This window comes from Burkholderia sp. BCC1972, from assembly GCF_905339605.1.
Lineage (GTDB): Bacteria > Pseudomonadota > Gammaproteobacteria > Burkholderiales > Burkholderiaceae > Burkholderia.
The window spans coordinates 112719-170389 of the sequence record NZ_CAJPGH010000009.1 but is presented as its reverse complement, the minus strand read 5'-3'; the positions used below and the strand labels follow the sequence as shown (position 1 = coordinate 170389).

Here is a 57671-nt window from a genome sequence, read left to right as displayed (position 1 = left end):
CCGAGTCCTTCGAGTACGACCGGTAACGAACAGCCGGGCCGATGCGTCCGGCGAACACGCGGCCGGCGGGACGATTCACGATCCCGTCGGCGCGTTCCCGCGCGCCGGCCCCGGCGTGACGGGAAGGCCCGTCCGTGTGCACGCATGGCATGGACGGGTATCGAGAGGTCGGCGGATGAGTCGCGTTCCGGCGCATGCACCGGCGACGATGCGCGCTACCGGGACGCCGCCACCCGCGCCTCCCAACACTTGAACCCGAGCCTCACGGCCCCGCCCGCGACGTATCGCGATTCGAACCGATGATTGACAGCTCGCACGAGGTTGACTAGATTCACCCCATGAACGCACGTTTCGTCACGACCACCACGACCACCACCACGACCGCCAACGGCGGGCCGGGGGGAGGTTGCACGTCGTAGGCCAGTGCGTCACATCATCCCCAGGAGCCCCGCCGGAAACGGACGGGGCTTTTTTCATGCTCCGTTCGACCAGCACCCACGTCAACGGAGATCGTGATGGAAGAGTTCGACCATCGAGTGCTTGGCAGCAGACTCGATCTGTTTCACCAGCAGGATGAAAGCCCGGGCGCCATTTTCTGGCACCCGCGCGGCATGGTCCTATACCGGGTCGTCGAGGAATACATTCGCGTCCGGATGCGGCAAGCCGGCTTCGCCGAAGTCAGGACACCTCAAATTGTGTCGCGCGACCTGTGGGAGCAGAGCGGTCATTGGGAGAAGTTCGGGCGGAACATGTTTTCGCTCGAGAGCGACAGCAAGCCGTACTGCCTGAAGCCGATGAGCTGTCCGGGCCATGTACAGCTCTTCAGGAAAGGCGTTCGTTCGTATCGCGAGCTGCCGGTCCGCTACGCGGAATTCGGCGCGGTGCACCGTGCGGAGCCGTCGGGCGCGCTGCACGGGCTCATGCGTGCGCGCGCATTCACGCAGGACGATGCGCACGTGATGTGCATGCCCGATCAGGTCGAGGTCGAAGTCGCGCGATTCTGCGTGCTGCTGAAGACGATCTACGCGGATTTCGGGTTCGACGGATTCGATGTGGCGCTGTCGACGAGGCCAGCGGTTCGCGCGGGCGACGATGCGGTGTGGGATCGCGCGGAAGCGATGCTGGCGTCCGCCGCGCGCGCGGCAGGGCTGGATTTCGCGCTGCTGCCGGGAGAAGGGGCGTTCTACGGCCCCAAACTCGAGTTTCATCTGCTCGACCGCCAGGGGCGGAAGTGGCAGTGCGGGACGATCCAGCTCGACTTCGTGTTGCCGGAGCGGCTCGGCGCAACCTATGTTGCGGAGGACGGCGCACGCGCGACGCCCGTCATGCTGCATCACGCGGTGCTCGGGAGCCTCGAACGGTTCATCGGCATCCTGCTCGAGCATTACGAGGGCTGGTTGCCGACGTGGCTGGCGCCCGACCAGGTCGTCGTCGCGAACATCGGAGAAGGCGATCGCGCGTTTGCCGACGACACGGCGTTCGCTTTCGAAGCGGTCGGCTGCAGGGTGTTGCGGGACTTTCGTTCCGAGCGCCTGCCGCGCAAGATCTTCGATGCGCGGGAACTGGCCGCGCCGATCGTCGCGGTGGCCGGACGGAAGGAGGCGCTGGCGGGCGAGGTGTCGCTGCGGATGAGGGACGGGGAGCAGCACGTGCTGTCGATCGACGCCGCGCTCGCGTACTTGAAGCAGCAGGCACATGCGCCATCGGCGACGCACGTGTTTCGCTCGCGGGTTTGATCCGGCGGCAGGCTCGTCCGTGTGAGCGTTCCGCATGGACGGGCCGCATATCGATGCGGGGCCGGCGAAGGTGCCGTGCTACCCGCATGCCCGCGCCTTCAAACACTTGAACCACAGCCTCACGGCCCCGACTCCGCCCGCGACCGGAATCCGCGGCAGCAGGAACGGATCGTCGGCCGCACCGGCGCACCCGCGCCGGGTCGTCGTCGCATTGCCGTAACCGGCAGCGATGACCTGATCGCGCACGCGCGCATCCAGATCGCCGTACGGATAGCAGAACGACTCGACGCAACGGCCGCTCAGCATTTCGAGTTTCCGCTTCGATTCGGTCAGCTGAAAGTCCGCTACGGGTGCCGACACATACGACAGCGCGACATGATCGAGCGTATGCGAGCCGATTTCGTGGCCGTGATCGCGCCACACGAGCATGTCCTTGCATGTCATCAGCGGTGAGCGCGCGGTATCGGCTGCCGCATCCCAGTCGTTCTCGCCGCCGAAGCGGCCGGCGACGAAATAGCAGGTCGCGGTGAAGCCGAGTTCGTCCAGCACGGGCATCGCGTGGGTCAGTACGTTGAGAAAGCCGTCGTCGAACGAAATGCCGAAGACCTTCCCGCTACGCTCGCCGCGCAGATACGGCTGCAGCTCGCGCACGCTCAGCCCGCGGTAGCCGAGCCGCTTGAACAGCGTCATCTGGCGGCGGAACGCGTCGGGCGCGACGCTCAGGCTGCGCAGGCGGTCGGGCGGCGGCGGTAGCGGACGCACCTGGTGATACATCAGGATCGGATGGCGCGTGGCGGGCAGAAACATCGAAGGACCGTGAGAAAGCCGGGGTTACGCGGCCTTGCGGAAGATCCGCAGGGTCTTGAAGTCGCCGACCTCGACGAAATCGGCGTTCGCCGCCCATTGCGCGATGATCGGCTCGGCCTTCCGGTACGCCGACGAGCCCTTGTAGAACAGCAGGTGGCCGTTGGCTGCGGTATGGCGTGCGAACAGGTCGAGCACCTCTTCGTCGGTCTTCGCGCCATAGCGGCTGTTCGACTCGTCGCGGAACTCGCACAGATGGAACAGCGTGACGACGTCGAACGCCGGCAGCAGGCCCGAATTGCTCGTATAGATGTCGCCGAAATACGCGAGGTAGGTCTTGCTGACCTCCGGTTGCCGCGTGACGAGATCGACATACGACTTGTATTCCTTCGGCGACGCCGTCACGCCGAAGACGGTGTTGTTCAGGTGCGGCCGCGCGCATTCCACGCCGACGTGGTGATGACCGCCGGTGCCGAAGTGATAGATGCGCACGCCCCTGAGACGGACGGATTCCAGCCATTCGACGAAGTGCACATCGCACGGACATTCCTGTGTCCGCAAGTCCCAGTACTTCTTCCAGATATTCATGGCCATCAAACGGACCTCATGGATGTCACCCAACGGTAGGGGTTGTGTCGAATCGATTTCTGATAGACGGACAACGTCGCGTCGACGAAGGTGTCGAACGAGAACTCGCGCTTGCCTTTCAGCCGCGCGCTGCGGCCCATCGAACGGACGCAGCCGGGTTCGCGCACGATTGCGCGCAGGATGGCTTCGATCGCTTCGGGCTCGCGCGGCGGAACGACCCAGCCGTCCACGCCCGGCTCGACGTTCTCGGGCAGCCCGCCCACGCGCGTGACGATCGCGGGGCAGCCGAGCGACATCGCTTCGCGGCACGCGTACGACAGACTCTCGTGGTACGACAGCACGAACGACACGTCGATGATCGAGAACGGCGCCCGTACGTCGTCGAGGCGCCCGGTGAACGCAGTGCGCGACACCATGCCGTGCCGCGCAATCTGTTCGCGCTGCTCGCGGGACGGCTCCGCGCCGACCAGCAGCACGCGAAACCGCTCGCGCTCGCTTTCGGACAGGCGGCCCAGCGCCGCGATCAGGTCCATCCAGCCTTTCTCCGGCGCGGTGCCGGCGCTGCTGCCCAGCACGATCGCGTCTGCGCCGGACGGCCCGAACAGCGCGATCTTGCGGCGGCGGATTTCGTCGCCGGCCAGTCGTTCGGCGGCCGACCGGCGCACGCCGTGCTTCACGACCGTCACGTTTCCGTAGGGCGAGCGCAGCGCGAGCATGCTCGCGACATAGTCGCTGACCGCGATGGTGTGGTCGGTGGCGAGCCGCGCGCGCAGCAGGTTGCCGAAGCTGTCGGCGCGATAGGTGTTGTGCTTGGTGAGCACGACCGCGGGCCGGTATCGGCACCCGAGCAGCGCGAGCATCACCTGCCGGTGATCGGCGGACCCGTTCACATGGATGACATCGAAGCGCTCGGCGACGACCCGCCGGCGCAGCCGGACGATTTCCTGGCACAGCCGGTTCCAGCGCGGCTTGAATTCCATGTCGAAGATCGCCACGTCGGGGCTGTCCTTCAACAGGCGCGACAGGCGGCTTCCCTCCGGCGACGCGACGGTCACGCGGTGACGCCGGCTCATCGCGGCGGCGAGATCGCGAACGTAGGTATCCTGGCCGCCGCCGTAGTCGCCGTGGAAGTTGGTATACAGAATGTTCATCACGATGCCGCTTTTCCTCGATCATTCATCAAGAGGACTGCTTATGAAATGAATGGCTCAACCCGTCGGGAGCAATGACTCGGACACGGCGCCGCGTTGCCGGCCGCAATCGCGCATCGACGCCCGGGCGTGGCGTCAACGCGAATCATTTCCAAATATTACATATCGATTACGTATCGTAGTGTCGAGGTCTGCGCATCTTTGTGAGAATGTGTCGCGATCGCTGGACCGTGTGTTGCCGCCGGATCTGCTCCCAGCCGCCGCCCCCCGCTTCATCCGCAGCCGTCCCCACGCCTCCGGCCCCATAAATAGCGCGCCGGATCGCAACAAAACCCGCCCGTCTGACGACATCTGGACGCAAATCAAGCGCTGCCGCTTTCAGATTTGAAAGCATGGACGCCATTTGCGTTAGAATGCCCCCCCTGTACGCCGAGGCGACCGCCAAACGCGGACTTGCCGCCCGCGCGGCGACATGGGTTCCGATTCGCAGCCGGACGCGAATGATTTGCCAGCCGTTAGAAACATACGCTTTGTGATTTGGATTACTAATGAAGAAGAAGCACAACATTACCAAGTACATCGTCGTCGCGATGATGCTTGGTATCGCCGTGGGTTACGCATGTCATAGCGCGTTTCCCGACCCGAAAATGGCGAAGGAAGTCGCCGGTTACGTGTCGTTGCTGTCTGATGTATTCCTGCGATTGATCAAGATGATCATCGCGCCGCTGGTATTCGCGACGCTGACCGTCGGCATCGCGCAAATGGGTGACGGCAGTGCGGTGGGCCGCGTGGGCGTCAAGGCGTTCGGCTGGTTCTTCATCGCGTCGTTCACGTCGCTGCTGCTCGGTCTGCTGACCGCGACGATCCTGCAGCCGGGCAGCCACCTGAGCCTGCCGCTGCCGCCTTCCGATGCAGCCCTCAACCTGAAGACGGGCGCCTTCACGCTGAAGGACTTCGTGGTCCACCTGGTGCCGAAATCGATCGCCGAGGCGATGGCGAACAACGAAATCCTGCAGATCGTCGTGTTCTCGATCTTCTTCGGCACCGCGCTGTCCGCGCTCGGCGATGCAGGCAAGCGCCTGACCGGCGTGATCGAGGATCTCGCGCAGGTGATGCTGAAGGTGACGGGCGCGGTGATGTGGTTTGCGCCGATCGCGGTGTTCGCGGCGCTCGCGTCGACGATCACGACCGAAGGGCTCGGCATCCTGCTGACGTTCGCGAAGTTCATGGCGAGCTTCTACCTGGCGCTCGCGCTGCTGTGGGGCGTGCTGACGCTCGCCGGCGTGACGTTCCTCGGCAAGCGTGCGTTCACGCTGATCCGGCTGATTCGCGAGCCGTTCCTGCTGTCGTTCGCGACGGCGAGCTCGGAGGCCGCGTATCCGAAGCTGCTGGACGCGCTCGACCGCTTCGGCGTGAATCGCAAGATCTCGAGTTTCGTGCTGCCGATCGGTTACTCGTTCAACCTCGACGGCTCGATGATGTACTGCACGTTCGCGGTGCTGTTCATCGCGCAGGTGTACGGCATCCATCTGCCGCTCGGCACGCAGATCACGATGCTGCTGATGCTGATGGTGACGTCGAAGGGGATGGCCGGCGTGCCGCGCGCGTCGCTGGTCGTGATCGCGGCGACGCTGAACCAGTTCAACATGCCGGAAGCCGGGCTGCTGCTGATCATGGGTGTCGACATGTTCCTCGACATGGGACGCTCGGCCACCAACGCGGTCGGCAACTCGATTGCGGCCGCGGTGGTCGCGAAGTGGGAAGGGCAGCTCGGTGATCCGCGCGACGACAACGAGTCGGACGGCGGCGTGGTGGCCGACGTGAAAGTACGGGAGACATCGGCATGATGCGCGGCAACGCGGCGACGCGTTGCCTCTGCCGTAGTCGATGACGATCGCCGGCCTGGATTCGCTACGGATCCAGGCCGGCGATTTGTCTTGTGCAGTGACTTTTCCTCTCATTCGGCGGCTTTTTCCGATTTCCCGGTAAAAGCGTGTGCCGTTTCGATCTGTCGTCGCGGGACAAGCGGCGATATTCCCGCAGGCGAGCGCCTGATTTTCTCCATTCCCGTTCCGGTGCGTAAGTGAACATTCACTGTCGCGCAGTCGCGCTTGCCGCAAGCGTGAGCGGGTCGCAATTTTTTTCGATTTATATGACGTTATTCTCGCCCTGCTCATTATCGAAGGCATGCCGTACGTAATACCGACTGCGCCAGATGATTCAGGGGAAGAATTTACGCAATTGCGAATTTCAAGCCCTCTGGCCGGCCGGTCCCTCATGTGAATGTCTGCATCATTCAGGAGAGCATCCGTCATGGTCGCCGGAAAACGAATCCAGGCTGCGCTTGTCGCCGCAGCGATCGCCGCGCTTGCGCCGCCCGCGCACGCCGGCAATACCACCGACTGGCTGGCGAACACGTACGGCACGCTCGAGGCGCACGTCGGCAACGTCGCACGTGCGATGTGGGTCGCGCCCGAAGGCGTGATCTACACGGCGTCGATGTGGGACGAGGATGAAGGCGGCGTCGCGATCTACCAGAACGGCAAGAGCGTCGGCTCGATCGGCACGCATTCGGAATTCCAGGGCAGCGCGATCACCGGCAACGCAACCTCGCTGTTCGTCGCGCTGCAGCCCGGCAAGACGTACGGCAGCGGCGCGGTGGGGCGCTACAACCGCGCGACGAAGTACCGCGACCGCGTGATCCAGATCAGCGCGGCAACCAACCAGCCGCGCATCGACGTCGTCACCGGGCTCGCGACGGCCGGTTCGCTGCTCTACGCCAGCGACTTCTACGGCAATCGCGTGCGCGTATTCACCACCGACGGCGTGTGGCAGCGCGACATCAACGTGTCGGCGCCGGGCGCGCTCGCGGTGGACGGTGCGGGCAACGTGTGGGTCGCGCAGAAGAGCGCGGGCGCGATCGTCGGCTTCAGCCCGGCGGGCGCGCTGCTGAACACGATCCGGATGCCGGCCGGCTCGCAGCCATCGGCGCTGTATTTCGATGCGGCGGCCGCGCAGCTGCTGGTGGGCGACGAAGGTCCCGACCAGAACATCAAGCGCTATACGGTGGCGGGCCGGCCGGCACTGGCGGGCACGTTCGGCGTGCGCGGCGGCTATCTCGACACGACGACGGGCATCAAGGGGCAGGTCGGCGCGCAGCGCTTCACGCGCATCGCCGGGATCGGCAAGGACACCGGCGGCAACCTTTACGTGCTCAACAATCCATGGGGCGGCAGCTGGGATCTCGGCCGCAACGGCGCGACCGACATTCATGCGTACAGCAGCACCGGAAGCCTGCGCTATACGCTGCAGTCGCTGAACTTCGAAGGCATCGCCGCGCCGGACCCGGTCACGGACGGCGCGCTGTTCTATGGCGGCACACACGTGTACAGCGGCACCGCGGGCGGCAAGTTCGTCGCGAACACCGTCGACCCGTTCGCGTATCCGGCGGACCCGCGCATCAACATGAGCGATACGCAGCGCGACGAACACTTCGGGCTGCTCACGTCGGTGGGCGCGAACCGGATCCTCGTCGCGGCCGGCCAGAATCCGCCGGTGTTCTACTTCTTCCATTTCAACGCGGCGAACGGCTATATCGCGATTCCGGACGGCTCGATTCCGGGCGCCGCGTTCAACACGACGCAGCGCGTGACGAGCGGCTTCAGCCTCGACAGCAAGGGCGGCGTGTGGGCCGGCCTCGACAAGACCGGCGCGATCACACATTACCCGCTGACCGGCTTCGACGCGAACGGCAAGCCGTCGTGGGGGCCGGGCGTCGCGACGCGCATTCCGGCCAGCATCCTGCCGCTGACGCGCATCGTCTATCTCGCGGATAGCGACACGATGGTGCTCGCGCAGGGGGCCGTCGGCAGCAACGACTGGACGTCGATCGGCACGCGCATCGAGGTGTATCACGGCTGGAGCGCAGGCAACACGACGAAGCCCGATCCGGTGATCACGCTGCCGCACAGCGGCGCGAAATCGATCGACGCGGTCGGCAACCATCTGTTCGTCGGCTACTGGTTCAGCAGCAGCGGGCCGCTGTGGCCGAACGTCGACGCGTTCAACCTCACCACCGGCAACCTGGATACCACGCTGGTCAATGCGAGCCCCGCGACCGTCGATACCAGCAGCGCGATCGACGCGATGTACAGCATCCGCGCGTATCGCCGGTCGAACGGCGAGTACGTGGTGATGAAGAACAACGTGAAGGGCAACAGCATCACCGTGTACCGCTGGACGCCTTGAGCGGCTGAACGTGCGGCCGCTTCGGGCAGCGGCCGCACTCGCGAAGTGAGGAACGCAATCGGCGCGTTTTCGCGGGATTGCCGCACAACACGAATGCAATGAACGGCGCGCACACTGTGCGTCGTGCCGCGTTGCGCGGCGCTTCCCAACCTCCCGACGCGGAAATGCGGTTCCGTGCACAATGGCAGCGGCACATGCGGACGCTGCGTGTGCGTGCACGATGAACCGGCGCGGCCGTCCCTGCCGTGCTTCTTACGCTCGAAGCGACGAAAACGATGAAGATGAAGACGACACCGAACCGCCTGTTGCTGATTGCCGCGCTGGCCGGCGCATTGAGCGGTGCTGTTCACGCGCAGACGGCAGCGACCGTGGCGACCGTCAACGGCACGCCGATCACGCAGGCCGACGTCGATACGCTGCTGCGCGCGTCCGGGCAGCCCGACTCGCCGGAGGTCCGGCAGGCGATCAAGAACCAGCTGATTACGCGCGTGCTGGTGCAGCAGGCGGCCGAAAAGGCGAATTACGGCGACAAGCCCGAGGTCAAGGCGGCGGTGCAGCAGGCGAAGGTGACGGCCGAGGTGCAGCTGTACCTGCGCGACAACGTGAAGCCCGAACCGGTGACCGACGAACAGGTGAAGGCGCGCTACGACGCACTCGTCGCGACGCTCGGCAAGAGCGAATACAAGCCGCGCGTGATCGTCGTCAAGGATCCGGTGACGGCCGCGACCGTGCTGAGCGAGCTGAAAGCGGGCAAGTCGTTCGACGGGCTCGCGCGGCAGTACAGCATGGCGCCGAGCCGCGACAGCGGCGGCGAACTGCCGTGGGTGAGCTTCAACACGCCGGCAGCGGAAGGCAAGACGGGCGGGTTGCCGCTGCCGGTCGCGCAGGCGCTCGAGAAGCTGTCGGTCGGCGCAGCGACGAAGGATTCGATTCCGGTCGACGGCGTGCGGGCGATCGTGAAGCTGGATGCGAAGCGGCCGACGCAGGTGCCGGGTTTCGAGGCCGCGAAGCCGGCGCTTCAGCAGCAGCTGCAGGCGATCGCGGTGGAAAAGGCGAGCGCGCAGATGATCGGCAATCTGCTGAAGGACGCGAAGATCGCGCAGTAATCGAGAAGCGACGGCGTCGCAACGGCGCGTGTCAGGCGCGCCAGATCATGCTTGCGCTCGTGTCGGTTTCCGACGCGAGCCGGAAGCCGAGCCGCTCGTAGAGCCGGCGCGCCGGGTTGCCGTGCAGCACGCTGAGCGAGACCGCCACGTGCTCGCGTGCAGCGTCGGTCAGCAACGCGTTCAGCACGGCCTCGCCGATGCCGCGGCCCTGGTGCCCGGGGAGGATCTGGATCTGGTGGACGTGCCATTCGCCTGCGGCGCGCGTCACCTTCAGCAGGCCGATGGCCTCGGCGCCTTCGCAGACGATCATCGCGTCGTCGAAGTGCGCGCGGATGCGCTGGTCGTGCGCGGCGTCGTCGGTCGGCGCGCCGACGCGCTGCAGGTGTTCGGTCATCGTCAGTCGACGGAGCGTCAACAGGAAGGGGAGATCTTCCCGAGACGCGGCACGCAGATGGGTCGCCGGTTTCATCAGTGATGAGAGGTTGCGTCGGGCGTGAGGCTGCGACGTGGATCACAGGCCCGGCAACTGAATCTGCAGGCCAGCCGCGCGATGTTCGAGGACATCCGTGACCTCATACTCGGTTTTTGCACCGTCCGAAGTTTGCCACTGCTGCACACGGACATTGCACAAGAGGAGGTCTCCCTTGCTGAAACTGATCTGGCTGTTGTTCACGCGCGACAGGAAGCCGGCATCGGTGATCGTCGCGTGAATCGTCGCCGTTCCGTCGTGCAGCCGCCACTTGTTGTCGTCCTTGAACGCGAGCGACACGATCGAGAACGCCATCTTGCGATGCTCATCGAGCAGGAGCGCATCGGTTGGCTCCGGCGCATGAAACCATGCCATCTCGTTGCGGGCGACCATCTCGTACACCTCGGTATCGGTGCCGACCGCAAAAATCTCGATGCCTTCGCGCGCGAGCGGCGCGAGCACTTGCGCGGTTGCACGGCGAACGCGGACGTTGCGTAGCAGCGTGAGCACGGGCAAGTCGATTTCGAGTTCGTCGCCGTCGACGTCCAGCACCGCGGTGCGGTCCTGCATCCGCACGTTCGTGATCTCGCGCCCGCGCAGCCATTTGAGGACGGCGAAAAGCCCCTTCCTCGCCTTGGGTGCGGCGATGCCGAGCGCGGTCAGGATCGTGATCGCATTGGCGAGCGCCGTGCCTTCGTTGCCGCTCAGCATGTCGCGCATGCGGCCGAGCAGCGAGGTCGCGAGCGTGAAGTCGATGCCGAAGCTGCCGGTCTTGAAGCTGCCGCGCACGTTGACCTGAGGCCGGACCTGATCGCCGCATAGTGCACGCGTCGACGCGTCGAGCAAATCGCCGAACGCCAGCAGCGCGGGCGCGAGTTCGCGCACGTCCATCTCGGACGATTCGAGCGCGGGCCCGTCGTACGTCACGCGAAATCGGCTCATCGCGTCGAAGGGGCCGATATCGGCCGGGCCGGTACTGTGTTCATGTGCGGTCATGTGGAATGCGGGTGTGAGACGTGGACGATACCCGAAACGAACGCTTTCGGATGCCTTTCATCGTAGGGGCGAATGGCCGACCTCGCGCGATTTTGGCCATCCGGACAAGACGGCATGCGGACGTGTCCCGATGGCGCCCGGCAAGCCACGAACTTTTCCGATACTTTCCCGGTCACACTCGCCAGCTTGACGGGAGGCGCCGGTGCCCCGAACGTGCTGCCGCCTTCCGGTATTCCGCCGTTCAGCTCGCCCGCCTATCATTCGCACATCGCACGCACGGCGTCATACACAGGGATTCTCGATGGACACCAAACGATCGCGGCCGGGGCTCGTCGCCGCGCTGCTCTGGGCGGCGCTGTATCTCGCAACCGGCTACATCTCGCACGAGTTCAACGGCCCCGTGCGGCTGACGGGCTACATCTGGCTGCCGGCCGGCGTCACGGTCGGCGCGTTCATGCTGCGGCCGGTGCGCGACTGGCTGACGCTGGCCGGCGCGTTCCTCGCCGGCCAGCTCGCGCTGACCGCGATCGAACACGGCAGCCTCGTCAACGCGCTGCTGTTCACGATCGACGAGGTCGGCGCGGCCGCGCTCGCGGTCTGGCTCGTGCAGCGCGTGCGCTTCTCGCTCGAAGGGCTGTATTTCCTGCGCTCGGTGATCCTCGCCGGGCTGATCGCGGGCGTCGTCGGCGCGATCGGCGGCGCGGCGTGGTACACGACGGTCAAGGGCGCGCCGTTCTTCGACGTGTGGTCGGTGTGGGCCGCGTCCGATTTCGTCGGCGTGCTGCTGGTCACGCCGGTGCTCGCGTCGTGGTCGCGCTTTCGCGCGCATCGCTCGGGCGACCACGAGCGCTTCGACCTGATGCTCGGCATCGTCGCGTTCGTGTTGCTCGCGCTCGTCGCGCTCGTGATCTTCGATGGCGACACGTCGCGGAAATTCGGCACGGGCGCCGGCTTCGCGCTCACCTACGTCCCGCTGTTCCTGACCGTCGCGGTGACGCTGCTGCTCGGCGGCCGCACGGGCTCGTCGTCGGTGCTGGTGCTCGCGCTGATCGTGATCGCGCAGACCGCGCAGGGCGACGGCCCGTTCTCGTCGTTCCACGAACACTACGGCAGTGCGCTGCTCGAGGCGCAGCTTTATCTGGCGGTCGCGTCGCTGCTGGTGCTGACGGTCAGCACGCTGAAGACGACGCGCGAACGCGTGCACGAGCATGCGGCCGTCCTGCAGAACAACATGGAGCTCGCGCTCGCGAGCGCCGGCCAGATTGCGTACGTGCTCGATCCGGAGTCGGGCCGGATCGACTGGAGCGGCGACGTCGAGCGCGTGTTCGGCGTCGGCGTCGATGCAGCGCAGATCGCGAGCGTGCCGCTCGTGCTCGAACGCGTGCAGCCGGGCGACCGCGAAGCGCTGAACGACTACTGGAACGCGGAGATCGCAGGCGAGGATCGCGCATCGCTGTCGCTGCGCATCGTGCTGCGCGACGGCGGTACGCAGACGATCACCGACCACGGCGCGCCGCTGCTCGATTCGAACGTCGACGTGACGGTGGTCGCCGGCGTCTGGCAGATCGAGCGCGTGTGGCCGGCGGACGAATGAGCGGGCACGTGTCATGACAGGCCGCACGTGCGTCCTGCTGATCCACGGGCTCGGCGGCACGCAATACGATCTCGGTTCGCTGCACAAGGCGATGCGGCGCGCGGGTGCCGACACGCACATGATCACGCTGCCCGGCCACGGCACGCGCCCCGAGGATCTGGTCGGCGTGCGCGCGGAGGCGTGGCTCGACGCGGTGACCGAACAGTATCGCGCGCTGGAGCGCGAGTACGACACGCTGCATGTCGCGGGCATGTGCATGGGCTCGCTCGTCGCGCTGCTGCTGTGCCACCGCGTGCAGCATGCGCGCGGCCGGCTCGCGTTGCTGGCCACGCCGGTGTTCATCGACGGTTGGGCTACGCCGTGGTACCGGTCGCTGCGGCACGTGCTGTACCGCGTGCCGGGTGTCGCCGAGCGAATGCGCGTGGAGGAGGGCGATCCGTTCGGCATCAAGAACGCGACGATCCGCGCGATCGTGAAGAAGAAGTTCGAGCGCCAGGACAGTTTCCACTATGCGTGGGTGCCGCTCGCGTGCGTGCGGCAGGTCGACCGGATGCGCGACTGGGCGCTCGACGCCGCGGCCGGCACGCCGTGCCCGACGCTCGTGCTGCATGCGCGCGAGGACGAACTGACGAGCCTGCGCTCGGCCGATTTCCTGCTGGAGAAGCTGCCCGACGCGCGCGGGATCGTGCTGGAGAACAGCTATCACATGATCTGCGCGGACAACGATCGCGACGACGTCGCGCGGCACGTGCTCGAGTTCTTCGGCTTCGATCCCGTGCATGCGGTGAGCCCGGCGATGGCCCGCAGGATGAAGCGGCAGGAATCCTGACGGCGGGCTACGCCGCCGCCGGCCGGCGGGCGAGCCGCTCGCGGATCTCCGGTGTCGCCAGGCACGTCGCCAGGGCTTCGAACCCGGGTGCGCCGGGGTAAGGCGCCACGCGCGCCGGCGGGCTGTGATTGGCCGGGCACAGCAGGAGCGTTTCGTCGGGGCCGACTGCCGCCAGGTCGAGGATCGCCGACGAGCGCGTGAGCAGGAACAGCGGGCGCATGCCGGCGGCCGCGCATTCACGCAGATGGGCGATCAAGGCCAGCTGCGTGGGCCGGTCGAGATCCTGTTCGATCATGTCGACGACCTGCGCGCGCGGGCCTTCCGCTTCGAGACTGGCGAGCAGCGCGACCAGCGCGGGCGACGGCGTTGCGCCTTTGTCGATGAGTGCGGTCAAGGTGCGGTCGACGCGCGACTTCAGCGCAGGATCGGCGCGCAAAGCTGCGCGTGCTGCCGCACAGTCGTCGTCCAGCCGGTCGAGTCCCACGAACACGGCGCCGGGCAGCGCGTCGGCCAGCCGAAGCGCCAGCCGCGTCTTGCCGCTCCCCAGCGAGCCGATGATGTAGTTCAGCGGCCGGATGTCGCGACACTCGAACCATTCGCCGCCCCACGGCCACGGCAGGTTGAACGCGACACCGGCGTCCGGCTCGTCGAGCAGCCGCGTCAGTTCGCCGTCGGCCGGCATCCGGCCGCGCGCGAGGCCGGCGCGGATCGCGTGCACGCGGTCGACCTTGCGCACGAGATCCTGAATGCCGTGGTCAAGCGCCGTTTTGTGAGCGGCCAGTGCGTCGTCGAGGCTGCGCGCGTCGCCGTCGAGTACGTTCGCCACCTGGGAGAGGCTGAGGCCGAGCTTGCGCAATGCCGCGATGTCGGCCGCGCGGGCGAGATCGTCCGGGCCGTACGCGCGGTATCCGGCCGGCGTACGCCCGGGCGTGACGAGGCCGTGCCGCTCGTACAGCCGCAGCGCCTTGATCGAGACGCCGAGCCGCGCGGCGGCCGCCGATGCGTTCAAACGGGGCGTGGACCTACCCATTCGTCACCTCTTCGCTGTCGATTCGTTGCGGTCAGCATAAAGGCGATCCCAAGGGCCGGGTCAAGCGCGATTGCGCGCTCGCTCAATCGGCCGCCGCGAATTCCTCCCGCAGCGCGCGATACAGCCGCCGATACCGCGCAAGCCGGCCGGCCAGCAGGTCGACCGACGCGGAATCGGGCGCGACCGTCTCCGTCACCGGCGGCGCGACGCAGACTTCCGCGAGCGAGTCGTCCGTCGCAGCCAGTCGCGCGAGCCGCGCGGCGCCGAGTGCCGCGCCGACCGCACCGTCCGCATGGCGCTGCATCGCGAGCCCGGTCGCGTTCGCGCACAGCCGCGCCCAGAACGCGCTCTTCGATCCGCCGCCGATGAACGACACCGCGTCGAGCGTGGTGCCGGCTGCGCACAGCGCGTCGTAGCCGTCCGCCATCGCGAACGCGACACCTTCCATGACCGCATACGCGAGGTCGTCGGCATCGTGTTCGTTCGACAGTCCGAAGAACACGCCGCGCGCATGCGCATCGTTGTGCGGCGTGCGTTCGCCGCCGAGATACGGCAGGAACAGCGGTGCGTGAGCCGGATCGGCGCGTTCAGCGCGCACGGCCAGCACGCCGGGCGTCGTGCCGTGCGCACGCGCGAGCCAGTCGAGGCTCGCGGCGGCCGACAGGATCACGCTCATCTGGTGCCAGCGCCCTTCGATGCAATGACAGAACGCGTGCACGGCGGCATCCGGATTCGGCGCGAAGCGGTCGTTGCCGGCGAACAGCACGCCCGACGTGCCGAGCGACAGGAAGCCGCTGCCGGCGCCCGTCACGCCCATGCCGATCGCGGACGCCGCGTTGTCGCCGGCGCCGCCGGCGATCGTCACGGGCCTCGCGATGCCCCATTCGCGCCGCAGCGTATCGCGCAGCTGCGCGGCGGGCGCATTGCCTTCGACGAGGCGCGGCATCTGCGCACGCGACAGCTCGGTCGCGGCGAGCATCCGGTCGGACCAGTCGCGGCGTGCGCAGTCGAGCCACAGCGTGCCCGACGCATCGGACAGGTCGGACACGAATTCGCCGGACAGGCGCCAGATCAGGTAGTCCTTCGGCAGCAGCACCTTGTGCACCGCGCGGAACACGGCCGGCTCGTATTTCGCGAGCCACAGCAGCTTCGGCGCGGTGAAACCGGGCATCGCCATGTTGCCGGTGATCGCGCGCGCTTCCGGCACCAGCGCCTCGAGCTCGACGCATTCGTTGCCGGCGCGCGTGTCGTTCCACAGGATCGCGGGGCGCAGCACCTGGTCCGCGCGGTCGATCAGCGTCGCGCCGTGCATCTGCCCGGACAGCGCGATGCCTTGCAACGCGGCGAAGCCGGCGGGATGTGCGGCGCGCACCGACGCGATCGCATCGAGCATCGCGTGCCACCATGCCTGCGGGCTCTGTTCGGACCAGTGCGGATGCGGGCGGCTGATCGACAGCGTGGCCGAGCCGGTCGCGAGGGGCACCGAGCGGGAATCGGTGAGGAGAACCTTGACCTCGGACGTGCCGAGATCGATGCCGAGAAATGTCACGTATGAAGCGTCCTGTCTGGGGCGCGCGGCGGCGCGCGTCGCGGGGGCGGCGCGTCGTCGCGGCCATGCGGTTCGTTGAGCCGGTGCAGCGCGCGGAACCTCGACGGCGGCACCTGCTTCATCGCGAGAAACTGACGGTTGAAGTTCGACAGGTTGTTGAAGCCAACCCGGTAGCAGATGTCGGTTACCGTCAGGTCGGAAAACATCAGCAGCTCGCAGGCTTCGTTGATGCGCAGCCGGTTCAGGTAGCGCACGAACGACGAGCCGGTGTGACGCCGGAAGAACCGCGTGAAGGTGCTGACGCTCATGCCGGCGAACGCGGCGACGTCGGTCTCGCGCAGCATGCCGGGCAGGTTCTGCTGCAGGTACGACAGCACCTGGTTGATGGTCGACGACATGTAGTGCTGCGCGTTGCTGCGGTAGCCGGGGCCCGCGAGCACGCGCCGCTCGCGGCACGACGACAGCCGGTCGAACAGCGACATCAGGATCTCGACGCGGCGGCAGCCGTGCGCGTTCGCGAGTTCGAGCATCAGCGGCGCGACTTCGATGCCCACGCGATCGGGAAACTGCACGCCGCGCGCCGCGTCGTCGATCAGGTCGATCACCGGCTGCAGCTCGCTGAACGCGCCGACCATCTTCTCGATCGCATCGCGCGAGAACTGCAGCACGACGTCGCGCGACGGCACGCGTTCGCCGTCGGCGAGCTCGCTGACCCAGTTGTGCGGCAGGTTCGGCCCCGTGACGATCAGGTTGCCGGGGCCGAAATCGCCGATATGGTCGCCGACGAACACCTTGCCGCGCGACGCCTGGATCAGATGAATCTCGTACTCGGGATGAAAGTGCCACTTCGCGACCGAATGCGGGTAGTCGTGAACCCACGCGCGGAACGACTCGTCGCGGTGGGTGGGAACGATCTCGAGATCCGGGTTCATCGTGTGCTCCGTCGAGGCGTGCCGGCGTGCTACGAACGGGACATCGACCAGCCCGTCGCGGCGGGCGGCGTGGCGCGCGTCGCGGCCGCCGGCGGCACCGCGTGCGCGATCGGGTTCGCGTCCGGCAGCGCGACGTTGCGCTCGGTGCCGGCGTCGAACAGGTGCAGGGCTTCTTCGTCGAAGCGAAACGCTACCACGGCGCCCGGCGCCGGGGCCATCGGGGCCGGCACGAGGGCCGCGCACGGCTGGCCGCGCCAGTCCAGCGTGACGAGCGCCTCGGCGCCGAGCAGCTCGACGAGTTCCACGGTGCCCGTCAGCGCGAGCGTGCCGGGGGGCGGATCGCCTTCGGCGACGAGCCGCAGGTGGTTCGGCCGGATCGCGGCCTTCACCTGCTGGCCGTCCTGCAGCCGCGCGAAGCGCGGCGATGCAAGCGGCCAGCGCGCGCCGTTGCAGTCGAGCAGCACGGTCGCGCCGACACGCTCGATCGTGCCCGCCGCGAAGTTCATCGCCGGCGTGCCGACGAATCCGGCCGCGAATACCGTGTGCGGCTGGCCGTACAGCTCGGCGGGCGTGCCGATCTGCTCGATGTGGCCGCCGCGCATCAGCACGACGCGGTCGGCGAGCGTCATCGCCTCGAGCTGGTCGTGCGTGACGTACAGCGTGGTCGTCTTCAACTGCCGGTGCAGCCGCTTGATGTCGCCGCGCAACTGCGTGCGCAGCTTCGCGTCGAGATTCGACAATGGTTCGTCGAACAGGAACACGGCCGGCGTCTTGATCATCGCGCGCGCGATCGCCGCACGCTGCTGCTGGCCGCCCGACATCGCGCGCGGGCGGCGGTCGAGCAACGCATCGAGGCTCAGGATGCGCGCGACGTCGCGCACGCGGCGGTCGATCTCGTCGGCCGGCACCTTCAGCCGCCGCAGGCCGAACGCGATGTTGTCGTATACCGTCATGTGCGGGTACAGCGCGTAATTCTGGAACACCATCGCGACATTGCGCTCGCGCGACGGCAGGTCGTTGACGACCGCGTCGCCGATCACGAGCTCGCCGCCGGTGATCGCCTCGAGGCCCGCGATCATCCGCAGCATCGTCGACTTGCCGCAGCCGGACGGGCCGAGCAGCACGATGAATTCGCCGTCGGCGATCTCGAGGTCGAGCGGGTGCAGCACGGCGGGGCCGCCGTCGTAGTGCTTCGATAAAGCGTGGCAGACGATTCGGGCCATGGCTCAATCCATTTCGATCTGAATCTTGACGTCGCGCGGGTGGCCGCTCGCCGCTTCCTCGAACGCGCGCACGCCTTCGGAAAACGGGAACGTGCGCGAGATGAACGGCTTCACGTCGATCGCGCCGGATGCGATCAGCGCAAGCGCGCGCGGGAAGATGTTCGCGTAGCGGAACACCGATTCGATGCGGCCTTCCTTCGCCTGCAGCGCGACCACGTCGAGCGGCACCGGCGCGACGGGCATGCCGATCAGTACCGCGCAGCCGCCCGGGCACATCAGGTCGACGAGGCCCGCATACGCGTTCGCGCTGCCGCTCGCCTCGAACACGACGTCCGCGCCCCAGCCGGCGGAGGCTTCGGCCACCGCGTCGGCCAGCGGCCGCGTACGCACGTCGACGGTCGTGACGGCCGGGTTGCCCGCGAACAGCGCGAGCTTGTCGGGCACGACGTCGGCGAGGATCACACGCGCGGCGCCGCCCGCGAGCGCGGCGAGCGCCGTCATCGCGCCGATCGTGCCGGCGCCGATCACGACCGCGAGGTCGCCCGGCTTCATCGCCGCCTTCTTCGCGGCCTGCAGGCCGATCGACAGCGGCTCGACGATCGCGCCTTCGGCGAACGACACGTTGTCGGGCAGCCGATACGTGAACGCGGCCGGATGCACGACGAACGGCGTCAGGCAGCCGTGGATGGGCGGCGTCGCCCAGAAGCGCACGTCGGGGTCGAGGTTGTAGAGCCCGCGCAGCGTCGCGGGCGAATCGAGGCGCGGCACGCCCGGCTCCATGCATACGCGGTCGCCGACGCGCAGGTGCGTGACGCCGGCGCCGGTCTCGACGATGGTGCCGGATGCTTCATGGCCGAGCACCATCGGCGCGTCGACGCGAAACGGGCCGATGCCGCCGTGCACGTAGTAATGCACGTCGCTGCCGCAGACGCCGACCGTATGCACCTTGATCCGGACGTCGCCGGGGCCGACCTGTTGCGGCAGGTCGATGTCGCGCAGCGCGAGCTCGCGCGTGCGTTCGAGGACGAGTGCTTTCAACGTGTTCTCCTTATTTTCCCTTGACCATCGAATTGAGCAGCCGGCTCAGCATGCCGACGAAGACGAGCGGCGGCAGCGCGAGCAGCACCGTCGACGCGTTGATCACGCCCCACGGCACTTCCTGGCCGAGCGACGTGAACGCGGACGCGACCACCGGCAGCGTTGCGCTGCGCGACGACGTCAGCGCGAGCGCGATCATCAGTTCGTTCCACACCAGCACGAAGCTGAACACGATGCCGCCGAGCAGCGTGCTCGCGCACACCGGCAGCGCGATGTGCCAGAACACCGCGTACGGGCCGTAGCCGTCGAGCGCGGCGGCTTCCTCGATCTCGCGCGGCAGGCGGCGGAACACGGGAATCGACAGCCACGTGATGGTCGACAGCGTGACGAGCAGGTACGTGACGATCATCGACAGCTTGGTGTCGTACAGCCCGAGATCGACCCAGATCGCGATCAGCGGCAGCGCGACCGCGACCGGCGGCAGGAAGCGCAGCGACAGCAGGAAGAACTGGATGTCGCGCTTGCCGCGCACCGGGTAGCGCGCGATCGCATACGCGGCCGGCACGCCGAGCACGGCGCCGATCAGCACGGCCGCGCCGACGATCGCGATGCTGTTGCCGAGCCCGATCAGCACTTCCGGGCTCGACAGCACCTGCTCGTAGTTCGCGAGCGTCGGCGTGAAGATGAAGCGCGGCGTCGGCGTGACGATGTCGAGCAGGTGCTTGAGCGAATTGAGCACGGCCCAGAACAGCGGGAACGCGGCGACGAGCAGGATCGCGCCGGCGATCGCGACGGTGGAAACGGCGGCGGGGCCGCGGCGGGCCATCAGTCGTCCCATTTGTTGACCCTCTTCCAGATGAGCGTGAAGACGAGCGTGGTCGCGACCATCATCAGCACGGCCATGCCGGACGCATAGGACACCTTGCCGGCCAGGCCGATGCCCTGCTGGTACGCGTAGAGATCGAGCGTCTCGGTCGCGATGCCGGGCCCGCCCTTGGTCATCACGTAGATCAGGTCGAACGAACGCAGCGACTCGACCATCTTGATGAACACGAGGCTCACGAGCGGCGCCTTCAGCATCGGCAGCGCGATGTACGCGTGCACCTGCCACGTCGTCGCATAGTCGAGCCGCGCGGCTTCGAGCGGCTCGGGCGGCAGCGTCTCCAGCAGCTTCAGGATCACCACCGCGAAGAACAGCCCCCATTGCCACACGTCGACGAGCGCGACCGCATACAGCGCGAGATGCGGATCGGCGAGGAACGCGGTGTGCTCGACGCCGAGCGCGCCGAGCAGCCAGCTCAGGATCCCGGTGAGCGGCGCGTACATGAACTTCCAGATGAACGCGGCCGACACGCGCGGCAGCAGCACCGGCATGATCAGTACCAGCGACGCGAAGCGGCGCCAGCGGCCGTGCACGCGCTCGAACAGGAACACCGCGAGCGCGATGCCGACCAGCACCGCGCCCGCGACCGTGACGACTTCCCACAGCACCGACACCTCGATCGCGTTCAGGAAGCGCCGGTCCGACGCGAGCCGGATGAAGTTGCGCAGGCCGACGTATTCGCTGTCCGGATAGCGCAGCACGCGGTTGCGCAGCGCGAGGTTGATCGCGGCGACGGTTGGAACGAGGCTCAGGACCGCGAGCAGCGCGAGCGTCGGCGCGAGGAATACCCACGGCAGGCTCGTGCGGTCGCGGCGCGCGCTGCTGCGCCGGGCCGAGGGCGGGGAAGGGGCCGGGCGGACGCCGAGCGCGCGTCCGCCGGCGCCGTCATTTGCGAGCGCCATGTTCGAGCGCGTCCTTCGCGTACTGGGTGGCGTCGTCGAGCGTGCCGCGCGGGTCCGTCTGCGTGCCGGTGAACACCTGTTCGAGCGCGATGCCGAGGTTGTCGCCGATGTCCGGCCACTGCGGCGTGCGCCAGATCGTCACCTGTGTGACGGGGTTGGTGTCGTTCAGCCCGGCCTGGATCTGCGGCGCGACGTGCTGCTTGAAGTACGGGCTGCCGATCGTGCTCGAGCGGTTGTAGTCGCTGAACACGCCGTTGCGCAGCCGCGCCTGTTCCTGGTCCTTGCTGGTCGCCCATGCGATGAAGCGGCCGGCGGCCATTCGCGTGCAGTCGTCCTTCGCGCCGACCGCCGAGATCGCGAAGCCGTGGCCGTATGCGGCCGACGGCAGGGGTGCCGGCGGGCGCGTGTAGCCGACCTTGCCGGCCACGCTCGACTTGCTCGCATCCTCCATCCAGTCCGCGAACGGCGTCGATTCGATCATGAACGCGACCTTGCCCGAGCGGAACGCTTCGAGCGCGTTGCTCCAGTCGTAGGTCGCCGAGCCCGGCGGCGCGTACTTGAACAGGTCGCTGTAGAGCTGCGTGGCCTTCACGGCGGCCGGCGAGTTGAACGCGGGCTGGCCGCCCTTGTCGGTCCACGTGCCGCCCATGCCGAGCATGAACGGCGACCAGCGCCACACGTTCATCCCCGAGCCGCGCTGGCCGCGCGCGACCCAGCCGTACAGCTTCGGCGGCGCGTTGAGCTTCCTGATCGCGGCGACGAGCTCGTCGAGCGTCTTCGGCACCGGGATGTGCGCGGCGTCGAGCAGGTCGCGGCGGTAGAACAGGAAGTCGCCGCCGCCGATCAGCGGCGCGAAGTACGCGACGCCGTTGTAGCTCGCGACCGCGCGGCGGCCGGGCAGGAAGTCGTCGTAGTCGTATTCCTTCGGGTAGTACTTGAGGAGCGGCACGATCCAGTTGGCCGACGCGAATTCGGCGACGTTCGCCTCGTCGACGTAGTAGATCTGGTAGGAACCCGCGCCGGTCGACGCGTCGAGCCGCGATTTCGCGCGGCGGTCGTTCTCGCCGAAATAACTGATCTCGACCTTGGTGCCGCTCTTCTTCTCGTAGTCGGCCAGCGACTTCTCCATCACCGACAGGCCGAGGCTCTTCTGCGCGAGCACGCGGAGGGTCGGCACCTTGCAGGCTTGCGCGGCCGCGACGCCCGGCAGACAGGCGCCGAGCAGCAGGCCGGCTGCGACGATTCGCATCTTGTTCACCCGTGTCTCCTTGATTCTGCTTGTTCGAATGCCGTCGATGACGGCAGGAACAATGGTGTGACTCGGGCGACGCGATCACCACATCAAAAGGTTTCGCGAACCGATACTTTTTGCTCAGGTTGAGTCGTGCGATGCACAAAATGTGGTGGGTCGGGTCGGGCCGGGCGATGCGAAATGCGACGCCCGGCCGGCAGGGGAGGACAACGGGAAGGCGGCGTCAGCCGCGCGCCGAACAGGGCGGCGCGTCGAGCGCGATCCGGTACACGCGCAGCGCGTTGTCATGCCAGATCGCACGGCGCGCGGTGTCGTCGAGATGCGCGATCGCGCGGGCGAACGTGCGCAGCAGAACGGGATAGGTCACGCGCAGGCCGGCCACCGGGAAATTGCTCGCGAACAGGCAGCGCTGCCAGCCGAAGATCGCGACCGTGTCGCGGATGATCCGCGCGTTGTCGGCGTCGTTCCACGCCACGTCGCGCAGGCCGAGTTCGGAGATTTTCACGGCGACGCGCGGCAACGCGGCGAGCGCTTCCATGCCGCTGCGCCAGCGCGCGAGCCCGGCTGCCGAGCGGTCCCACGGCAGCCCCGCGTGTTCGAGCACGACGTCGACGCCGGGCGCATCGGCGAGCATCGCGGCCGCGTCGCCGAGATGCCAGAACGGCACGCGCAGATCCCAGCTCAGGCCGTGCGCGGCGAGGCGTTCGAGCGCGGCCGGCCAGCGCGGATCATGCAGCGCGCCCGGCCCGTCGATCGACGCATCCGGCGCGGCCGCGGTGCGCGGCTTGAACCGCACGCCGCGCACGCGCGGCCACGCGGCCTGTTCGGCGAGCCGTTCGTCCGCATCGCCTGCCAGCAGATCGACCCACGCGACGACGGCCGACGGCAGCGCGTGCGTGGCCGCGACCTCATGCAGCCAGCGCGTTTCCGCGAGCGCCTCGTCGCGCGCGCGTTCGGCCTCGACGTGCACGCTGGCGACGATCGGCGCGTGTTGCGCCGCGTGCCGGAAATCGTCGACGCCGAAGTTGCGGCACAGCGCCGCGTAGTCGCCGAACATGAAGCGCGCCGGATCGTATTGCGCCTGCAGCCACGGGTAGTGCGCGCCCGCATCGAGCTGCCACAGGTGGTGATGCGCGTCGACGAGCGCATCGGGCAGGCCGCCGAGGTCGTCGGGCGGTATGTCGTCGCGCATGTCAGCGTGTGCCGGCGAGCACGTACGACGCATCGGGCTCGCGCAGCGTCGCGAGCGCGCCGACGAAGCGCCACGTATCGAGATCGAGTTCGCGCACGTAGTCGTCCTGGAACGACACGTACGCGACGCGCCGCGCCGGATGGAACGACAGCGCGGTCGGGTTCGCCGGCAGCGCGATGCGCTCGATCTCCTCGAGCTGCCTCGCATCGAACACCGAGATCGACCGCTCGCCCGAATTGGTCAGCAGCAGCAGGTCGCGGCCGTCCGGCGCGCTCGTCCGGTAGATGCGGTTCGGATCGCTGCGCGTCTTCACGCGGCGGCCGCAGGTCATCGTTTCCGTGTCGATCTCGACCAGCGTGTCGTCGCCGCGATTCGCGACGAACAGCGTGCGCTCGTCGCTCGACAGCGCATTGCCTTCGGGGCGCGGCCCCGGCATTACCGCGCGCGGCGCGACCGTCGCGTCGCGCGGATGGAACTGCGTGACCGTGTTCGACAGCAGGTGCACGCCGTAGGCGCGGCTCGCATCGCGCGTGAGCGTCACGAGGTGCGTCTTCACGCCGCCGGACGGCACGGCCATGTTCGGCACCGGCTGCAGGGTCGGCTCGTCGAAGACGAGCAGCATGTCGTGCGCCTCGCTCATCGCGTACAACCGGCCGTCGCGGTCGCTCGCCATCCCGTGCGGCCGGTAGTACGGCCACAGGTCGAGCATGCGCGTATGCGTGCGTTCGACGAGGTCGATCTCGGCGATCCGGTGATCGCCTTCATGGCCGCGCGTCCATGCGGTCTCGATCCCGAAGATGCCGACGTACGCATGGCGTTCGTTCACGTCGACGGTGAATTCGTGCGGGAAGTTCGGCAGCACGATGTGCTTGAGCGGCGCTTTCGTGTCCAGGTCGTAGAAGCTGAAGGTATGGGCGCATTTCTGCACCAGCAACAGGATGTCGTTCATGGTGAGTATCCGTAATGTCGTTCGTTGTCCCGTGTCTTCGGCGTCAGTCCTCGCAGCGCCTCGGCAGCGTCATCGCGAGCACGCCGGCCACCTCGAGCGTGACCGCGAGGCTGTAGACGCCGGCAGCCGCGCTCACGTGCTGGGTCAGCACGCCAACCGCATACGGGCCGCAGAAGCCGCCGAGATTGCCGAGCGCGTTGATCAGGCCGCGCGCGCTGCCGGCCGTCTCGACGCTGCAGAGCTTCGGCGGAATCGCCCAGAACACGCCGGCAGCCGCCTGCAGGAAGAAGCCGCAGCCGATCAGGAACGTGAACGACACGGCCATCGACGCATGCGTTAGCACCGACAGCGCGAGGCACGCGGCGAAACCGACGAGCGGCAGCAGCACGAAGAGGCGGCGCTTGCCGGTCCGGTCAGACAAATACGACGTGACGAACATCCCGATCACCATCGCGACATACGGCAGCATCGCGAGCAGGCCGATCTTGCCCATCCCGCTGTGCGTGAGGTTTTTCAGCAGTGTCGGTAACCACATCGTATAGCCGTAGATGCCGACCTGATAGCAGAAGTTGATCGCGATGAGCAGCCAGATCGTCGGGTTGCGCAGCAGCTCGCCGAACGACGCGGCCGCCGGCGTGCCCGCCGCGCGCTTGCGTTCCTGCTCGTCGCGCAGCGCGTCGAGGATGTACGCCTTCTCGCGCGGCGACACCCAGCGCGCGGTCTCCGGGCCGTCGTCGGCGAACATCATCCACGCGACCAGGCACAGCAGCGACAGCGCGCCCGCGCTGAAGAACAAGTGATGCCAGTCGTATGCGGCGAGGATGAAGCCGGACAGCGGCGCGGTGATCATGCCCGCGAGCGGCACGAACATGATGACCATCGCGTTCGCGCGGCCGCGCTCGCGATCGGGAAACCAGTGGCTGACCATCGTCAGCACGACGGGCAGCATCCCGCCTTCGGCCACGCCGAGCAGAAAGCGCAGCGCCAGCAACTGCCAGGTGTGCGTGACGAGCCCGGTCAGCACCGACAGCACGGCCCAGCTCACGAGCGACCACGCGATGAAGGTCTTGCCGCTGCCGAGCGCCGCGCGCCGGCCGCCGGGAATCTGCAGGAACAGGTAGCCGAAGAAGAAGATGCCGCCGGCAAGCCCGGCCATCGTTGCGTCCATGCCGAGATCGGCGCTCATCCCGCCGGGCATCGCGAACGCGATGTTCACGCGGTCCATATAGGAAATGATGCAGGCGAGCAGCAGCGGCGGAATCACGCGCAGCCAGCGGCGGCGCGGAATGGCTTCGCCGGCTTCGTATGCCGGGGTGGCCGGGGTCAACAGGGTCATGATGTCTCCGATCTTGGTGATGGGCGGCGGCGGTCTTCTGATGAACCGCTGTCACGCCGTGACGCGCCGGTGTCGACCGGCCGCCGATGCGCAACGCCCCGCGGCGTTGCACGTGTGAAGCGATGTCTAGCGCCCCCAGCGCAGCACGAGCGGGTCGAGCCGCCGCGCCGCATCGAGCAGGCCCGCGCGCACCTGCGGATGCAGTTCCGGCCACGGCGCGCGCGGCTGGTCGCACGCGATCACGCCGCCAGCCTTCATCAGCGCTTTCGCGGTCAGGAAGCCCGACTGGCGGTTCTCGTAGTTGATCAGCGGCAGCCAGCGCGCGTATTGCTCGCAGGCTTCGTCGCGGCGGCCGGCGAAATACGCGTCGGTGATCCGGCGAATTCCGTCCGGATAGCCACCGCCCGTCATCGCGCCCGTTGCACCGGCATCGAGATCGGCGAGCAGCGTGATGCCTTCCTCGCCGTCCCACGGCCCTTCGATCGCCTCGCCGCCGAGCGCGATCAGCTCGCGCAGCTTCGACGCGGCGCCGGCCGTCTCGATCTTGAAGTACGACACGGCGTCGATCTCCCGCGCGAGCGTCGCGAGCAGCGACGCCGGCAGCGCGACGCCGCTCGCCGGCGCATCCTGGATCATCAGCGGAATGTCGAGGCCGTCGGCGACTTCGCGGAAGAACGCGCGCACCTGCGCTTCGGGCACGCGGAACGTCGCGCCGTGGTACGGCGGCATCACCATCACCATCGCCGCGCCGAGCGCCTGCGCGTGCCGGTTGCGTGCCGCGCAGATCCGCGCGCTGAAGTGCGACGTCGTGACGATTACCGGCACGCGGCCCGCGACGTGCTCGAGCGTGGTGCGCGTGATCAGGTCGCGTTCGTCGTCGCCGAGCGCGAACTGCTCGGAGTAGTTCGCGTGGATGCAGAGGCCGTGCGAACCGGCATCGATCATGAACTCGATGCAACGGCGCTGGCCGTCGAGATCGAGCGCGCCGTACGCGTCGAAGATCGTCGGGACGACGGGAAAAACGCCCTGGTAGCGTGCGTTCATGGCGGGCCTCACTCGACGATGTCGAACTGGTCGAGGAATTCGGTCTTCAGCGTGAGCCCGAGGCCCGGCACATCGTCGCGCAGCTGCAGGAAGCCGTTCTCGGCCACCGGCTCGCCGTCGAAGATGTAGTAGAACAGCTCGTTGCCGACCTCGACATCGAACATCGGGAAGTACTCGCTCATCGGCGACGCGAGCGTGCTCATCGTCAGGTGATAGTTGTGCATCTGGCCCGCATGCGGAATCACCGGCACGCTGTAGGCCTCGCACAGCGCGTTGATCTTGTGCGCCATCGTGATCCCGCCGACGCGGTTCGTGTCGTACTGGACGACCGATACGGCCTTGCGGTCGAGCAGCTGCTTGAAGCCGTACAGCGAGAATTCGTGCTCGCCGCCGGAGATCGGGATACGCGTCAGCTGGTTCAGCTCCGCGTAGCCGTCGATGTCGTCGGCGATCACCGGTTCTTCGAGCCAGCGCGGCTGGTATTTCTCGAGCTTCGGCAGGATCCGCTTCGCGTATTCGAGGTTCCAGCCCATGTAGCACTCGAGCATCAGGTCGTTGTCGTAGCCGATCACCTCGCGGATCGCCGCGACCGACCTCAGGTTCTCGACCACGCCCTGCTGCCCGTGCGCGGGCCCGTAGCCGAAGCGCATCTTGAACGCGCGGAAGCCTTCCTTCAGGTACTGCTGCGCCTCGTCCTGCATCGCCTTCAGGTCGGTGCGGTAGAGCTTCGAGTAGTAGCAGGGGATCTTTTCCTTGGTGCGGCCGCCGAGCAACTTGAACACCGGCTTGCCGACGCTCTTGCCGAGGATGTCCCAGATCGCGATGTCGACCGCCGAGATCGCCGCCATGCCGATGCCCTTGCGGCCCCACGCGTGGGTCGCGCGATACATCCGCTGGTTCAGGTATTCGTAGTCCCACGGGTCCTGGCCGATCACGAGCGGCGCGAGGTACTGGTCGATGATGACCTTCGCGACGTGCGGTGCGAGCGCGACGTTGCCGAGGCCGACGATGCCGTCGTCGGTCTCGACCTCGACCACCGTCCACGCATGGAAGCGGAACGTGCTCATCGTTTCCTGCGGCGCGTACAGCAGGTCCATCGCGTTCGAACAGAAGTTGCCCTGCGGCGGGACGGTCTTTCCTTTCCACTGGAATACGCGAGCGCGTACGGACCGGATTTTCATGAGGTGTCTCCGAGAGTCGGTGTTGTCGGGTGTGAAAGGCGGGCGGCCGGGCTGGCCGTCACGCCGAAACGGCGGGAGTGCGGCGCGCGGCGCCCATCCGGCAGGCGATCTGCAGCGCCTGCCAGGTCGCGCCGACGTCGGCCGTGCCGCGGCCCGCGATGTCGTACGCGGTGCCGTGCGCGGGCGTCGTGATCGGCACGGGCAACCCGCCCTGCACGGTCACGCCACGCGAGAAGCCGAGCAGCTTGATCGCGATTTGTCCCTGGTCGTGGTACATCGTGACGATCGCCTGGTAGTCGCCGGCCTGTGCCTTCAGGAAGATCGTGTCGGCGGGGAACGGGCCGTGGAACGGTGCGTCGGTCGGCCAGTCGCGCGCCTGCAGCTTGCGCACCGCCGGCTCGATGATGTCGACTTCCTCGCGGCCGCAGCTGCCGCCGTCGCCGCCGTGCGGGTTGAACGCGGCGATTGCCACCTTCGGCGCCGCGACGCCGTTTGCGAGCAGCGACCGGTAGATCAGTTCGGATGCCTGTTCGATCCGCTCGATGCTCAGGCAGGCGGCCGCGTTCTTCAGCGGGATATGCGACGAGATGCGCGCCGTCCACAGTTCGCCGAGCGTGTTGAATTCGCAGAAGTAGCCGGTCACGCCGAGCGCTTCGGCGAAGTGGTGCAGCTCGTCGTCGTGGCGCAGCCCGCCGAGCTTCATCGCGTACTTGTTCAGCGGCGCGAAGCAGATCGCGTCGATGTCGCCGGCCAGCGACGCGTCGAGGCACCGGTCGAGCACGGCGAGCGTCGAGCGGCCGCCGGCCGCGCCGGGCTGGCCGACCGTGACCTGCGCGGGATCGATCGTGTCGACGGCGACGAACGCGGCGCGCGCGGTCGACGGCCGGCCGCGCACGGCGGCGAGCGACGCGACGGGCTCGACGTCGACGGAGACGCCCGCGACGCGCTGGCCGGCATCCCACAGCCAGCGATCGCTGATCAGCACGAGATTCGCGCGGGCGGTCGCATCGGGGCGGGCGAGCAGTTTCGCGATCAGTTCGCCGCCGATGCCGGCGGGGTCGCCGAGCGTCAGCGCGACGACGGGCAGGGGGGCGGCGGTCGAGGGGGTGTTCATGCGGTGTCTCCGGTGGCGGCGCGTGGCCGTTCGTGTATGGGGTTCATGCTAGGTAGACGGAACGAGTCGGTAAATTGAAAACTCTTGATGAATCGATAACCTGGAGTAATCAAAAATGGGCTCGATCGACCGACGAGACTCGACCCCGCAGTTGCTGAACCGGCTGCGCATGCGCCAGATCGCGCTGCTGCTGGCCGTGGACGAATGCTCGACGCTGCGCGCGGCAGCCGAGCAGATGGGCCTCACGCAGCCGGCCGCGACGAAGATGCTGGCCGAACTGGAGAGCGCGCTCGGCCAGCAGCTGTTCGATCGTGTCGGGCGCGGGCTCGTGCTGAACCCGGCCGGCGAGCGCGTGCTCGGCTATTTCCGCGGGATCCGCGGCAGCATGGAGGCGTTGAACCGCGAGCTCGGCGAACTGCAGCTCGGCAGTGCCGGGCGGCTCGGGATCGGCAGCATCATGGCCGCGTCGCCGGGACGGCTGACCGAGGCGCTGGTGCAGTTGAAGGCGCGTTACCCGTTGCTCGCGATCGACATCGCCGTGGACACGAGCGACCGGCTGATGCCGCAGCTTCGCGAAGGCGTGCTCGAAGTGGTGATCGGGCGCAATGTCGGCACGGATTGCGACTTCCGCGTGGTCGACGACGAGGCGCTCGCGATCATTGCGGGCCGCGCGCATCCGCTCGCGGGCGCGGGGCCGGTCGAATTCGATGCGCTGCTCGACTACGCGTGGATCCTGCAGCCGGCCGGCAGCCCGGCGCGCGAGGTCGTCGAGCGCGAATTCCGCGCGCGTCACCAGCCGATGCCACGCGGGCTCGTCGAAACGGGGTCGATCCTGACGACCATGAACCTCGTCGACCGTTCGTCGATGCTCGGCGTGATTCCGCTGACGGTCGCGCAGCGCAACGCGGAGCACGGGCTCGTCGCGATCATCGACTACGTGCTCGATCAGAAGCTGCCGTCATACGGCAGCGTCGTGCGGCGTGACCGCCCGTTGAGCATCCCCGCGCAGCAGTTTCTCGCGCTGTTTCACCGGGACGGGGCTGGGGAGGACGGCGGTGCGTAACGGCGCGGTTTGCCAGCCGAGACGGCCGAGCCAGCCGCGTCAACCGCGCTGGCCGAGCAGGCCCGTCAAGCCCATCAAGCCCATCAAGCCGAACCAGCCGAACCAGCCGAACCAGCCGAACCAGCCGAACCAGCCGAGCCAGCCAAGCCACCCCCAGCGCGGAACGCGGTGAAGCGTGATGGCGATGCCGGCGAGGCGGCCGAGGCAGGCGAACCCGAAGCGAACCGCTTTAGCGCGCCGACGGCGCGGCCGGCGCGTCGGCGAGCGTCGGCATCGTTTCGGACAGCGTGCGGTCCGGGCGGATCCGCAGCGCGGCGACGATCCCGATCAGCAGCATCGCGACCGAGCCGATGAACGGCACCGTCCAGCTGCCAGTGCGGTCGACAAGGTAGCCGAACAGGATCGGCGACAGAATCCCCGAGATCGCGGAACCGGCGTTCATCATCCCGCTCGCGATACCGGCATGGGTCGGCGCGATGTCGCTCGGCACGGCCCAGATCGGCCCGATCGTCAGTTCGAGGCACAGGAACGACCCGGACAGGCACAGCGCGACGCCGGCCGTCGAGTGGACGACCGCCAGCGGCAGCAGGCAGACGAGCGCGCCGACGAAGCTCGTGACGATCACGCTCTGGCGCGACAGCGCGAGGTTGCCGGTCTTCCGGTAGATGCGGTCGCAGAGCCAGCCGCCGAGCGTGTCGCCGACCACACCCGCGAAGAACACGCCGGACGCGAACAGCGCGGTCGATTTCAGGTTCAGCCCCTGGCCGTTCAGGAAGAACGTCGGCAGCCATGTGAAGAACAGCCACGCGGTCCAGCCGTAGCAGAAGTAGACGAAGATGGTGGGCGCCATCCGGCGGAACAGCGGCCCCCACGGCGTCGGGCCGGACGGTGCGGCAGGGCGCGCGGCGCGCGTGCGGCCGTCGTCGCCGAGCGGATGCTCGCGGAAACCGACGATCCACCACGCGAGCCAGACGAGCGTGACTGCGCCGATCACGAAGAACGCTGCGCGCCACGACAGCCAGGTCATCAGCGCGGCGACGATGGGCGGCGTGACCGCGTTGCCGAGCCGCGAGAACGAATGCGTGAAGCCCTGCACGACGCCGCGCCGCTCGCGCGGGAACCAGTGCGTGATCGCGCGGGCCTGTGCCGGCAGCGTCGCGCCTTCGCCGATGCCGAGCAGCAGGCGCGCGGCGAACAACAGCCCGAGGCTGTGCACGAGCCCCGTCGTGAAGGTGGAGACGACCCAGATCAGCCCGCAGCCGATCAGCGTGATGCGGGCGCCGAACCGGTCGGCGATCCAGCCGCCGCCGATCTGGCAGATTGCGTACGAATATGCGAACGCGGAGAATGCGACGCCGAGTTCGGTATTCGACAGGCCGAGCTCGGCCTTGATCGCGCCGGCCGCGGTCGCGAGGTTGACGCGGTCGACGTAGAGGATGAACGAAAGCGCGCACAGCAGCCACAGCGTGTGGCGCCGTTGACGATGGTCGTTGGGCATGTGTCTCACTCCATTTTCGTGCGCGGCGTTGCAATGACGCGGCGTTCACGGGCGAGACCAGCATCGCGCGGCGGCCGAGACAGTGTCTAATGAATCTTTTGGATCAATTGATAACCTGCGGCATTCATTCCTGTTTCAGCCGCGCCGGACCGACAGACGCAACGGAACACCACGGATGACGAATTGACCGACAACGACGAACTTTCACTCCGCCCGGAGAGCCGCTTCTGGCAGCTCGCGCCGGTGAGATGGTGGATCCGCGGGCACGGCCGCGACGGCTATTCGTTCCGCCTGCTGCTGTGCCCGCTCGCGATCGTGTTCGCGCTCGAATTCGTCTGCATGATGGTCGACGCGCTTTACACCAGCATCGCGGTCAGCGCGGTCGCGACGCTGTTCCTCGGCTTCGCCGGGTTCTACGGCGCGCAGCGCGAATGGCTGATGACGGCGGCCCCCGCCCGCGCGCTCGTGAAGGCCCGCATGAAGAAGGCGGCCGAGCGGCTCGCGTCGCTCGGCGTCGGCGCGACCGTGCTCGCGATCTTCGTCGCCGCGACGTCGCTGTCGCTCGTGATGTCGGGCCAGCCGGTGCTGGACAGCGTGTCGAAGGATGCGGTGTCGATCTTCATCGCGCTGGTGTTCCTGCCCGTGTACGTGTCCGGTGCGGTGCGCAAGCTGGCGATCGCGCGGATCGAGGAGCTGGAGGCGCTGCGTAACGCGACGGTCGGCGTGAAACTGAAATTCGACCGGGCCGGCGCCGTGCGCGCGGTGGTCGTGCAGGGCGCGGCAGGGAAAGGGACGGTGTCCGTGACGGAGTACGCGATGCTCGGGTTCGGCCCGCCGCTCGAACAGGTCGGGCGCGAACCGCGCGCGTGAAGGTGTAAAGGTGTAAGGGCGCGCGTTACGCCGGGAACCGTTCGCCGTCGGGCGCCGGCACGAGGTCGTCGGGCCACTGCACCTCGAACCGCGTGCCGCCCGCGCCGGTTGGCACGCACAGCGCTTCGCCGCGGTGCGCATGCGCGATCGCCGCGACGACGGCGAGCCCGAGGCCCGTGCCGCCGGGTTGCGACTCGTCGACGCGCCGGAACGCCTGGAACACGTGCGGCGCGAAATCGGCCGCGATGCCGGGGCCGTCGTCCTCGACGCGCAGCCGGCACATGCCGTTCTCGATGCGCGTCTGGATCCGGATCGCGCCGGGCACCGCGTGGCGGCGGGCGTTTTCCAGCAATGCCAGCAATGCCTGGCGGATGCGGACCGGGTCGCAGCGCATGCGGCGCGGGTCGAGATCGAGTTCCGGATGCTGGCCGGCGGCCTGCAGCGCGTGCGCGAACACGTCGACCACGGCGCGCACCTCGGCGGCGAGGTCGGTGTCGCGGATCTCGATGCTCAGGTGGCCGCTGTCGGCGAGGCTGACCACGCGCAGATCCTCGATCAGCCGCGTCAACCCTTCGACCTGCGCGAGCAGGCTGCGGAACAGCGCTTCGCTCGGCGTGAACACGCCTTCGGCGAGCCCCTGCAGCCGTCCGCGCAGCACGGTCACGGGCGTGCGCAGTTCATGCGCGATCGCCGCGTTCCAGAACGTCTGCTCGTCGGTCACGCGCTGCAGTTCGCTCGCGAGCGCATTGAAGTTGTCGGCGAGCAGCGCCGCTTCCTTCAACGAACGGTCACCGGCGACGGCCCGCGCGCCCAGATCGCCGCGCGCGACGCGGCGGATGCTGTCCGTCACCGAATTGAGCGGCACGAGGATGCGGCGCGACAGGTTGATCGCGACGACGACCGCGATCAACAGGCCGACCAGCGTGGTCGAGGTGATCCACACCCATTCCGGCCCGCTCGGAAGCCAGCTTTCCGGCTGGAACGACTGCGGCGAGTACTGGTACAGCAGGTAATAGAACGCGTAGGCCGTCACGACGATCAGCACCGTGATGCCGAAAGCGATCGCGCCCATCGTCAGCGCGATCTGGCGGCTCAGGCCGTCGAGTTTCAATCGCCGCTCCACAATTTGTAGCCGACGCCGCGCACGCTCGCCGGTACGCCGGCGACGCCGAGATCGTCGAGCTTCTTGCGCAGCTTGCTGACGTGGCTGTCCACGGTGCGCTCCAGCGCATCGCCTTCCGGCAGGCAGGTGGCCATCAGCTCGGCGCGGCTGAACACGCGGCGAGGCGCACGCGCGAGTTGCGCGAGCAGCTTGAATTCGGTGAGCGTCAGCACGAGCGTGTGGCGCGTGCCGTCGACTTCGACCGCCGCTTCGTGGTGCTCGAGATCGATCTCGAACGGCGCGGCGCGCAGCACGCGCTGTTCTTCCTGACGCGAGCCGGCCATCGACCGGCGCAGCACGGCCTGTGCGCGCGCGACGACTTCGGCCGGGTTGAACGGCTTGACCACGTAGTCGTCGGCGCCGATGCGCAGCCCGGTCAGCTTGTCGATGTCCTGGTCGAGCGCCGTCAGCATGATGACCGGCGTGTCGCCGCGATGACGGATTTCGGCGAGCACCTTCCAGCCGTCGACGTGCGGCATCTGCACGTCGAGCAGCACGAGGTCGGGTTTCAGCGACAGGTGGAGTTCGAGCGCGCGGCGGCCGTCGGCGGCGTGCACGGTGCGCAGGCCGTTGCGCGCGAAGTAGGCGATCAGGATCTCGGCGATCTCGGGTTCGTCCTCGGCGATGAGGACGAGCGCTTGCGCGCCCTGGCCGGCGCCGGGAGATGAAGAAAAGTCGGGCATGGCCACTCGTTCAGATCCATCGGGTTCCATCAGGTCGCCATACTACCGCACGGGCCGCGCAACCGAACGGAGACGGGCGGAGCCGTGCCGATCGCCATCGAGTACGCGGTCTTTCCGCGACCTTTCAGCAGCGTGGCAATGCGCAGCCCGACAGGGGAATACCCTGTCTTTTTTTTTCGATCCTGTTTTATGTATCATGACCTATCTTTTGCAGCATGTACTAATTCAGGGCGCCGGAAAATCCTTATCGGTACAAGGCAATACGGCGCGTGTACAGGCAGGAATGCGAACCGGATCCGCGTGCCCAGTCAGGAGCGGGCGGGCCGGCGGCAGGTGAAGCGGACCGGGATCGCATCCCGTCTTCAGATTCCGCGCGAACGATGGCCGCATGCCGCCCGGGGTGGCCGCCGTTCACGCCCATTGCAGGCGTCATTCACAGATCATGTCCAGGAAGTCATTCATCAGCGGGTCGGCCGACCTGAAGCGCAGGCAGTGGCTCAAGGCCGCGGGTGCGTCGGTCGCGGCGGGCGGTCTTGCACTCGGCACCGCGCGGGCGAAGGCCGACGCGGCGCCTGCCGCCGGGAACGACGGCGACGTGCTCGATGTCGCGATCGTCGGCGCCGGGCTGGCGGGCCTGACGGCCGCGCGCGACCTGCGCTACGCCGGCTGCGAATCCTTCGTCGTGCTCGAGGCGCGCGACCGCGTGGGCGGTCGCACGCTGAACTACGACGTGGGCGGCGGCTACGTGACCGAAGTGGGTGGCCAGTGGATCGGCCCGGGCCAGACAGCGGTCGCCGATCTTGCCCGCGAGCTGGAAGTCGGCACGTTTCCGAGCTACTACGCGGGCAAGACGGTGATCCTCGGCGGCGACGGGCGCGCCGAGATCGACCTGGCGGGCACGTTCGGCACCGACGAGGCCGTCGCGGCGAAATTGAGCAAGTTGTCGCGCGACGTGCCGTCGGGTGCGCCGTGGACGTCGCCGAAGGCCGGCGAACTCGACCGGCTGTCGGTCGGCGACTGGCTCGCGACGCAGGGCATCAAGGCGGAAGACCGGATGGGCTGGAACGCGTCGATCTCGCTGTCGGGCGGCATCGCGCCGGCGAAGATGGGGCTGCTGCACTTCCTGTCGATGATCAACTCCGCCGATTGCGATTACGCGCAACTCGACTCGATCAAGCACAGCGCGCAGGAAACCCGCTTCGTCGGCGGCTCACAGCTCCTGAGCATCCGGATGGCGCAGCAACTGGGCGACAAGGTGCGGCTGTCGTCGCCGGTGCGGCGGATCGTCGGCTGGGATCGCGACGTCGTCACGTTGCAGACCGATCGCGGCACGGTGCGCGCGAAAAAGGTCGTGATGGCGCTTCACCCGGCGCTGTGCCACCAGGTGCAGTTCGATCCGCCGCTGCCTGACAAGCGCCACGCGCTGCAACGCGCATGGCCGGCCCATTCGCCGGCGCGCAAGACGGCGATGGTCTATCGCCGCCCGTTCTGGCGCGACAAGGGCTTGAACGGCCACATCTTCCAGACCGACGGGCCGGTGTTCTGGGCTTACGACAATTCGCCGCCGGGCGGCGAGATCGGCGTGATCAATGCATTCGTCCGAAATGCGCTGGTGCCGTCGGATCCGCAGGCCGCGAAGCAGATGCACATGGATCTCTATGCGCAGGCGTGGGGCGACGAAGCGCGTGCGCCGGTGTCGTACCACGATCGCGACTGGGGGTTCGCCGACCCGTGGACGCTCACGTGCGTGTCGGCGATCCCGCCCGGCTTCTGGAGCGCGCACGGCGACGCGCTGCGCGCGCCGTGCGGCAACCTGATCTGGTCGGGCACCGAGACCGCGAACATCTGGGCCGGCTACATGGACGGCGCCGTGCGCGCCGGTCACCAAAGCGCGCTTCAGGCGCTCAATGCGCTGCGTCGTGCTTAGGAGAGCGAATATGAAAAAACGTATGCTGCTCGTCGCGGCGCTCCTGGTGATCGGCACGTTGCTGGCGCTCTACGGGCCGACGTTGCTCGGCTTCTATCGCCTGCAGAACCATATCGATACGACCGCGCAAGCCGATGACGCTGACGGCGGCCCGTGGCCGCGCGTGACCGACGCGTGCATGAGCTGCCACGGCGTGAAGGGCACGTCGCTCAACCAGGCGTATCCGAGCCTTGCCGGCCAGCCGGCGCAATACGTGGCCGCGCAGCTTCGCGCGTTTGCGGGCGGGCAGCGCACGAACCCGACGATGGGCCCGCTCGCGATGACGATGAGCGAAGCCGAGATCACCCGTCTGGCCGGTTACTACGCGAAGCAGGCGCCGCTGGACAACCACTATTTCAAGCCGGATGCACGACTGCGCACGAAAGGCGAGCAACTGGTGACGGGCGGTGCATGCGCGGCTTGCCACGGCGCACGGCTGACGGGGCAGGCGCAATTCCCGCGTCTGGCCGGGCAAGGCTACGACTACCTGCTCGCGCAGCTCGACGCGTTCGCGACGGGTTCGCGCAGCGAGGCGACCGGCACGATGCAGCGCGTCGCGCAGGCGATGTCGACGGACGATCGGGTGGCGGTCGCGACCTATCTCGCGAGTGTCAACCCCGCCCGGCGGTGAATCAACGGCAGCAATCGACTTCGGGAGTTCGAACCATGGATCACAGATCACTTGTCCTTTGTCTTTCCAGCGCGACGCTTGCGGCGACGACCGGCGTCTACGGCCTCAAGTTCGTGCGCAAGCGCAACTTCCTGCTCGGCTTCGAGTGGTGGATCGTGACGATCTCCGCGTCAAACGCCGTGGTCTTCTTCGCGACCGAATCGCCGGTGTCGTACTTCATTTCGCACTTTCTCGACGCCTTTTCGCGCGGGTTCGGGATGCCGGTGATCGCGGTCGCCGGCCTGATGGCCGTCACGCACGGCTACCGGCCGTCGATGCGGCAGGACGTGACGCTGTTCGTGCTTGCGACGCTCGGGACGATCGCGCTCGTGGCCGGCGTGTTGCAGCACGCGTTGCCGTACTTCTACGTGGTGATGTGGACGCTGATGTCGATCTATCTGGCCGGTTTCGTGTGGCGGCTCGTGCGTGCCGGACACGTGTTCCATGCGCTGACGACGACGATCGCGCTCGTTGCATCGCAGGCGATCGCGTGCATCTACGACTTCTACAAGATCCCCGGCGAGGAGACCAACGTCGTGTTCAATTTCTATGTACTGGCGCTGCTGACTTGGTCTTACATGACCGTCGCGCTCTATTACGCGTATGCCGCACTGGAGCGGGAGAAGGGGCGCAGTCAGGCCGGTGCCAGTGTATTGTCGTATCCGAAATGAGTAGATGTACTGAAAAAGTGATCGGTTTTCGCGTATCGCAGGCGACCGGCTGCGGCGGTGGCGGAAGGACGCGCCGATGGACCCGCCGCGCCTGACCCGCGCCGAGCGGCGCGATGCGACGCGCGAACGGCTGCTCGACGCCGCGCACGCGATCTTCGCGGAGCAGGGGTATGCGGCCGCGAGTATCGAGGACATCGCGACGGCGGCCGGCCATACGCGCGGTGCCTTCTATTCGAACTTTCGGAGCAAGACGGAAGTGTTGTTCGAGCTGTTGCGGCGCGATCACGACGATGCCGCGACGGCTTTGCAGCGAATCAATGGCATGCCGACCGGTTCGGCCGATGACGCGCAGCGCGCGATGCTCGCGTACTGGCGGTGGCGTGCCGCGCGGCACGCATCGCGGTTGATGTGGCTGGAAGCGCAACTGCGGGCGGCGCGCGATTCGCAGTTCCGTGCACAGTTCGGCGCATTGCTGCGCGACCGGCAGGCGCTCGCGGCCGCATGCATCGATGCGTTCGCGACGCGCACCGGCGTGTCGCTGTCGCTGCCTGCGGATGTGCTGGCGCTCGGCCTGACCGCGCTGTGCGACGGCATGCAGTCGTACAGCGCGGCCGTTGCGCGAAGCTCGGTCGACGCGCTGGTCGACGCGGTACTGGTTGGCTTCATCACGCACACGGTGTTCGACCGCGTGCGCGGATGAAGGCGCGAAGAAGCGGCAGCTGTGCGGTGTCGTGCGCATGCAGGAAAGCCGAAAGCAGATTGTCATGACGGCGCGGCGGCGCGCGGCGACACACGTTTGAACAAGCAGACGAAACAGGGAATACCCCGTCTTTTTCTTTTAATTATTTTTGTCATGATGACCTAACATAGTCATCATGTTCTACTGATGTGCCGGCAGTGAAGACGAACCGCCGGTTGAGGCTGAACGAATCGGGAGATAGACGATGGATGCAATGAAGCGAAAGGCGTTCTTCGAGGACGGAGCCGTGCTCATCGAAGGGGTGCTCAACGACGAACAACTCGCGCAATGCCGCGCGGTGTTCGACTGGGGGATGGAGAACCCGGGCCCGATGGCGACGACGCTGCTCGACGGTACCGAATACAAGTCGCACAACGACAACGCGAACCCGTATGCAAAGGAGCGGCTCGACGCGCTGGTCGGCACGCTGCCGTTCGGGCAGCTGTTCGCCGACCTGTGGGGCTCGAAGCACGTGTGGTACTTCGCGGAGGAGCTGTTCATGAAGGGCGGCGGCAAGAGCGCACGCTCGCCGTGGCACCAGGACACGTCGTACCTGCCGTGGCAGGGGATGCATTTCGGCAACGCGTGGATCAGCTTCGAACACGTGCCGAAGCGTAACGCGCTGGAGATCGTGCGCGGCTCGCATCACGGTGTGCGGCATGACGGCACGACGTTCCAGAACGCCGAGGATCCGACCGACCCGCTGCATGGCGGCGACGTATGGCCGCGCCTGCCGAACATCGAGGCCGAGCGCCGCGCGGCGCCGGATGCGTACGACATCCTGTCGTGGGAAACGAAGCCGGGCGACGTGCTGCTGCTCCATCCGGGCGTGCTGCACGGCGGCGGCGCGGTCGACGCCGATTTCCCCGATCGCCATACGCTCGTGCTGCGCTTTTTCGGCGACGACGCGGTATTCAGCCCGCTGCCCGACGAAAGCCGCTCGGGATTCACGCCGGCCGGCGTGCTGTTCGTCGAGGAACTTGCCGGGCTGAAGGCCGGCGATCCGTTCCGCGCGCCGTGTTTCCGTCAACTCGTCTGAACCGGGAGATTTTCATCATGGCAGCAACCCCCAAGCGGCAATCGATCGTGCCGGCCGCGTTCCAGCCCTGGTACGACGCGTACCACTTCTCGCCGGCGACGCGCGTCGGCGACACGATCTGGGTGTCGGGCCAGGTCGGCCTCGACGCGCAGATGCAGCCGGCCGACGGCGTGCAGGCGCAGGCACGGATCGCGTTCGAGTGCCTGAAGATGATCCTCGAGGAAGCCGGCGCGAGCCTCGCCGATGTCGTCGAGCTGACGACCTTCCACACGGACCTGCAGCGCGAGACCGAAGGCTTCGCGGCGGTCAAGGACGAGTATTTCCCCGACCGCTACCCGTCTTGGACGGCGGTCGGCGTCACGCAACTGGCGTTGCCGGGGCTGTGCGTCGAGATTCGCGCGGTGGCGGTGGCAGGGTCCGGCAAGGGTTGACGGAAGGCACGAGGGTTTTTCGCCGGATCTGCGTTCCATTCGAATCGTAGTACTGAAGAAATATACGGAAAGGCAATCAGGCGGCAGGCGACCGGCCGGAACCCCGGCCGGCCTCGATCAGGGCGCGACGTCATCGTCGGCTGACGATGACGATCGAAGCAAACGCGTTTCGTCCAGGATGGGCGAGCGAAGGCGGAGCAGGAAGGAGAACCATGATGAAGAAGCATCGTTTCTGGACCACGTCCGCGATCGCGGCCGCTGCATGTATCGCGATCGGCACCGCCGTCGCGGCGGACGACCTGACGCCGGCCGGCGCCGACCGTTCGGCGAGCAAGGACGGCGCGGTGCCGGCTTATGCGGGCAAGCAGTCGCCCGACGCCGGCTGGGAGTGGGGCAAGGTGCGCGGCGATTTCTGGAAGCATCGCAGCGAGAAGCCGCTCTACTCGATCGACGCGGCGAACGTCGACAAGTATGCGGACAAGCTGTCGCCCGGGCAGGTCGCGCTGATCAAGCAGAAGAAGGGCTACCGGATGGACGTCTACCCGTCCCACCGCGAATGCCAGTTGCCGGATGCCGCCGAGCAGAACTCGAAGGCGAACCTCACGGCCGCGAAGCTGGATTCGACCGGCGAAAACCTTGCCGCGGCCGCGTTGCCCGGCGTGCCGTTCCCGCAACCGAAGAGCGGCATCGAAGCGATCCTGAACTACGAGATGCGCTATCGCGGCGAAGGCGTCGAATGGGCGCAGGTCGCCACGAGCATTTCGCCGCGCCCGGGCGGCAGCGAATGGATCGACGCGGTCGGCCCGCAGACGTTCTACTTCCCGTCGGCCAAACTCGGCAAGACCTCGCCGCAGGACGTCGACCAGCTGAGCGTCGCCGTCTACTTCCAGATGAACTCGCCGGCCGCGCTGGCCGGGCAGGCCTTCGTCCAGCGGCAGTACTTCAACAAGGACTCGGAAACCTACTACTACTTTCCGGGCCAGCGCCGCGTGCGACGCATGCCGGCCTATACGCACGACGCGCCGTTGATCGGCTTCGAGAACCAGTACCTGATCGACGAGGCCAACATGATCAACGGCTCGCTCGACCGGTTCAACTGGAAGCTGGTCGGCAAGAAGGAATTGCTCGTCCCGTACAACGCGTTCGGCATGTACCGGTTCAAGAGCAAGCTGCATGATGTGGCGACGCCCGATGGCCTCGCCGCTGCGAACCGTCGCTACGAGACGCATCGCGTATGGGTCGTCGAAGCGACGCTGAAGCCGAGCGCGCGGCACGTCGCGTCGAAGAAGGTGTTCTATCTCGACGAAGACAGCTGGCTCGCGCTCGTCGGCGAAGACTACGACGCGCAGGGCAAGTTGTGGAAGGTTCGGGAAAGCTACCCGATTCCGGTATGGGAGCTCGGCGGCACCTGCGACAACGAACCGCTCGCGCAGTACGACATGATCAACGGCCGCTATGTGTTCGATGCGTCGTCGATCGGCCAGGGCAAGGACATTCGCTGGTTCGGCCAGGCCGACGATCCGCGCTTCAAGCAGGATTTCTACACGGCGGAATCGCTGCGCTCGGTCAGCGAGCGTTGACGGTGACCGGCTGACGGATACAAGGACCGGCGCACGCAACGATCGTGCGCCGGCATCGAACAGGGGCGGAGGTGGATCATGGAACCGGCAAGATTGTTCAGGAATGCTACGGTATCGGTGGCTATGGCGGGCGCCGCGACGTCGAGCGCGTACGCGTATGACTTCACGTTGAACGGCGGGGCCCTGCAGGGCTCGTGGGTGTCGAACCTGACGGCCGGCGCTGGCATCCGGACCAAAAACCCGAGCTGCTCGCTCACCGGCGATCCGAATGCATTCGGTTGCGGTGCGGGTGCGAACACCAACCAGTGGGGTTACGCGGACAACGGTGACCTGAACTACCGCAAGGGCCAGCCGTTCAGCACCTACATCAGCGCGACCAGCGAGCTGCTGCTGAAGATACCGAGCGAAGGGTTGAAGTTCATGGTGCGCGGCACGGGCATGTACGACTTCATGGCCAAGAACACGAACCGCACGCCGTTGTCGAGCACGGCTGCCGCGCAGGTCGTCTACAACGCACAGCTGCTCGACCTGTGGGCGCAGAAGGATTTCACGATCGGCGGGCGCAATGCGCACGTGCGGCTCGGCAACCAGGTTATCAACTGGGGCGAGAGCATGTTTGCGCAGAGCGGCATCAACGCGACGAACTCGATCGACGCGCAGAAGCTGCTGATCCCCGGCTCGCAACTCAAGCAGGCGCTGCTGCCGGCGCCGATGGTGAGCCTGGCGGCCGACCTGTCGCACGGGTTCAGCACCGAGGCCTACTACCAGTTCCAGTGGAACGGCAACCGCTATCCGCCGGTCGGCTCGTACTGGTCGGTGACGAACGGCTTCGGCCGCGGCGCGGAGCCGTTCACGATCAACACGAACAACCTGAACGTAACCGGCCCGAGCGCCGGCACGATCGCCAACGCGATCGGCGGATCGGGCGCGGCGGGCAACCAGGACACGCTCAACGCGATCAAGAACGGGCTCGTGAACGGCACCTACGCCGGGCCGCCGTTCAACGACATCGGCCTGCCGAGCACGACGAACCTGCCAGCGAAATACCGGCCGCAGTTCGGCGTGAAGTTCAACTATTCACCGCGCTCGTTCGACGCGAACTTCGCGTTCTACTACCTGAACTACACCGACAAGTCGCCGGTGCTCGCATCGCTCGCGAACGGCACCGAGCAATGGTCGTATCTCGGCCGGCGCCAATTGTTCGGCGTCAGCGCGAACTTCGGCGTCGGCCCGTGGGCGATCGGCACCGAGCTGTCGTACCGGCCGCGCGATGCGGTCGCGCTGTCGAGCTGCTACGGCGCAGGCGGCCCGCTCGACCTGAACACGAACGGCGTGGCCGGCGTGGATTGCCCGCAATGGGTCGACAAGAAGAAATTCCAGTACGACATCAACGGGCTGCTGGCGCTCACGCGCAGCGAGTACCCGTTCCTGAAGCTGCTCGGTGCCGATTCGGCCGCGCTGACGTGGGAACTGACGTGGATCTACTACCCGGGGCTGAGCTCGAGCGGCGTGACGCGCACCGTCGGCGGGCAGACCGTCACGCAGTTGCCGCAGACCGGCTACCTGCCGTGGCTGAACAACGGATCGGCGGCCGGCTATCCGATCGGAATGGGCCAGGGTACCTCGAGCTCGGTGGGCGCGACGATCGATTTCAACTGGACCTATGACGGCTCGCTGATTCCCGGCTGGCAGGTCACGCCGGGCGTGACGTTCTCCGACGGCCTGTACGGCTACACGCCGACTTTCACCGCGAATTACATGCAGGGTGCGAAGTCGGTGAACGTCTACGTGCTGTTCAACCAGAACCCGCCGAACTGGCAGGCCGGCATCAATTTCACCGCGTTCTGGGGCGGCCACAACACGGTGGGCCAGCCTTATGCGGACCGCAATTTCGTCGGCTTGTTCGTCACGCGGAATTTCTGACGCTGCCGGGTGGCGGATGCCACCGCATTACATGAAGGGGTAACGTCGTGCTCAATCGTCTGGTCAGTCGCCTGGAAAGGCTTTTCTTCGGTCACCGCGCGATCGTGCTCGCGGCGATCGCGTTGTTCACCGTCGCGATGGCCGTGTTCGCCGTGCAGCTGCGCATGGATGCCGGTTTCGAGAAGCAGATGCCGATCGGGCACGAGTACATCCGCACGTTCCAGCAATACCGGAACGACCTGCTCGGCGCGAACCGGATCACGGTGGTCGTGCGGGCCAAGCACGGTTCGATCTGGTCGAAGGAAGGCTTGACGCGGCTGTACAACGTCACGCAGGCCGTCACGTATCTGCCGAATGTCGACCGGATCGGCGTGCGCTCGTTGTGGACGCCGAACGCGTTCGTCAACGAAGTGACCGACGAAGGGTTTCGCGCGGAGCCGATCATTCCCGGCACGGTCACGCCCGACCAGTTGACGCCCGACATCGTGGCGCGCGTTCGCCGCGCGACGACGCTCGGCGGCTATGTCGGCACGCTCGTGTCGCACGGCGAGGAGAGCGCGATGATCACGGCCGAGCTGAACGAGCGCGATAGTGCCGGCAAGGTGCTCGACTACGTTGCGTTCAATCACCTGCTCGAACAGAAGATCCGCAAGCCGTTCGAGGATGCCGGCTACGAGATCCAGATCATCGGCTTCGCGAAGCAGATCGGCGATATCGCCGACGGCGCGACGGCCGTGCTCGGCTTCTGCGCGGTCGCGCTGCTGCTGACGACGCTCGCGGTGTACTGGTACTGCCATTCGGTGCGCTTCACGGTGCTGCTGGTCGCGTGCTCGCTCACGTCGCTCGTCTGGCAGTTCGGCACCTTGAAGCTGCTCGGCTTCGGGCTCGATCCGCTCGCGGTGCTCGTGCCGTTCCTCGTGTTCGCGATCGGCGTGTCGCATGGCGTGCAGCAGGTGAACTTCATCGTCCGCGAGATCGCGCACGGGCAGAGTTCGTTCGATGCGGCGCGCCACAGCTTCAGCGGCCTGCTGATCCCCGGCGTGCTCGCGCTGATTACCGCGTTCGTGTCGTTCATCACGCTGCTGCTGATCCCGATCCCGATGGTGCGCGAGCTGGCGATTACCGCGTCGCTCGGCGTCGCGTACAAGATCGTGACGAACCTGATCCTGCTGCCCGTCGCGGCATCGTGCTTCAACTTCACGAAAACGTACGCGGACAATTCGCTGAAGCGTGCGCAGCAGCGTGCGAAGCCGCTACGCATGCTCGCACGCGTGGCGGAGCCGAAGTACGCAGGCGCCACGGTTGCGCTGACGGTGGCGATCTTTGCGCTCGCCGCGTGGCAAAGCCGCGATCGCGTGATCGGCACGCTGCAGCCGGGCGCGCCGGAATTGCGTGCAGATGCGCGTTTCAACCGCGACGCGACGTCGATTGCCGGCAACTACGACATGGGCCTCGACTGGCTGACGGTCGCGATCGAATCGACCGGCAAGGCCTGCGACAACCCGGCGGTCGGCCTGTACGAGGACGACTTTTCGGCCGCGATGAAGACCGAGCCGGGCGTCGTGTCGGTGCAGTCGTACTCGGCGATGCTGCGCGCCTACAACCAGGGCTACAACGAGGACTTCCCGAAGATGAACGTCGTGCCGATTGCCGCCGAGAACTACGGTGCGGTGTCGGTCGACGTATCGCGCGTGAAGGGCTTCATGAGCCGCGACTGCGGGATGACGGCCGTGCACCTGTTCCTGACCGACCACAAGGCGACGACGATCAACCGGATCCTCGACGACGTGAAGCAATACCGCGCGTCGCATCCGTTCCCGGGCGTCACGGTGCGGCTGGCAGCGGGCAATGCGGGCGTGCTCGCCGCGACGAATGACGAAGTCGAGAAGAGCGAGTTGCCGATGATGCTCTACGTGTATGCGGCGATCCTGGTGCTCGTGTTCCTCGCCTACCGCGACTGGCGCGCGATGCTCGCGTGCTGCGTGCCGCTGTCGGTCGCGACCTTCATCGGCTACTGGTTCATGAAGGAGCTGCAGATCGGGCTGACGGTCGCCACGTTGCCGGTGATGGTGCTGGCGGTGGGGATCGGCGTCGATTACGCGTTCTACATCTACAACCGGCTGCAAGTGCATCTCGCGGGCGGGCAGGACATCGTGAAGGCCGTGCAGCACGCGATGCTCGAAGTGGGCGTGGCCACGATCTTCACCGCGATCACGCTGGCGATCGGCGTCGCGACGTGGAGTTTCTCGGCGCTCAAGTTCCAGGCCGACATGGGCAAGCTGCTCGCGTTCATGTTCATCGTGAACCTCGTGATGGCGATGACCGCGCTGCCCGCGCTCGCATCGCTGCTCGAACGCTGGTTCCCGCGCCGCAAGCCGGCCCGTGCACCGGGCCTGTTCAGCCACTGACGCTGACGAACACCCCGACGGAGATTCAGTCATGGTCAAGACCTTTGCTGTATGCGGCGCGCTTTGCCTCGTGGCGGCAGCCTTCGAACGATTCCATGAAACGGTCGCGGATCGGCCCGCGCCGGTCCACGCGTTCGCGACCGACGCGCAACGCGTCGGTGTGCGCCACACCACGGCCGACGAACGGGCCGTGGCCCCGCCGTCGAACGACGGCGACGCCGGACGCCAGACGGCGGCCGCGCGGGTTGCCGACAAGACCCCCGTCATCGCGCTCGGCGTCGCGCATGCCGGCTGGTCGGCGCTGTTCAGCCACTGATGCCCGCGCATACCACTACGGAGATTCATCCATGATCAAGACGCTCGTTGCCTGTACCGCGCTCTGCGCCGCCGCGGCGGCCTTTGCGCAACCGCAGGGCGGAACGGTCGCGGCCTGGGCCGCGAAGCCCGCGCATGCATGGGCCGCACCGACGCACCGGATGCTGATGGATGCGGCGCGCGCGGGGTCGCGGATCGTCACGGTCGGCGAGCACGGCATCGTGCTGCTGTCCGACGACGACGGCAAGACCTGGCGGCAGGCGCGGCGCGTGCCGGTGTCGGCGACGCTGTCGGCCGTGTCGTTCGCGGATGCGAAGCACGGCTGGGCCGTCGGCCAGTGGGGCGCGATTCTCGCGACCGACGACGGCGGCGACACATGGGTCACGCAGCGGCTCGATACATCGGTCGACCAGCCGCTGTTCTCGGTGCTGTTCACGAATGCGCAGGACGGCATCGCGGTCGGCCTGTGGTCGTTGATGCTGCAGACGCACGACGGCGGCAAGACGTGGGCGCGTACGACGCTGCCGAAGCCGCCGGGCGGCGGCAAGGCCGACCGCAATCTCTATCACGTGTTTGCGGACCCCGCGCACGCGCTTTACGTCGCGTCGGAACAGGGGATGGTGATCAAGTCGACCGACGGCGGCGCGAACTGGACCTATCTGCCGACGGGTGGAAAAGGCACGTTGTGGTCGGGCGTCGCGATGCCCGACGGCCGGATCGTGGTGGGCGGGCTGCTCGGCAGCCTGTTCGAGAGCCGCGACGGCGGCACGACGTGGACCGCGCTGAACACCGGCACGCGCAGCTCGATCACCGATCTCGTCGCCAGCGGCGGCGGGTTGACCGGTGTCGGGCTGGATGGCCTCGTGCTGACGCAACGCGTAGCGGGCGGCCCGTTCGACGTCGCGCAGCGCGCGGATCGCGCGACGCTCACCGCCGCGCTGGTCGATGCGCGCGGCAAGCCGGTGCTGTTTTCGCACGACGGCGTGCTGGCCGCGCCGTGAGTGGAATCCGCAAAAACGAAAGAAAGGGTGGAGTACGCAAGATGAAGAGCAAGTACAAGCCGGACATGCAGGCCCGGCGGCGGATGTTGCGCGTCGCGGCCGCGGGCGCCGCATCGCTCGCCGCCGGCGAGGTGTCGTTCGCCGAAGGCGCGGTGTCGGCGTCCGCCGATCGCGGCGTGTTCGATGTCGTCATCATCGGCGCCGGGCTTGCGGGGCTGACCGCCGCACGCGACCTGAAGCGCGCCGGATGCGAATCGTTCGTCGTGGTCGAGGCGCGCGATCGCGTCGGCGGGCGGACCTACAACCACGATCTCGGGCACGGCGTGGTGTCCGAAGCCGGTGGCCAGTGGATCGGCCCGGGGCAGACGGCGATTGCCGATCTCGCACGCGAACTCGGCGTCGATACGTTCCCGACGTATTACGCGGGCAAGACCGTCGTGCTGGCCGGCGACGCGCGCGTCGCACAGGATTTCCACGGCGGCTCGGGCGGCGACGACGCGCTCGGCGCGAAGCTCGGCGCACTCGCACGCGGTGTGCCGTCCCGCGAACCGTGGACTGCGCAGCACGCGGCGGAGCTCGACAAGCTGACCTACGGCGACTGGCTGCTCAAGCAGGGCGTGACCTACGAGGACGGCTACTTCCTCGGCCTCGCGGCGAAGCTGTCGCTCGGCGGCGCACCGGCCCAGCTCGGGTTGCTGCACTACCTGTCGATGATCAACAGCGCCGATTGCGACTACGCGAAGCTCGAATCGACCAAGGGCGGCGCACAGGAAACGCGCTTCGTCGGTGGCTCGCAGGTATTGAGCATCCGGATGGCGAGCGAACTCGGCGCGTCGAAGGTGCAACTGTCCTGCCCCGTGCGCAAGATCTCGGGCTGGGATCGCGACGTGGTCGACGTGCAGACCGATCGCGGCGTGCTGCGCGCACGGCGCGTGATCGTCGCGCTCAATCCGGCGCTGTGCCAGCAGATCGTGTTCGATCCGCCGCTGCCGGACGGCCGCGCGCAGTTGCAGCGGAACTGGCCGGCGAATGCGCCGATGCGCAAGACGGTACACGTGTACGACCGGCCGTTCTGGCGCGACGACGGCTACAACGGACAAATCTTCGAGGTCGGCGGCCCGGTGTTCATGGCGTACGACAACTCGCCGCCGGACGGCTCGGCCGGCGTGCTCGCCGCGTTCGTCGCGCCGGGCTCGCTGCCGGCCGAGCCGAAGGCCGCCGAACGGACGCTGTCGGCCATCTTCGCGCGTGCACTCGGCGACAAGGCGCTGCACCCGACGCAGTTCCACGACTACGACTGGGGCCGCGTCGATCCGTGGACGCTGCAGTGCATCCACCCGCTGCCGCCCGGCTTCTGGACGAAATGGGGCAAATTCCTGCGCCCGGAAGCCGGCCGGCTGATCTGGTCGGGCACCGAGACGGCCGACCTGTGGGCCGGCGCGATGGACGGCGCGGTGCGCTCCGGGCACCGCGCGGCGTTGCAGGCACTCGGCAAACTGGCCGGCCGCGGCAAGGAGGCCTGAGTGAAACGAACCTGGATGATCGGCGCCGTGCTGGGGCTGGTGTTGGCGGGCGGCGTGGCGGCGGGCGTGCTGTACGGGCCGGATCTCGTCGACGGCATGCGTTACCAGAAAGCGATGGCCGCGATCGGCGAAGCCGACAAGGCCAACGGCGGCGCATGGCCGCAGCCGCAGGAGACGTGCTTCTTCTGCCATGGCGCGCACGGGCAGTCGCAGAACGCGTCGTATCCGTCGCTGTCAGGCCAGCCGGCCACGTATATCGCCGCGCAACTGCGCGCGTTTGCCACGGATCAGCGCCGCAACGCGTACATGGGGCCGCTTTCGCGCGAACTCGACGACGCGAAGATCGCCGCGCTGGCGACCTACTTCGCGCGACAGGCGCCGGCGCGCAACGAGGCCGTGCCGACCGACGCGGCGCTCGACAAGCGGGGATTGGCGCTCGTGGAGGCGCGAAGCTGCCGCGCGTGTCACGGCGCGGCGCTGACGGGAAAGGATCCGGCGCCGCGGCTCGCCGGCCAGGGGCAGCTTTACCTGGAGACGCAACTGGCGGCGTTCCGCTCGGGCGAGCGGCACGATCCGACCGGCGCGATGAACGCGTTGGCTGCGACGTTGTCGGGCGACGACACGCGTGCCGTTGCGCACTATCTGGCCGGCCTGTCGCCGGACGGGGCGGCGAAGTGATGCGCGAAACGCGTCAGGGCCGGGAATACCCTGCCTTTTTCTTTACGCATTATTTTGTCATAGTGACCTAAGATTGGTAATGTGTTCTATAAAAGAGCACGCCGGAAACGAAGCAGCAGTACCCGACTTTGAACCGAACCGGTTCCCGACAATTCACGTTTCAGGAGACAAGCATGGCTAAGCATCCCGTCGTCGTTTATGGCGCAAGCGGTTACACCGGCATGTTGATCATGGATTGGCTGATCGACCAGAACATCCCGTTCACGGCGGTCGCGCGCAATGCGGGCCGCGCGAAGGAAATGATGGCGCAGCGCGTCGTGCGTCTCGAATCCGCGCAATACGAAATCATCGAGGCGGAGCACGACGTCGACGCGCTCGTGAAGGCGTTCAGCGGTGCGAAGGTGGTGTGCAACACGGTCGGGCCGTTCTCCAGCTTCGGGCTCGTCGGCGTCGAGGCGGCGCTGAAGGCCGGCTGTCACCACCTCGATACGACCGGCGAACAGTCGTATATCCGCGCCGTGCGCGACCAGTTCGGCGAGCAGTATCGCCAGGCCGGCCTGCTGGTGTCGTCGTCGAACGCGTACATGTACACGTTCGCCGAGATCGCCGCCGAGCTCGCGCTCGAAACGCCCGGCATCGATGCGCTGGAGACGGCCACGCTGACGCGCGGCCCGCGCGGCGCGGCCGGCGTGAGCATCGGCTCGACCGCGACGATCTTCGACGGCGCGCGCCACGAGTCCTGCTACCTGTGGGAGAAGGCGCTCGTGCCGCACGCCGTGGACGCATCGTTCACCGTCGCGACGCCCGAGCTGATGCAGCCGGTGTTCTGCCTGCCGTGGGGCGGCACGTCGCTGCCCGTCTACTTCGAGCACGATGCGCGCGTGCGCAGCTGCATCTCGTGCGTGGGCTTCTACGACAACAACGTGATGAAGCTGGTGCACCAGTTCGGGCAGAAGTGGGAAGCCGAATACAAGCACCTGCCGCGCGAGCAGCAGGACGCAGTGCTGCAGCAGGTCGTCGCGTCGACCACGCCGACGATGCCGCCGCGCGAGCGCACGACGATCCAGCGCAGCGTCGACTTCGCGATCGGCCGCGGCCAGCTCGCGTCGGTGCGCGCGACCGTGCACGGCGTCACGCCGTACATCTCGACGGGCGCGATCCACGCGGCCGGCGTGCTCAAGCTGCTCGACGGCGATACCGCGCGCACGGGCTTCGCGTCGGGTTCGAAGGCATTCGGCCATCGCTACCTGCTCGGCTTCCTCGAACAGCGCGGGCTCGCGCGCGCGACGGTCACGCAACTGTGACGGCCGCCGCCGCACCGGACCAGACCCAACGGAACTTGTGACATGGCCATTATCGATTTCTACGACCGCGGCTGGCGGCTCAATCCCGACGGCATCGCGTACATCCAGGACGATCGCAACTACACGTTCCAGGAGATCGGCGAGCTGTCGTGCCGCATCGCCAACGGCTTGCTCGCCGCCGGCTTCGCGAAGGAGGCGAAGGCGGCGGTGTGGGCCGACAACGACGTGATCGGCTGGAGCTGCGCGCTCGGGATGTGGCGCGCCGGGCTCGCGTACATTCCGGTGAACGGCCGCAACGCGCCGGCCGAGAACCAGTACGTGCTCGATGCGTTCGACTGCGAAGTGCTGTTTTTCCATCAGGCGTTCGCGGCCGCGATCGATGCGCTGCGGCCGAGCCTGCCGAAGATCCGGCTGTGGGTGTGCCTCGACGCCGACCTGCCGTGGGCGCCGTCGCTGGCCTCGTGGAGCGAGCGCCAGCCGGCGACGCCGCCGGTCGTCGACTACGCGATGGACGACGTCGTCGCGCTGTCGGCCACGGGCGGCACGACGGGCGCACCGAAGGGCGTGATGAACACGCATCGTTCGCTGCAGACGTACTTCGCGCAATTCATGATCGCGATGACGTACGACGATGCGCGCCCGGTGAATCTGGCTGCTGCGCCGATGACGCACACGGCCGGCATGATGTCGCTGCCGTGCACCGCGCGCGGCGGCACGGTGGTCGTGCTGCCGAAGCCCGACCCGGCGCTGCTGCTCGGCGCGATCGTCAAGCATCGCGTGACCGAGTTCTTCCTGCCGCCGACCGTGATCTACCGGCTGCTCGACATCCCCGGCATCGAGCAGGTCGATTTTTCGTCGTTGCGCTACTTCCTGTACGGCGCCGCGCCGATGTCGGTCGAGAAGCTCAAGCGCGCGATCGACGTGTTCGGCCCGGTGATGACGGGCGGCTACGGGCAGACCGAGGCGCCCGCGTCGATCTCGTACCTGACGCCGGCCGAGCACTTCGTCGACGGCAAGCTGGCATCCGACACGCGGCTCGCGTCGGTCGGCCGCCCGAATCCGCTGGTGCGCGTCGAGATCGTCGGCGAGCGCGGCGACGTGCTGAAGCAGGGCGAGACCGGCGAGATCTGCGTGCGCGGCGACCTCGTGATGAAGGGTTACTACCGCGCGCCGGACAAGACGGCCGAGACGATCGTCGACGGCTGGCTGCACACCGGCGACATCGGCCATCTCGATCGCGACGGCTATCTGCACATCACCGACCGCAAGAAGGACATGATCATCAGCGGCGGCTTCAACGTCTATCCGAGCGAGGTCGAGCAGGTGATCTGGGCGCATCCGGCCGTGCAGGACTGCGCGGTGATAGGCGTGCCCGACGAAAAATGGGGCGAGGCCGTGAAGGCCGTGGTCGAGCTCAATGCCGGGCAGCAGGTGAGCGCGGAGGAACTTGTCGCGCTGTGCAAGGAGAAGCTCGGCTCGGTGAAGGCGCCCAAGAGCGTGGATTTCGTCGCCGCACTGCCGCGCAGCACGGCCGGCAAGGTGCTGAAGAAGGACTTGCGCGAACAGTACTGGCAAGGACAGCAACGCAGGATCTGAACCTGCTTCATACGGATTCCATACGATGAGCAACATCTACATCGCCGGTATCGCGATGACCGTGTTCGGCCGGCATCTCGACCGCAGCCTCGACGATCTGGCGAGAGAGGCGCTGCAGCGCGCGTTGCGGGACGCCGGCTGCCACGCCGATGCGATCCGCGCCGCGTTCTACGCGGGCATCACCAACGGCCCGCTGCAGGGGCAGTTGTCGATCCCCGGCCAGGTCGTGTTCAGCAAGATCGGCCTCGAAGGCATTCCGGTGTTCAACGTCGAGAATGCGTGCGCGTCCGGCAGTACGGCGGTGCACCTCGCCGTGCGGCAGTTGCAGTCGGGCGCGTGCGATGTCGCGCTCGCGCTCGGCGCGGAAAAGATGAACGTCGCGGACAAGGCGAAATCGTTCGCGCTGTTCGAGGCCGGCTGGGACGTGTCGCGCGTCGACGAGAATTTCGCGACGCTCGCGCGGCTCGGCGAGGGGATCGAGCCGCCGCCCGGCTCGGAATCCGAGCGCCCGTACAGCCGCTTCATGAAGATCTACGCGGCGATGTGCCGGCACCACATGCACACGTACGGCACGACGCAGCGGCAGATCGCCGCCGTGTCGGCGAAGAACCACGGGCATTCGGTACACAACCCGTACTCGCAGTTCCGCCAGCCGTTCACGATCGACGAGGTGCTGGCGGCCGCGCCGATCACGTACCCGATCACGCTGCCGATGTGCGCGCCGCTGTCGGACGGTGCGGCGGCCGCGATCCTCTGCACGGAGGAAGGGCTGGAACGCATCGGTGCCGACCGCAGCCGCTGCATCCGGATCGCCGCGAGCGTGATCCGCAGCTTCACGCGGCGGGGCATCGACGAGCCGCACAAGCACATCGGCCGGCTCGCCGCGTTGCAGGCGTACGAGCAGGCCGGCGTGGGGCCGGAGGACATGGACGTGGCCGAAGTGCACGACGCATCGGCGATGGGCGAAATCATCCAGGCCGAAAACCTGGGCTTCGTGCCGCTCGGCGAAGCCGGTCCGGCCGCCGAGCGCGGCGAGTTCACGCTCGGCGGGCGCATCCCGATCAACACGTCGGGCGGCCTTGAATCGAAAGGTCATCCGCTCGGTGCGACCGGCATCGGGCAGTTGTACGAACTGGTCACGCAGTTGCGCGGCGAAGCGGGCGCACGGCAGGTGGACGGCGCGCGTCATGCGATCCAGGAGAACGGCGGCGGCTTGCAGGGCGTCGAAGAGGCTGCGCTGGCGATTCACATTCTCAGCAGGGACTGATGGAGGCGGACATGGGCGATGCACACGGCGCAACGGCGCTCGGGCAGGTAGCGCAGGCAGGGCAGACGACGCGACCGGCGCCGGGCGCGGTCGGTGCGGCAGCGGCGATGCAGGCGGCGGGCGCCGATGCGGCCGGGCCGCTCGCGCGCTGGGGCGAGGAAATTCGCGCCGACGCCGCGTTGCAGAAGTATCGTCCCGTCGGCGGATGGATCGAAGCGCCGGAGCGTGCACAGCCGCCGCTCGAAGGCGATGTCCGCGCGGACGTGATCGTCGTCGGCGCGGGCTTTGCGGGCCTGTCCACCGCGCTGGAACTGGCCGCGCGCGGCGCGAGCGTCGTCGTGCTCGAACGCGAGTTCGCGGGCTTCGGCGCGAGCGGGCGCAATGCCGGCTATCTCGCAGGCGGCCAGGGGCTGGAATACGAGCTGTTTCTCAAGCGGGTCGGCCACGAACAGGCGAAGCGGATCGTCGGCTTCTACGACGAAGGCGTCGCGTATGTCGAACGCAAGCTTGCCGAATACGCGATCGACTGCGACTACCGCGCGTCGGGCATCATTCGCGCGGGCGTGCATCCGTCGCAGGAAAAGCGCCTGCGCGAGAGCATGGCCACCGGCATCGAGCTCGGCTCGCCCGCGCAGTTTCTCGATGGTGCGGTGATGCGCGAACGCGGGATTCCGCCGGCATTCCTGTTCGGTGCATACGTGCCGGGCGGCGGCACGCTCGATCCCGGCAAGTACGTGACGGGCTTGCGGCGCGCGGCGCTCGCGGCCGGCGTGAAACTTTACGAGAACACCGCGCTGCTCGATTTCGACGCGGGCGAGACGGTACGCGTGCGCACCGCACGGGGCAGCGCGAGTGCGCCGACGCTGGTGCTCGCGACCAATGCATACACGCCGCAACTCGGCTTGCTCGGCGACAAGGTGATGCCGCTGCGCGTGTCCGCGCTCGAAACCGAGCCGCTGTCCGACGCGCAGCTCGCGGCGCTCGGCTGGTCGAATCGCGAGGGCATCGTCACGTCGCACCTGACGATGGAGAGCCACCGCCTGACCGCGCGCAACACGCTGCTGCTGACGACGAAGCGGCTGCATTACGTGTACGGCTCGCAGACCCCGAACGTGCCCGACGACGACGCGTATCGCGCGTTGCTGAAGACGCTGCACGCGCGTTTTCCGCAACTCGGCAACGTGCCAGTGCGCGCTTGCTGGAGCGGCTATATCTCGTTCGCGGGCGACGCGTTGCCGGTGGTCGGCGCGGCCGGTGCGCACGGGAACGTGTTCTACACGGCCGGGTGTTCGGGGCATGGCGTCGGCACGCAATCGCTGATCGGGCGCGTGCTGGCCGAGCGCATTCACGATGGGCGATCGCCGCTGCTCGACACGTTGACGCACAAGACGCCGTCGGTGCCGCCCGAGCCGCTGCGATGGTGTGCGATGACCGCGATGCTCGGCGTCGCGAACCTGCTCGACGAACGCGTGAACCGCAAGGTGCGGCCGACGTAGCGGCGCACGCGATCGTCGCGACGCGAAAGCGTGCATCCGGCTGGCCCGCCCGACGGAAGGGCGGCTCGATGGAAAATGCAGCGCGCATCGGGTATAGTCGTTGGCGCTCCGTAAGGCACGGAGCATTCATTCGACGAAGCCGAAACGCCATCTTCACGACGAACACGATGACAGTGTCCAACGAGCAGCGCAGCACGAGAAAGCGGCGCACTTCGACTGCCACCGCCGCAGCCGGCAATACCGACGGCTTGCGGGCGCAAGGCCTGCGCACGCGCAACACGATCATTCGCGTCGCGCGCAAGCTGTTGCTGGAAGGCGGCCCGCTCGAATTCTCGCAGCGTGCGGTTGCCGCAGCCGCGGGCATCAGCGTCAGCAATCTGCAGTACTACTTCCCGACCCGGATCGCCGTGTTGCGGGCCGTCATCGAGCCGGTCATCGAAGCGTATCTCGACGACATGAAGCGCGCGATCAGCAGCGATGCGTCGCCGCGCGACGTGTTCGAAGAAATTATCGTGCGCTCGATCGCCGATGCGAAGGATGCGAAGTACAACGCATTGTTCCGGCATTTCCTGTCGTTCGCGGCCACCGATGCCGAATGCCTGAAGCTGTGCGACGAATGGTATTCGGCGCTCACGCGCGATCTCACGCAGCTGGTACGCGCGCTCACGCCAGCCTTCAGCGCGGCCGATAGCCGGCATGCGGCCACGATGCTGATCGCGCTGGCCGATGGTCTCGCGATGCAGTACGGCACCATCGGGCGACACACGCAGGCGCTCGACGCGTATTTCGCGGCGACGTCGCGCGCGATCGCATATGGCACGCTGGCGGTGCCTGCCGGCAAGTAGCCGTACGAGCCCGCAGCGGTCACGCGAACGGAGACAGGGGAATACCCTGTCTTTTTTTTGCTTCCTGTGTTTGTCATTATGACCTATGTTTGGTATGTATTACTAGATGTGGGATGGCCGGGCGCGTCCGCTGCCGGGCCGACATGATTCGAGTCCAGGAGGAGAACGGAGATGATTCGTCTGAACAAGTCCGCGGCGCTGCCCGTGGTCGGCATGACCGGCTTCGAGACGCCGCTGAGCGAAGAGGAAAACGCAATCCAGCACACGGTCCATCGCTTTGCGCGCGACGTGCTGCGGCCGATCGGCCGCGAGCTCGACCGGATGACGGCGGAGGACGTGATCGCGCCGGGCTCGCCGTACTGGGCCGCGATCGTCGAGAGCGCGAAGCTCGGGCTCGATCCGCAGCTGATCGCGCAGTTTCCGCCGGAGACGGCCGTGCGCATCGAGTCGCTGATCGGCGAGGAGCTCGGCTGGGGCGATTCGGGCCTCGCCGTGTCGATCGGCGCGGCCACGATGCCGCTGATGATGGCGCAGACGGTCGGCAACGCCGAATTGATCGAGATGTGCGCGGGCAAGGTCGGTTGCTGGATGAACACGCAGCCCGATCGCGGCTCGGACGCGGCGATCCTGTATCGGCAGGAACTCGCCGGGAGCGGCCGGCAGCCGGTCGGCAACGTGACCGCGAAGGTCGGTGCCGACGAGATCGTGATCAACGGGCAAAGCTCGGCGTGGATCTCGAACGGCTCGGTCGCGCAGGTCGCACTCGCGTACATGGCGGCCGACTACGGCGACGGCTTCTACGGCGAAGGCGAGCGCAGCGCGTTCACGAACGGCATCGCGATGATCCTGCCGCTCGATCTGCCCGGCGTGTCGCGCGGCAAGCCGCTCGACAAGATCGGCCAGCGCTCGCTGCCGCAGGGCGAGATCTATTTCGACAACGTGAAGGTGCCGAAGCGCTTCGCGGTCGCGCTGAAGGACGACTATCTCGGCAACCTCGCATCGACGTGGTCGTATGCGGGTACGCACATGTGCCAGGTGTTCGTCGGCGCTGCGCGTGCCGCGTTCGAACTGGCGCTTGCGTATTGCCACGAGCGCAAGCAGGGCGGCGCGCTGCTGATGGATCATCAGATGACGCACCTGCGCATCGGCGAGATGCTGCGCCGGCTCGAGATGGCGCGTGCGATCGCGCGCCGCAGCCTCGCGTTCTCGCGGATGTCGCCGCAAAGCCATCCGTACGCGACGGCGCAGGCGAAGGTGAGCGTGACCGAGGAAGCGATGAAGATCACGCACGAGGCGTTCCAGCTGTTCGGCGGCAACGGCACCACGCGCGAATTCCCGATCGAGAAGCTGTTCCGCGACGTGCGCTCGGCACTGATCGAGGACGGCGAGAACTACGTTCTCGCGTCGCGCCTCGGCGTGCTGGCCGGGAAGCTTTACGAGAACGGGTGGACGCGGGAGTAAGCACGGGCCGCGCGGGCGGGTTTCCCTTTACGACTTACTTTCGCGTGTAAAGAAGTCACGATGGCGATATCGGAACGCGCGTGCCCATGCAGCGGCACGCGCGTCCGGACTCAGATGCGACCGAGCAGCACCAGTATCACGACAATGACGACGATCAGCCCGACGGTCCCCGATGGCCAGTAGCCCCAGCTTCGGCTATGCGGCCATGAAGGAAATGCCCCGATGAGCAGCAGAATCAGAACGATGATGAGGATCGTACCGAGCATCGCATCCCTCCTGGATTTATTCGACACGGTGTCCGACATCGCAATTCGCGTGCCGCACGGCCGGCGCCTG

Annotated in this window: 51 protein-coding genes (1 of these 51 only partly in view); 28 read left to right on the top strand and 23 right to left on the bottom strand. The window is 67.3% G+C overall.

All coding sequences use genetic code 11. The features are described 5' to 3' along the window. On the top strand, positions 1-26 hold the 3' end of the coding sequence (locus U5798_RS15700; protein ID WP_322082598.1) for a hypothetical protein. Its footprint begins 2056 nt before the window's first position; the window shows 26 of its 2082 coding nt (coding positions 2057-2082); its start codon lies beyond the left edge, outside the window; it ends in the stop codon at positions 24-26. A gap of 489 nt (positions 27-515) precedes the next feature. After that, positions 516-1736, top strand: coding sequence for a threonine--tRNA ligase (thrS, locus tag U5798_RS15695; protein ID WP_322082597.1), 1221 nt, complete (start codon positions 516-518; stop codon positions 1734-1736). 78 nt (positions 1737-1814) lie between these two features. Here thrS and U5798_RS15690 read toward each other — a convergent pair whose 3' ends face one another. Genes U5798_RS15690 through U5798_RS15680 form a run of 3 tightly spaced genes read right to left on the bottom strand, consistent with a single transcriptional unit; the run spans position 1815 to position 4279 of the window. Continuing rightward, on the bottom strand, positions 1815-2543 hold the full coding sequence (locus U5798_RS15690) for a polysaccharide deacetylase family protein (RefSeq protein ID WP_322082596.1): 729 nt from the start codon (positions 2541-2543) through the stop codon (positions 1815-1817). A gap of 24 nt (positions 2544-2567) precedes the next feature. Further along, on the bottom strand, positions 2568-3128 hold the full coding sequence (locus U5798_RS15685; protein WP_124454474.1) for a hypothetical protein: 561 nt from the start codon (positions 3126-3128) through the stop codon (positions 2568-2570). 5 nt (positions 3129-3133) lie between these two features. Beyond that, complete coding sequence (locus U5798_RS15680) at positions 3134-4279, bottom strand: glycosyltransferase (protein WP_322082633.1); 1146 nt, start codon at positions 4277-4279, stop codon at positions 3134-3136. Positions 4280-4827: 548 nt separating this feature from the next. Here U5798_RS15680 and U5798_RS15675 point away from each other — a divergent pair. From U5798_RS15675 to U5798_RS15665, 3 genes are all read left to right on the top strand, one after another. Beyond that, the gene (locus U5798_RS15675; RefSeq protein WP_124454223.1) at positions 4828-6126 is read left to right on the top strand and encodes a dicarboxylate/amino acid:cation symporter; all 1299 of its coding nucleotides are present in this window, start codon (positions 4828-4830) and stop codon (positions 6124-6126) included. 466 nt (positions 6127-6592) lie between these two features. Continuing rightward, positions 6593-8527, top strand: coding sequence for an SMP-30/gluconolactonase/LRE family protein (locus tag U5798_RS15670; protein WP_322082595.1), 1935 nt, complete (start codon positions 6593-6595; stop codon positions 8525-8527). A gap of 275 nt (positions 8528-8802) precedes the next feature. Beyond that, positions 8803-9633 carry a peptidyl-prolyl cis-trans isomerase gene (locus U5798_RS15665; RefSeq protein ID WP_322082594.1) on the top strand — a complete coding sequence of 277 codons (831 nt, stop codon included), beginning with the start codon at positions 8803-8805 and terminating at the stop codon, positions 9631-9633. A gap of 31 nt (positions 9634-9664) precedes the next feature. Here U5798_RS15665 and U5798_RS15660 read toward each other — a convergent pair whose 3' ends face one another. Next, entirely contained in the window at positions 9665-10102 is a 438-nt protein-coding gene (locus U5798_RS15660; protein WP_322082593.1) for a GNAT family N-acetyltransferase, read from the bottom strand. A 42-nt stretch (positions 10103-10144) separates the two neighbouring features. Then, positions 10145-11098, bottom strand: a complete 954-nt coding sequence (locus U5798_RS15655; protein ID WP_322082592.1) for a hypothetical protein — start codon at positions 11096-11098, stop codon at positions 10145-10147. Between the two features lie 301 nt (positions 11099-11399). Here U5798_RS15655 and U5798_RS15650 point away from each other — a divergent pair, with 301 nt between their 5' ends. Together U5798_RS15650 and U5798_RS15645 are read left to right on the top strand one after the other, a co-directional pair. Next, positions 11400-12692: an MASE1 domain-containing protein gene (locus U5798_RS15650; protein WP_322082591.1), complete on the top strand. Its 1293-nt coding sequence runs from the start codon at positions 11400-11402 to the stop codon at positions 12690-12692. A gap of 13 nt (positions 12693-12705) precedes the next feature. Beyond that, the gene (locus U5798_RS15645; RefSeq protein ID WP_322082590.1) at positions 12706-13521 is read left to right on the top strand and encodes an alpha/beta hydrolase; all 816 of its coding nucleotides are present in this window, start codon (positions 12706-12708) and stop codon (positions 13519-13521) included. 7 nt (positions 13522-13528) lie between these two features. Here the strand turns inward: U5798_RS15645 and U5798_RS15640 are convergent, their stop codons facing one another. The 14 genes from U5798_RS15640 to U5798_RS15575 form a co-directional block, all read right to left on the bottom strand. Then, positions 13529-14551: a MerR family transcriptional regulator gene (locus U5798_RS15640; RefSeq protein ID WP_322082589.1), complete on the bottom strand. Its 1023-nt coding sequence runs from the start codon at positions 14549-14551 to the stop codon at positions 13529-13531. An 82-nt stretch (positions 14552-14633) separates the two neighbouring features. Continuing rightward, positions 14634-16100 carry a xylulokinase gene (gene xylB / locus U5798_RS15635; RefSeq protein ID WP_322082588.1) on the bottom strand — a complete coding sequence of 489 codons (1467 nt, stop codon included), beginning with the start codon at positions 16098-16100 and terminating at the stop codon, positions 14634-14636. Beyond that, positions 16097-17032 carry an AraC family transcriptional regulator gene (locus U5798_RS15630; RefSeq protein WP_124454242.1) on the bottom strand — a complete coding sequence of 312 codons (936 nt, stop codon included), beginning with the start codon at positions 17030-17032 and terminating at the stop codon, positions 16097-16099. The genes xylB and U5798_RS15630 overlap by 4 nt, the downstream gene beginning before the upstream one ends. A gap of 29 nt (positions 17033-17061) precedes the next feature. Next, positions 17062-18255: a sn-glycerol-3-phosphate ABC transporter ATP-binding protein UgpC gene (locus tag U5798_RS15625; RefSeq protein ID WP_322082587.1), complete on the bottom strand. Its 1194-nt coding sequence runs from the start codon at positions 18253-18255 to the stop codon at positions 17062-17064. Between the two features lie 3 nt (positions 18256-18258). Further along, positions 18259-19293 (bottom strand): NAD(P)-dependent alcohol dehydrogenase, encoded by a 1035-nt coding sequence (locus U5798_RS15620; protein WP_322082586.1) that lies wholly within the window; start codon positions 19291-19293, stop codon positions 18259-18261. Between the two features lie 10 nt (positions 19294-19303). Continuing rightward, complete coding sequence (locus U5798_RS15615; RefSeq protein ID WP_322082585.1) at positions 19304-20131, bottom strand: carbohydrate ABC transporter permease; 828 nt, start codon at positions 20129-20131, stop codon at positions 19304-19306. Continuing rightward, the gene (locus U5798_RS15610) at positions 20119-21078 is read right to left on the bottom strand and encodes a carbohydrate ABC transporter permease (RefSeq protein WP_260434937.1); all 960 of its coding nucleotides are present in this window, start codon (positions 21076-21078) and stop codon (positions 20119-20121) included. The genes U5798_RS15615 and U5798_RS15610 overlap by 13 nt, the downstream gene beginning before the upstream one ends. Then, positions 21062-22327 carry an ABC transporter substrate-binding protein gene (locus U5798_RS15605; RefSeq protein WP_415859502.1) on the bottom strand — a complete coding sequence of 422 codons (1266 nt, stop codon included), beginning with the start codon at positions 22325-22327 and terminating at the stop codon, positions 21062-21064. Before U5798_RS15605 ends, U5798_RS15610 begins: the two co-directional genes overlap by 17 nt. Before the next feature lie 226 nt (positions 22328-22553). Further along, positions 22554-23522, bottom strand: coding sequence for an amidohydrolase family protein (locus U5798_RS15600; RefSeq protein WP_322082583.1), 969 nt, complete (start codon positions 23520-23522; stop codon positions 22554-22556). A 1-nt stretch (position 23523) separates the two neighbouring features. Continuing rightward, on the bottom strand, positions 23524-24471 hold the full coding sequence (locus tag U5798_RS15595) for a YncE family protein (RefSeq protein ID WP_322082582.1): 948 nt from the start codon (positions 24469-24471) through the stop codon (positions 23524-23526). A 43-nt stretch (positions 24472-24514) separates the two neighbouring features. Further along, entirely contained in the window at positions 24515-25807 is a 1293-nt protein-coding gene (locus U5798_RS15590; RefSeq protein WP_322082581.1) for an MFS transporter, read from the bottom strand. 126 nt (positions 25808-25933) lie between these two features. Beyond that, complete coding sequence (locus U5798_RS15585) at positions 25934-26851, bottom strand: dihydrodipicolinate synthase family protein (RefSeq protein WP_124454257.1); 918 nt, start codon at positions 26849-26851, stop codon at positions 25934-25936. Between the two features lie 8 nt (positions 26852-26859). Further along, positions 26860-28032: an L-rhamnonate dehydratase gene (locus U5798_RS15580; RefSeq protein WP_322082580.1), complete on the bottom strand. Its 1173-nt coding sequence runs from the start codon at positions 28030-28032 to the stop codon at positions 26860-26862. A 58-nt stretch (positions 28033-28090) separates the two neighbouring features. Next, on the bottom strand, positions 28091-29146 hold the full coding sequence (locus U5798_RS15575) for a 4-hydroxythreonine-4-phosphate dehydrogenase PdxA (RefSeq protein ID WP_322082579.1): 1056 nt from the start codon (positions 29144-29146) through the stop codon (positions 28091-28093). A gap of 115 nt (positions 29147-29261) precedes the next feature. On the opposite strand from U5798_RS15575, the gene U5798_RS15570 reads away from it, so the two are divergent. Continuing rightward, positions 29262-30209: a LysR family transcriptional regulator gene (locus U5798_RS15570; RefSeq protein ID WP_322082578.1), complete on the top strand. Its 948-nt coding sequence runs from the start codon at positions 29262-29264 to the stop codon at positions 30207-30209. A gap of 229 nt (positions 30210-30438) precedes the next feature. On the opposite strand, the gene U5798_RS15565 is transcribed toward U5798_RS15570, so the two are convergent. Further along, positions 30439-31707 (bottom strand): MFS transporter, encoded by a 1269-nt coding sequence (locus U5798_RS15565; protein WP_322082577.1) that lies wholly within the window; start codon positions 31705-31707, stop codon positions 30439-30441. Between the two features lie 183 nt (positions 31708-31890). Between U5798_RS15565 and U5798_RS15560 the strand changes: the two genes are divergently transcribed. Continuing rightward, a complete protein-coding gene (locus U5798_RS15560) occupies positions 31891-32577 on the top strand; it encodes a hypothetical protein (protein WP_124454271.1) in 687 nt (228 codons plus the stop codon). A 25-nt stretch (positions 32578-32602) separates the two neighbouring features. On the opposite strand, the gene U5798_RS15555 is transcribed toward U5798_RS15560, so the two are convergent. After that, entirely contained in the window at positions 32603-33688 is a 1086-nt protein-coding gene (locus tag U5798_RS15555) for an ATP-binding protein (protein WP_124454274.1), read from the bottom strand. Next, the gene (locus U5798_RS15550; protein WP_322082576.1) at positions 33685-34422 is read right to left on the bottom strand and encodes a response regulator; all 738 of its coding nucleotides are present in this window, start codon (positions 34420-34422) and stop codon (positions 33685-33687) included. Before U5798_RS15550 ends, U5798_RS15555 begins: the two co-directional genes overlap by 4 nt. Positions 34423-34864: 442 nt before the next feature. Between U5798_RS15550 and U5798_RS15545 the strand changes: the two genes are divergently transcribed. The 19 genes from U5798_RS15545 (at position 34865) to U5798_RS15455 (ending at position 57335) form a co-directional block, all read left to right on the top strand. Continuing rightward, the gene (locus tag U5798_RS15545) at positions 34865-36349 is read left to right on the top strand and encodes a flavin monoamine oxidase family protein (RefSeq protein ID WP_322082575.1); all 1485 of its coding nucleotides are present in this window, start codon (positions 34865-34867) and stop codon (positions 36347-36349) included. A 10-nt stretch (positions 36350-36359) separates the two neighbouring features. After that, positions 36360-37019 carry a c-type cytochrome gene (locus U5798_RS15540; protein WP_322082574.1) on the top strand — a complete coding sequence of 220 codons (660 nt, stop codon included), beginning with the start codon at positions 36360-36362 and terminating at the stop codon, positions 37017-37019. Between the two features lie 35 nt (positions 37020-37054). Then, positions 37055-37729, top strand: coding sequence for a hypothetical protein (locus tag U5798_RS15535; RefSeq protein WP_322082573.1), 675 nt, complete (start codon positions 37055-37057; stop codon positions 37727-37729). 76 nt (positions 37730-37805) lie between these two features. Further along, positions 37806-38429: a TetR/AcrR family transcriptional regulator gene (locus U5798_RS15530; protein ID WP_322082572.1), complete on the top strand. Its 624-nt coding sequence runs from the start codon at positions 37806-37808 to the stop codon at positions 38427-38429. A gap of 244 nt (positions 38430-38673) precedes the next feature. Further along, a complete protein-coding gene (locus U5798_RS15525; protein ID WP_027790175.1) occupies positions 38674-39507 on the top strand; it encodes a phytanoyl-CoA dioxygenase family protein in 834 nt (277 codons plus the stop codon). 17 nt (positions 39508-39524) lie between these two features. Beyond that, on the top strand, positions 39525-39938 hold the full coding sequence (locus U5798_RS15520; protein WP_322082571.1) for a RidA family protein: 414 nt from the start codon (positions 39525-39527) through the stop codon (positions 39936-39938). Positions 39939-40150: 212 nt separating this feature from the next. Continuing rightward, positions 40151-41518, top strand: a complete 1368-nt coding sequence (locus tag U5798_RS15515) for a DUF1329 domain-containing protein (RefSeq protein WP_322082570.1) — start codon at positions 40151-40153, stop codon at positions 41516-41518. Between the two features lie 78 nt (positions 41519-41596). After that, entirely contained in the window at positions 41597-43441 is a 1845-nt protein-coding gene (locus tag U5798_RS15510; RefSeq protein ID WP_322082569.1) for a DUF1302 domain-containing protein, read from the top strand. Between the two features lie 47 nt (positions 43442-43488). After that, complete coding sequence (locus tag U5798_RS15505) at positions 43489-45849, top strand: efflux RND transporter permease subunit (RefSeq protein ID WP_322082568.1); 2361 nt, start codon at positions 43489-43491, stop codon at positions 45847-45849. A 31-nt stretch (positions 45850-45880) separates the two neighbouring features. Continuing rightward, positions 45881-46165, top strand: a complete 285-nt coding sequence (locus U5798_RS15500; RefSeq protein WP_322082567.1) for a hypothetical protein — start codon at positions 45881-45883, stop codon at positions 46163-46165. A gap of 31 nt (positions 46166-46196) precedes the next feature. Further along, positions 46197-47165: a WD40/YVTN/BNR-like repeat-containing protein gene (locus tag U5798_RS15495; RefSeq protein WP_322082566.1), complete on the top strand. Its 969-nt coding sequence runs from the start codon at positions 46197-46199 to the stop codon at positions 47163-47165. A gap of 41 nt (positions 47166-47206) precedes the next feature. Continuing rightward, positions 47207-48688, top strand: a complete 1482-nt coding sequence (locus tag U5798_RS15490) for a flavin monoamine oxidase family protein (protein WP_322082565.1) — start codon at positions 47207-47209, stop codon at positions 48686-48688. After that, complete coding sequence (locus tag U5798_RS15485) at positions 48689-49366, top strand: c-type cytochrome (protein WP_322082564.1); 678 nt, start codon at positions 48689-48691, stop codon at positions 49364-49366. It begins immediately after the preceding gene. Between the two features lie 173 nt (positions 49367-49539). Then, the gene (locus tag U5798_RS15480) at positions 49540-50670 is read left to right on the top strand and encodes a saccharopine dehydrogenase family protein (protein ID WP_322082563.1); all 1131 of its coding nucleotides are present in this window, start codon (positions 49540-49542) and stop codon (positions 50668-50670) included. Between the two features lie 42 nt (positions 50671-50712). Further along, positions 50713-52266, top strand: coding sequence for an AMP-binding protein (locus tag U5798_RS15475; RefSeq protein ID WP_322082562.1), 1554 nt, complete (start codon positions 50713-50715; stop codon positions 52264-52266). Between the two features lie 25 nt (positions 52267-52291). Then, positions 52292-53533 (top strand): thiolase family protein, encoded by a 1242-nt coding sequence (locus U5798_RS15470; protein ID WP_322082561.1) that lies wholly within the window; start codon positions 52292-52294, stop codon positions 53531-53533. Between the two features lie 11 nt (positions 53534-53544). After that, positions 53545-55029, top strand: a complete 1485-nt coding sequence (locus U5798_RS15465) for an FAD-dependent oxidoreductase (protein WP_322082560.1) — start codon at positions 53545-53547, stop codon at positions 55027-55029. 167 nt (positions 55030-55196) lie between these two features. Beyond that, on the top strand, positions 55197-55874 hold the full coding sequence (locus U5798_RS15460) for a TetR/AcrR family transcriptional regulator (RefSeq protein WP_322082559.1): 678 nt from the start codon (positions 55197-55199) through the stop codon (positions 55872-55874). Positions 55875-56045: 171 nt separating this feature from the next. Then, a complete protein-coding gene (locus U5798_RS15455) occupies positions 56046-57335 on the top strand; it encodes an acyl-CoA dehydrogenase family protein (RefSeq protein WP_322082558.1) in 1290 nt (429 codons plus the stop codon). A gap of 110 nt (positions 57336-57445) precedes the next feature. On the opposite strand, the gene U5798_RS15450 is transcribed toward U5798_RS15455, so the two are convergent. Further along, positions 57446-57601, bottom strand: a complete 156-nt coding sequence (locus tag U5798_RS15450) for a DUF3309 family protein (protein ID WP_034185249.1) — start codon at positions 57599-57601, stop codon at positions 57446-57448. Positions 57602-57671 lie beyond the last annotated feature (70 nt).

Excerpts from the sequence above, each read along its gene's own strand:
- U5798_RS15470 (WP_322082561.1), top strand. The coding sequence starts at position 52,292 with ATGAGCAACATCTACATCGCCGGTATCGCGATGACCGTGTTCGGCCGG.
- U5798_RS15490 (WP_322082565.1), top strand. The coding sequence starts at position 47,207 with ATGAAGAGCAAGTACAAGCCGGACATGCAGGCCCGGCGGCGGATGTTG.
- U5798_RS15460 (WP_322082559.1), top strand. The coding sequence starts at position 55,197 with ATGACAGTGTCCAACGAGCAGCGCAGCACGAGAAAGCGGCGCACTTCG.
- U5798_RS15530 (WP_322082572.1), top strand. The coding sequence starts at position 37,806 with ATGGACCCGCCGCGCCTGACCCGCGCCGAGCGGCGCGATGCGACGCGC.
- U5798_RS15465 (WP_322082560.1), top strand. The coding sequence starts at position 53,545 with ATGGGCGATGCACACGGCGCAACGGCGCTCGGGCAGGTAGCGCAGGCA.
- U5798_RS15640 (WP_322082589.1), bottom strand. The coding sequence starts at position 14,551 with ATGGGTAGGTCCACGCCCCGTTTGAACGCATCGGCGGCCGCCGCGCGG.
- U5798_RS15690 (WP_322082596.1), bottom strand. The coding sequence starts at position 2,543 with ATGTTTCTGCCCGCCACGCGCCATCCGATCCTGATGTATCACCAGGTG.
- U5798_RS15455 (WP_322082558.1), top strand. The coding sequence starts at position 56,046 with ATGATTCGTCTGAACAAGTCCGCGGCGCTGCCCGTGGTCGGCATGACC.
- U5798_RS15540 (WP_322082574.1), top strand. The coding sequence starts at position 36,360 with ATGAAAAAACGTATGCTGCTCGTCGCGGCGCTCCTGGTGATCGGCACG.
- U5798_RS15510 (WP_322082569.1), top strand. The coding sequence starts at position 41,597 with ATGGAACCGGCAAGATTGTTCAGGAATGCTACGGTATCGGTGGCTATG.
- U5798_RS15655 (WP_322082592.1), bottom strand. The coding sequence starts at position 11,098 with ATGACCGCACATGAACACAGTACCGGCCCGGCCGATATCGGCCCCTTC.
- U5798_RS15615 (WP_322082585.1), bottom strand. The coding sequence starts at position 20,131 with ATGGGACGACTGATGGCCCGCCGCGGCCCCGCCGCCGTTTCCACCGTC.
- U5798_RS15590 (WP_322082581.1), bottom strand. The coding sequence starts at position 25,807 with ATGACCCTGTTGACCCCGGCCACCCCGGCATACGAAGCCGGCGAAGCC.
- U5798_RS15680 (WP_322082633.1), bottom strand. The coding sequence starts at position 4,279 with ATGAACATTCTGTATACCAACTTCCACGGCGACTACGGCGGCGGCCAG.
- U5798_RS15610 (WP_260434937.1), bottom strand. The coding sequence starts at position 21,078 with ATGGCGCTCGCAAATGACGGCGCCGGCGGACGCGCGCTCGGCGTCCGC.
- U5798_RS15670 (WP_322082595.1), top strand. The coding sequence starts at position 6,593 with ATGGTCGCCGGAAAACGAATCCAGGCTGCGCTTGTCGCCGCAGCGATC.
- U5798_RS15525 (WP_027790175.1), top strand. The coding sequence starts at position 38,674 with ATGGATGCAATGAAGCGAAAGGCGTTCTTCGAGGACGGAGCCGTGCTC.
- U5798_RS15645 (WP_322082590.1), top strand. The coding sequence starts at position 12,706 with ATGACAGGCCGCACGTGCGTCCTGCTGATCCACGGGCTCGGCGGCACG.
- U5798_RS15650 (WP_322082591.1), top strand. The coding sequence starts at position 11,400 with ATGGACACCAAACGATCGCGGCCGGGGCTCGTCGCCGCGCTGCTCTGG.
- U5798_RS15515 (WP_322082570.1), top strand. The coding sequence starts at position 40,151 with ATGATGAAGAAGCATCGTTTCTGGACCACGTCCGCGATCGCGGCCGCT.
- U5798_RS15625 (WP_322082587.1), bottom strand. The coding sequence starts at position 18,255 with ATGGCCCGAATCGTCTGCCACGCTTTATCGAAGCACTACGACGGCGGC.
- U5798_RS15660 (WP_322082593.1), bottom strand. The coding sequence starts at position 10,102 with ATGAAACCGGCGACCCATCTGCGTGCCGCGTCTCGGGAAGATCTCCCC.
- U5798_RS15565 (WP_322082577.1), bottom strand. The coding sequence starts at position 31,707 with ATGCCCAACGACCATCGTCAACGGCGCCACACGCTGTGGCTGCTGTGC.
- U5798_RS15675 (WP_124454223.1), top strand. The coding sequence starts at position 4,828 with ATGAAGAAGAAGCACAACATTACCAAGTACATCGTCGTCGCGATGATG.
- U5798_RS15595 (WP_322082582.1), bottom strand. The coding sequence starts at position 24,471 with ATGAACGACATCCTGTTGCTGGTGCAGAAATGCGCCCATACCTTCAGC.
- U5798_RS15450 (WP_034185249.1), bottom strand. The coding sequence starts at position 57,601 with ATGCTCGGTACGATCCTCATCATCGTTCTGATTCTGCTGCTCATCGGG.
- U5798_RS15480 (WP_322082563.1), top strand. The coding sequence starts at position 49,540 with ATGGCTAAGCATCCCGTCGTCGTTTATGGCGCAAGCGGTTACACCGGC.
- U5798_RS15685 (WP_124454474.1), bottom strand. The coding sequence starts at position 3,128 with ATGAATATCTGGAAGAAGTACTGGGACTTGCGGACACAGGAATGTCCG.
- U5798_RS15630 (WP_124454242.1), bottom strand. The coding sequence starts at position 17,032 with ATGAACCCGGATCTCGAGATCGTTCCCACCCACCGCGACGAGTCGTTC.
- U5798_RS15550 (WP_322082576.1), bottom strand. The coding sequence starts at position 34,422 with ATGCCCGACTTTTCTTCATCTCCCGGCGCCGGCCAGGGCGCGCAAGCG.
- thrS (WP_322082597.1), top strand. The coding sequence starts at position 516 with ATGGAAGAGTTCGACCATCGAGTGCTTGGCAGCAGACTCGATCTGTTT.
- U5798_RS15545 (WP_322082575.1), top strand. The coding sequence starts at position 34,865 with ATGTCCAGGAAGTCATTCATCAGCGGGTCGGCCGACCTGAAGCGCAGG.
- U5798_RS15605 (WP_415859502.1), bottom strand. The coding sequence starts at position 22,327 with ATGCGAATCGTCGCAGCCGGCCTGCTGCTCGGCGCCTGTCTGCCGGGC.
- U5798_RS15665 (WP_322082594.1), top strand. The coding sequence starts at position 8,803 with ATGAAGATGAAGACGACACCGAACCGCCTGTTGCTGATTGCCGCGCTG.
- U5798_RS15600 (WP_322082583.1), bottom strand. The coding sequence starts at position 23,522 with ATGCGCGACGACATACCGCCCGACGACCTCGGCGGCCTGCCCGATGCG.
- U5798_RS15575 (WP_322082579.1), bottom strand. The coding sequence starts at position 29,146 with ATGAACACCCCCTCGACCGCCGCCCCCCTGCCCGTCGTCGCGCTGACG.
- U5798_RS15475 (WP_322082562.1), top strand. The coding sequence starts at position 50,713 with ATGGCCATTATCGATTTCTACGACCGCGGCTGGCGGCTCAATCCCGAC.
- U5798_RS15580 (WP_322082580.1), bottom strand. The coding sequence starts at position 28,032 with ATGAAAATCCGGTCCGTACGCGCTCGCGTATTCCAGTGGAAAGGAAAG.
- U5798_RS15495 (WP_322082566.1), top strand. The coding sequence starts at position 46,197 with ATGATCAAGACGCTCGTTGCCTGTACCGCGCTCTGCGCCGCCGCGGCG.
- U5798_RS15500 (WP_322082567.1), top strand. The coding sequence starts at position 45,881 with ATGGTCAAGACCTTTGCTGTATGCGGCGCGCTTTGCCTCGTGGCGGCA.
- U5798_RS15585 (WP_124454257.1), bottom strand. The coding sequence starts at position 26,851 with ATGAACGCACGCTACCAGGGCGTTTTTCCCGTCGTCCCGACGATCTTC.
- U5798_RS15570 (WP_322082578.1), top strand. The coding sequence starts at position 29,262 with ATGGGCTCGATCGACCGACGAGACTCGACCCCGCAGTTGCTGAACCGG.
- U5798_RS15535 (WP_322082573.1), top strand. The coding sequence starts at position 37,055 with ATGGATCACAGATCACTTGTCCTTTGTCTTTCCAGCGCGACGCTTGCG.
- U5798_RS15520 (WP_322082571.1), top strand. The coding sequence starts at position 39,525 with ATGGCAGCAACCCCCAAGCGGCAATCGATCGTGCCGGCCGCGTTCCAG.